Annotated in this window: 34 protein-coding genes; 17 read left to right on the top strand and 17 right to left on the bottom strand. The window is 70.6% G+C overall.

Features of this window, described 5'->3' with window-relative positions; genetic code table 11:
• The first annotated feature begins 383 nt into the window (after positions 1 to 383).
• The 6 genes from J5Y10_RS25640 to J5Y10_RS25615 all read left to right on the top strand — a co-directional run bounded on the left by J5Y10_RS25640 (position 384) and on the right by J5Y10_RS25615 (position 7,590).
• Positions 384 to 1,574 (top strand): 2-methylaconitate cis-trans isomerase PrpF family protein, encoded by a 1,191-nt coding sequence (locus J5Y10_RS25640; protein ID WP_209376982.1) that lies wholly within the window; start codon positions 384 to 386, stop codon positions 1,572 to 1,574.
• Positions 1,571 to 3,601: an oxidoreductase gene (locus tag J5Y10_RS25635; protein WP_209376981.1), complete on the top strand. Its 2,031-nt coding sequence runs from the start codon at positions 1,571 to 1,573 to the stop codon at positions 3,599 to 3,601. Before J5Y10_RS25640 ends, J5Y10_RS25635 begins: the two co-directional genes overlap by 4 nt.
• A gap of 11 nt (positions 3,602 to 3,612) precedes the next feature.
• Entirely contained in the window at positions 3,613 to 4,407 is a 795-nt protein-coding gene (locus tag J5Y10_RS25630; RefSeq protein WP_209376980.1) for an N-acyl homoserine lactonase family protein, read from the top strand.
• A 22-nt stretch (positions 4,408 to 4,429) separates the two neighbouring features.
• Positions 4,430 to 5,830, top strand: coding sequence for an MmgE/PrpD family protein (locus J5Y10_RS25625; RefSeq protein WP_209376979.1), 1,401 nt, complete (start codon positions 4,430 to 4,432; stop codon positions 5,828 to 5,830).
• Between the two features lie 52 nt (positions 5,831 to 5,882).
• On the top strand, positions 5,883 to 6,914 hold the full coding sequence (locus J5Y10_RS25620) for a Bug family tripartite tricarboxylate transporter substrate binding protein (RefSeq protein ID WP_209376978.1): 1,032 nt from the start codon (positions 5,883 to 5,885) through the stop codon (positions 6,912 to 6,914).
• 70 nt (positions 6,915 to 6,984) lie between these two features.
• Positions 6,985 to 7,590 (top strand): TetR/AcrR family transcriptional regulator, encoded by a 606-nt coding sequence (locus J5Y10_RS25615; RefSeq protein ID WP_209376977.1) that lies wholly within the window; start codon positions 6,985 to 6,987, stop codon positions 7,588 to 7,590.
• A gap of 19 nt (positions 7,591 to 7,609) precedes the next feature.
• On the opposite strand, the gene J5Y10_RS25610 is transcribed toward J5Y10_RS25615, so the two are convergent.
• A complete protein-coding gene (locus J5Y10_RS25610; RefSeq protein WP_209376976.1) occupies positions 7,610 to 8,665 on the bottom strand; it encodes an aldo/keto reductase in 1,056 nt (351 codons plus the stop codon).
• A gap of 115 nt (positions 8,666 to 8,780) precedes the next feature.
• Positions 8,781 to 10,010 (bottom strand): ABC transporter substrate-binding protein, encoded by a 1,230-nt coding sequence (locus tag J5Y10_RS25605; protein ID WP_209376975.1) that lies wholly within the window; start codon positions 10,008 to 10,010, stop codon positions 8,781 to 8,783.
• Positions 10,011 to 10,392: 382 nt separating this feature from the next.
• On the opposite strand from J5Y10_RS25605, the gene J5Y10_RS25600 reads away from it, so the two are divergent.
• The gene (locus J5Y10_RS25600; protein WP_209376974.1) at positions 10,393 to 11,262 is read left to right on the top strand and encodes a Bug family tripartite tricarboxylate transporter substrate binding protein; all 870 of its coding nucleotides are present in this window, start codon (positions 10,393 to 10,395) and stop codon (positions 11,260 to 11,262) included.
• Between the two features lie 54 nt (positions 11,263 to 11,316).
• Here the strand turns inward: J5Y10_RS25600 and J5Y10_RS25595 are convergent, their stop codons facing one another.
• Positions 11,317 to 12,093, bottom strand: coding sequence for a GntR family transcriptional regulator (locus J5Y10_RS25595; RefSeq protein WP_209376973.1), 777 nt, complete (start codon positions 12,091 to 12,093; stop codon positions 11,317 to 11,319).
• 93 nt (positions 12,094 to 12,186) lie between these two features.
• Positions 12,187 to 12,978, bottom strand: a complete 792-nt coding sequence (locus tag J5Y10_RS25590) for an N-acyl homoserine lactonase family protein (RefSeq protein ID WP_209376972.1) — start codon at positions 12,976 to 12,978, stop codon at positions 12,187 to 12,189.
• A gap of 199 nt (positions 12,979 to 13,177) precedes the next feature.
• On the opposite strand from J5Y10_RS25590, the gene J5Y10_RS25585 reads away from it, so the two are divergent.
• The gene (locus J5Y10_RS25585) at positions 13,178 to 14,581 is read left to right on the top strand and encodes an MmgE/PrpD family protein (RefSeq protein WP_209376971.1); all 1,404 of its coding nucleotides are present in this window, start codon (positions 13,178 to 13,180) and stop codon (positions 14,579 to 14,581) included.
• A gap of 42 nt (positions 14,582 to 14,623) precedes the next feature.
• Here J5Y10_RS25585 and J5Y10_RS25580 read toward each other — a convergent pair whose 3' ends face one another.
• The 4 genes from J5Y10_RS25580 to J5Y10_RS25565 form a co-directional block, all read right to left on the bottom strand.
• Positions 14,624 to 15,598 (bottom strand): Bug family tripartite tricarboxylate transporter substrate binding protein, encoded by a 975-nt coding sequence (locus tag J5Y10_RS25580; protein ID WP_209376970.1) that lies wholly within the window; start codon positions 15,596 to 15,598, stop codon positions 14,624 to 14,626.
• 146 nt (positions 15,599 to 15,744) lie between these two features.
• Positions 15,745 to 17,136: an LLM class flavin-dependent oxidoreductase gene (locus J5Y10_RS25575; protein ID WP_209376969.1), complete on the bottom strand. Its 1,392-nt coding sequence runs from the start codon at positions 17,134 to 17,136 to the stop codon at positions 15,745 to 15,747.
• A 29-nt stretch (positions 17,137 to 17,165) separates the two neighbouring features.
• Complete coding sequence (locus tag J5Y10_RS25570; RefSeq protein WP_342453023.1) at positions 17,166 to 17,477, bottom strand: DUF4387 domain-containing protein; 312 nt, start codon at positions 17,475 to 17,477, stop codon at positions 17,166 to 17,168.
• A 4-nt stretch (positions 17,478 to 17,481) separates the two neighbouring features.
• On the bottom strand, positions 17,482 to 18,843 hold the full coding sequence (locus J5Y10_RS25565; RefSeq protein WP_342453022.1) for an acyclic terpene utilization AtuA family protein: 1,362 nt from the start codon (positions 18,841 to 18,843) through the stop codon (positions 17,482 to 17,484).
• A 343-nt stretch (positions 18,844 to 19,186) separates the two neighbouring features.
• On the opposite strand from J5Y10_RS25565, the gene J5Y10_RS25560 reads away from it, so the two are divergent.
• The 5 genes from J5Y10_RS25560 (at position 19,187) to J5Y10_RS25540 (ending at position 24,638) form a co-directional block, all read left to right on the top strand.
• Complete coding sequence (locus J5Y10_RS25560) at positions 19,187 to 20,200, top strand: NAD-dependent epimerase/dehydratase family protein (RefSeq protein WP_209376968.1); 1,014 nt, start codon at positions 19,187 to 19,189, stop codon at positions 20,198 to 20,200.
• A 158-nt stretch (positions 20,201 to 20,358) separates the two neighbouring features.
• On the top strand, positions 20,359 to 21,444 hold the full coding sequence (locus J5Y10_RS25555; RefSeq protein WP_209376967.1) for an alpha/beta hydrolase: 1,086 nt from the start codon (positions 20,359 to 20,361) through the stop codon (positions 21,442 to 21,444).
• Positions 21,444 to 22,442: a Bug family tripartite tricarboxylate transporter substrate binding protein gene (locus tag J5Y10_RS25550; RefSeq protein ID WP_209376966.1), complete on the top strand. Its 999-nt coding sequence runs from the start codon at positions 21,444 to 21,446 to the stop codon at positions 22,440 to 22,442. Before J5Y10_RS25555 ends, J5Y10_RS25550 begins: the two co-directional genes overlap by 1 nt.
• A gap of 184 nt (positions 22,443 to 22,626) precedes the next feature.
• On the top strand, positions 22,627 to 23,592 hold the full coding sequence (locus J5Y10_RS25545) for an alpha/beta fold hydrolase (RefSeq protein ID WP_209376965.1): 966 nt from the start codon (positions 22,627 to 22,629) through the stop codon (positions 23,590 to 23,592).
• A 173-nt stretch (positions 23,593 to 23,765) separates the two neighbouring features.
• On the top strand, positions 23,766 to 24,638 hold the full coding sequence (locus tag J5Y10_RS25540) for an IclR family transcriptional regulator (RefSeq protein WP_209376964.1): 873 nt from the start codon (positions 23,766 to 23,768) through the stop codon (positions 24,636 to 24,638).
• On the opposite strand, the gene J5Y10_RS25535 is transcribed toward J5Y10_RS25540, so the two are convergent.
• The 4 genes from J5Y10_RS25535 to J5Y10_RS25520 are packed head-to-tail and all read right to left on the bottom strand — an operon-like array spanning position 24,562 to position 29,299.
• Positions 24,562 to 25,275, bottom strand: coding sequence for an ABC transporter ATP-binding protein (locus tag J5Y10_RS25535; protein ID WP_245215102.1), 714 nt, complete (start codon positions 25,273 to 25,275; stop codon positions 24,562 to 24,564). The two genes, J5Y10_RS25540 and J5Y10_RS25535, sit on opposite strands and share 77 nt — an antisense overlap.
• A 5-nt stretch (positions 25,276 to 25,280) precedes the next feature.
• Positions 25,281 to 27,086 carry a branched-chain amino acid ABC transporter ATP-binding protein/permease gene (locus J5Y10_RS25530; protein WP_209376962.1) on the bottom strand — a complete coding sequence of 602 codons (1,806 nt, stop codon included), beginning with the start codon at positions 27,084 to 27,086 and terminating at the stop codon, positions 25,281 to 25,283.
• A gap of 5 nt (positions 27,087 to 27,091) precedes the next feature.
• A complete protein-coding gene (locus J5Y10_RS25525; RefSeq protein WP_209376961.1) occupies positions 27,092 to 28,018 on the bottom strand; it encodes a branched-chain amino acid ABC transporter permease in 927 nt (308 codons plus the stop codon).
• A gap of 60 nt (positions 28,019 to 28,078) precedes the next feature.
• On the bottom strand, positions 28,079 to 29,299 hold the full coding sequence (locus J5Y10_RS25520; RefSeq protein ID WP_209376960.1) for an ABC transporter substrate-binding protein: 1,221 nt from the start codon (positions 29,297 to 29,299) through the stop codon (positions 28,079 to 28,081).
• Positions 29,300 to 29,613: 314 nt separating this feature from the next.
• Here J5Y10_RS25520 and J5Y10_RS25515 point away from each other — a divergent pair, with 314 nt between their 5' ends.
• The 4 genes from J5Y10_RS25515 to J5Y10_RS25500 are packed head-to-tail and all read left to right on the top strand — an operon-like array spanning position 29,614 to position 33,963.
• Positions 29,614 to 30,363 (top strand): SDR family NAD(P)-dependent oxidoreductase, encoded by a 750-nt coding sequence (locus J5Y10_RS25515; protein WP_209376959.1) that lies wholly within the window; start codon positions 29,614 to 29,616, stop codon positions 30,361 to 30,363.
• Positions 30,364 to 30,368: 5 nt separating this feature from the next.
• Positions 30,369 to 31,046: an EthD domain-containing protein gene (locus J5Y10_RS25510; RefSeq protein ID WP_209376958.1), complete on the top strand. Its 678-nt coding sequence runs from the start codon at positions 30,369 to 30,371 to the stop codon at positions 31,044 to 31,046.
• The gene (locus J5Y10_RS25505) at positions 31,046 to 32,233 is read left to right on the top strand and encodes an NADH:flavin oxidoreductase/NADH oxidase (RefSeq protein ID WP_209376957.1); all 1,188 of its coding nucleotides are present in this window, start codon (positions 31,046 to 31,048) and stop codon (positions 32,231 to 32,233) included. Before J5Y10_RS25510 ends, J5Y10_RS25505 begins: the two co-directional genes overlap by 1 nt.
• On the top strand, positions 32,230 to 33,963 hold the full coding sequence (locus tag J5Y10_RS25500) for an FAD-dependent oxidoreductase (RefSeq protein ID WP_209376956.1): 1,734 nt from the start codon (positions 32,230 to 32,232) through the stop codon (positions 33,961 to 33,963). Before J5Y10_RS25505 ends, J5Y10_RS25500 begins: the two co-directional genes overlap by 4 nt.
• 132 nt (positions 33,964 to 34,095) lie before the next feature.
• Here the strand turns inward: J5Y10_RS25500 and J5Y10_RS25495 are convergent, their stop codons facing one another.
• From J5Y10_RS25495 to J5Y10_RS25475, 5 genes are all read right to left on the bottom strand, one after another.
• Positions 34,096 to 35,166: an acyl-CoA dehydrogenase family protein gene (locus tag J5Y10_RS25495; protein WP_209376955.1), complete on the bottom strand. Its 1,071-nt coding sequence runs from the start codon at positions 35,164 to 35,166 to the stop codon at positions 34,096 to 34,098.
• A gap of 7 nt (positions 35,167 to 35,173) precedes the next feature.
• Complete coding sequence (locus J5Y10_RS25490; RefSeq protein ID WP_209376954.1) at positions 35,174 to 36,151, bottom strand: Bug family tripartite tricarboxylate transporter substrate binding protein; 978 nt, start codon at positions 36,149 to 36,151, stop codon at positions 35,174 to 35,176.
• Between the two features lie 65 nt (positions 36,152 to 36,216).
• The gene (locus J5Y10_RS25485) at positions 36,217 to 38,388 is read right to left on the bottom strand and encodes an acetate--CoA ligase family protein (protein WP_209376953.1); all 2,172 of its coding nucleotides are present in this window, start codon (positions 38,386 to 38,388) and stop codon (positions 36,217 to 36,219) included.
• Positions 38,355 to 39,554: a CaiB/BaiF CoA transferase family protein gene (locus J5Y10_RS25480; RefSeq protein ID WP_342453020.1), complete on the bottom strand. Its 1,200-nt coding sequence runs from the start codon at positions 39,552 to 39,554 to the stop codon at positions 38,355 to 38,357. The genes J5Y10_RS25485 and J5Y10_RS25480 overlap by 34 nt, the downstream gene beginning before the upstream one ends.
• Positions 39,551 to 40,708 carry an acyl-CoA dehydrogenase family protein gene (locus J5Y10_RS25475; RefSeq protein WP_209376952.1) on the bottom strand — a complete coding sequence of 386 codons (1,158 nt, stop codon included), beginning with the start codon at positions 40,706 to 40,708 and terminating at the stop codon, positions 39,551 to 39,553. The genes J5Y10_RS25480 and J5Y10_RS25475 overlap by 4 nt, the downstream gene beginning before the upstream one ends.
• Positions 40,709 to 40,832 lie beyond the last annotated feature (124 nt).

Below are 40,832 nucleotides of genomic sequence, written 5' to 3'. Positions count from 1 at the left end.
AAGGTCGTCCACCGTCGGGATCTGCTGCCCCAGCTTCCAGGTCCCGCCCTCAATCCTCCGGCGAAACAACGTCGCCAGCTGCAAGTAGCGCGGCACCGCGCTGCGACTGAAGTCCAGCCTGCCATTCGGGGCGTTCATGCCGCCTTATGCCATGGCCGCGTCGGTTTGGGCGAGCCCGGCCCGGCCCGGCGCCTGGCAGGCCCCTGGCCGTTCTGGCCGGGCCACGAAAGCCCTCGGGATACCCGGCCGATCTGCCAGCCGGACGCAGCCCAGCACTTCAGGATGAAACGGCGGACACGCTCGCGCGAAGAGTATTGAAACGATACGTCGCGTATGGTTTATAGCGGGCAAGCCAGCCCGACTGGCACCTGTTGGAGGAACCCATGGCACAGCAGACGCGGTGCGTGATCATGCGCGGAGGCACGAGCAAGGCGGTTTTCCTCAAGGAAGCCGACCTGCCCACCGACCCGGCCGCGCGCGACGCCCTCATTCTCGGCATCTTCGGATCGCCGGATAAGCGCCAGATCAACGGCCTGGGCGGCGCCGACCCGCTGACAAGCAAGCTCGCCGTGATCGGCCCGCCGCGTACCGAGATCCCGGAAGCGGCGGGGACCCACCTCACTTACACCTTCGGCCAGGTCGAGATCGACGAGCCGTCGATCGACTATCTCAGCCTCTGCGGCAACATCAGCTCCGCCGTCGGGGCCTTCGCCGTGCGCGAGGGCATGGTCGAGGCACGATCGCCCGTGACAGTGGTCCGCGCCTGGAACACGAACCTGAAGCGCGTGCTGCGGATCGAGGTGCCTGTCGAGAACGGGCAGCCGGCTGAGGAGGGCGACTACGCGATCCCCGGCGTCCCCGGCACGGGCGCACCGATCCTGGTGGACTTCGCCGACACGGCAGGCGGTGCGACTGGCGCGCTGCTGCCGACCGGCATCCCCGTGGACCGGCTGGAGGTGGAAGGTGTTGGTACGATCGAGGCAAGCCTCGTCGACATCGGCAACCCGCACGTCTTCATCCGTGCCGCGGATGTCGGCATGACCGGCCGAGAAACGCCCGCCGAGATCGACGGAGACGCCAAGCTGCTGGACCGGCTCGAGCGTATCCGCGGCGCCGCCGCGCACCGCCTCGGTCTTGCCACCTCGCCGGAAACGGCGCGTGCCGAAACGCCGGCCGTGCCCATCCTCGGCATGGTGGCGGCGCCGGGCGCCTATCGTGACTTCCTCCATGGCCGCGAGGTGGCGGCCGAGGAGATGGACGTGCTGGCGCGGCTGATGTTCATGCAGCGCACCCACAAGACCTATGCCGGGACGAGCACGGTCTGCACGGGCGTGGCGAGCCGCCTGCCCGGCACGCTGGTGCATGAGGCCGCGCGCCCCGTCCCGCATGAGACGGCCGAGTGCCGCATCGGCCACCCGGCCGGCGTGATCACCACGGAGGTGAAGGTCTCCGGCGGGAACGGGCCGGAGTTCCGCGTGCAGCGCGCGACGCTCGGGCGCACCGCGCGGCGGATCATGGAGGGCTATGTCTTCACCCCCGACCGCGGGCCGACTCTGGCGGAGGCCGCCGAGTGAGCGCCGCCGGCCGCGGCCCGATGCTGATCGCCCAGCCCGGCACAATGGGGCCGCTGGCTCTGCGCAACCGCATTATCATGGGCCCGATGGGCACCAATTACGGCACGGGCGACGGCTTCTCCACCGAGCGCGACAAGCTCTACTACGCGGAGCGGGCGCGTGGCGGCGCGGCGATGATCATCACCGAGGCGATGGTCGTCTCCGCCAATGCGCGCAACCACCGCAATTCCCTCTGCATCCACCACGACCGCTTCATCCCCGGCCTGGCCGCGGTGGTGGACGCCATCCATGAGGGCGGCGCGCTCGCGGTCGCCCAGCTGAACCACAGGGGCGGCCTGCTGCGCCGCTCCGTCCTGGGCATGGAGCCGGTGGGGCCTTCGGACTGGACCCATCCCGCCACGGGCGAACCGATCCGGGCGCTGGGCATCGGCGAGATCCGCGCGATCCAGGAGGACTTCCTGACCTCCGCCTGCCGCGCCTGGGAAGCGGGCTACGACGCCGTCGAACTCCACGCCGCCAACGGCTACCTGTTCCAGCAATTCTTCACCGCCCGGATCAACCGGCGGGACGACGCCTATGGCGGTTCGCTCGAGAACCGGATGCGGCTGCTGACGGAGACGGTGGGGCTGATCCGGTCGGAGCTCCCGGAGCTGCCGCTCATGGTCCGCGTCAGCGCGACCGAGTACGTCGAGGGCGGGTATGGCGAGGCAGAGATCATCGCCCTCTGCCAGGCGTTGGAGCAGGCCGGCGTGATCGCCATCGACCTCTCCGGCGGATCGAACGAGAGCCCCGCCCTGTCACGCTACTGCATCCAGCCGCCCTCCTTCGCTCGCCGATGCCTGGAACCCTACGCCCGGCCCATCAAGGAGGCGCTGGGCATCCCCGTGATCATGGCCGGGCGCATCATCGATCCGGAGGACGCGGAGGGCGTGCTGCAGGCCGGCAGCGCGCAATACGTCGCCGTCTGCCGCGCGCTGGTGGCCGACCCCTACTGGACGAACAAGGCCTTCGGCACGATCCCGACGCCGATCAAGAAGTGCATCTCCTGCAACGTTTGCTTCGAGCGGCTGACGCTTGAGCAGGACGTGGCCTGCGTCGCCAACCCGCTCGTCGGCACCGAGTTCGAGCGGCTGGACCTTGCCGAGCCGCAGCTTGCCGAGCCGGTGCCGCAGGCGCAGCGCCGGCGCGTGCTCGTCCTCGGTGCGGGCGTGGCGGGGGTTGAAGCAGCGCGCGTCGCCGCCGCGCGCGGCCACGCCGTCGAGATCTGGGAGGCGAGCGACCGCGCGGGCGGGCAGGTGCCGCTGGCGACCGCCGGGCCGGACAAGGCGGATGTCGGCGGCATCTGGAGCTATCGCTGGCCGCAGATCGAGGCGCTTGGCGTCCCCGTGCGCTACGGAACCGAGGCGACGTTGGCCCGTATCCATGAGTTCGCGCCGGACCTCGTCATCGTCGCCACGGGCTCGCGCGCACGACGCCTGCCGATGCTGGACGCGGCCCCCTGTCCCACCATCCACGCTTGGGAGGTCATCCGTGACCCCTCCCGCATTCCGCCCGGCAGCGCCGTGACGGTGATTGGCGGCGGCCTCGTCGGGCTCGAGACGGCGGACCTCATCATGGGCGATGGCCGCCGCGTCACCGTCCTCGAAGGACTGCCGACGGTCGCCACGGGGATGGCGCGCAACAACCGCTTCGACCTGCTGGAGCGGCTGGAGCAGGGCGGCGTGACCTGGCTCACCGGCACGATGGTGGAGGGCTTCGAGGGCCCCGACCTCGTCCTGCGGAGCGGCGAGCGGCGCTGGACGATGCCGGCGGGCGACGTGATCGTCCATGCCATCGGCCCGGTGCCGAACCGGGACGTCGTGCCCCTGCTGCAGGAAGCCGGGGTGGACCACGTGCTGGTCGGGGACTGCAACCGGCCCAGCGACTTCCTGGACGGCATCCGCGACGCCTGGATGACGGCGCTGGCCGTCGAGCGCCGCCCGCGGGCCCGCGTCCGCGCCGCGACGCCCGACCTGGCCGTGTCGTAGGAGCGCCCCGGATGGACGACACCTACGAGCTCTTCGCCATCCGCTACGCCATGCGCGATGCGAAGCGCCGGGACCACTTCATCGGAGGCGACCCGCACGACGCCCCCATGCCGATGGACTACTTCGTCTGGGCCGCCGTCGGCGCGGAGCGGAGCTTCGTCATTGACACGGGCTTCAACGAGGCGACTTCGGCGAAGCGCGGCCGCACCTTCCTGCGCTGCCCTGTGGAGAGCCTGCGCCTGATCGGCATCGACCCTGCGACTGTGCAGGAGGTGGTGCTGACACATCTGCACTACGACCATGTCGGCAACTTCGACCGCTTCCCGGCCGCCCGCTTCCACCTGCAGGAGCCGGAGATGCACTACGCGACCGGCCGCTACATGGCCTATCCGAAGCTGTCGCACTCCTTCGAGGTGGAGGATGTCTGCGGCATGGTGCGCCTGAACTTCGCGCAGCGCGTCCGGTTCCACGACGGCGACGCGGTGATCGCGCCCGGCGTCTCGCTGCACAGGATGGGCGGGCACTCCGCGGGGCTGCAATGCGTGCGGGTGAACACCCGGCGCGGCCCTGTCGTGCTCGCCTCCGACGTCACCCATTTCTACGAGAACATGGAGAAGGGGCGGCCCTTTCCCACGGCCTTCCATGTCGGAGAGATGCTGGAGGGGTTCGACCGCCTGCGGGACCTCGCCCCCACGCCGAAGCACATCGTCCCCGGGCACGATCCGGAGGTGATGCGCCGCTACCCCGCCGTCTCGCCGGAGCTGGATGGCATCGCCGTCCGCCTCGACGCCGAGCCGAGCGCCTGAACGAAGACCAGGAGGAAAACCAGTGTCCGAACCCGCCGCCGTCACCCTTGCCCGCCACTTCGCCGCCCTCACGATCGAGCATATCCCGCAGAAGCACCTGGACGATGCCAAGGCGCTGATCGCAGACTGGTTCGGCGTCGCCCTCGCGGGCTCGCGCACGGATAGCGGCGCGATCGCGCGGCGCTTCGCGGTCGAGACTGGCGGCGTGGCGGAGGCGACCGTGGTCAACGGCCGCGGCGCGCGCGTGCCGGCTGTGCACGCCGCCTTCGCCAACGCCATCGCCTCGCACAGCGTCGAGCTGGACGACGTGGACATCCTGGCGCTCTACCACTTCAGCCCGCCCGTGGTCGCGGCGGCGCTGGCCGCGGCGGAGCGGGCGGGATCGACGGGCGCGGAACTGCTGACGGCGGTGGTGGCGGGATGCGAGGCCATGGCGCGGCTGAGCGACGCGACGAACCCCTCGCTGCGCGACCGCGGGTACCACACCACCCCGGCCGTCGGCGTCTTCGGCGCCGCCGTCGCGGCGGGCCTGCTGCTCGGGCTGGACGAGGAGCGGATGGTCTCGGCCCTCGGAATGGCCGGCGCCCAGGCCTCGGGACTGATGGAGATGTACGGCCCCTCCATGCAGAAGCGCTTCAACCCCGGCCCGGCGGCGCGCAACGGAGTCACCTCCGCCGTGATGGCGCAGCTCGGCTTCACCGGCGCCGCGACCATCCTCGACGGCCAGCGCGGTTTCTGCCGGGCCTTCAGCGACAGGTTCGACCCGGAGGCGCTGACGCGCGGCCTCGGGACCGAGTTCCCGATCCACATCGAGTACAAGGCCTATTCCTGCGCCCGCCCGATCCATAACGGCATCGACTGCGCCCTCGATATCCGCCGGCAGATGGGCGCGGACCGCGTGGACGGGATCCGCAGCATCACGATCCGTCGCCATCCGGCCTGGGCGCATTACCACCAGATCGCGCGCCCAGGGACCCATCACGAGGCACAGGTCAGCATGAACTACTCCGTGGCCGTGGCGCTGCGCGAGGGCGCGGCCCTGCTGCCGCAATACACCGAGGAGAAGGTGCACGACCCGGCCATCCTGCGCCTGTCGGAAATGGTGACGGTCGTGCCCGATGACAGCCTGCCCCGCGGCGTCTCCTGCCTCATGACGATCGAGGCCGAGGATGGCGCGATCTACTCCTCCCAGGTGGACCATCCCAAGGGCTCCATCGCCAACCCGATGACGCCGGAGGAGGCCGCCGGGAAGGCGCACCTGCTCGGCGATCCGGTGATCGGGGCGGAGGCGATGACCCGGCTGCTCGAGCGGGTCCGCCGGCTGGAGACGCTGCCGCGCGCGGCGGAACTGATGGACCTGGCGCAGGGCGTCGGCACCGGGGGTCTGGCCGTCGAGGAGACGCCTTTCGCGCGCGCTTCCTGAAGACAGAGCCAGGCACCGACGGGGCCGGAAGCGGACAAAGGGAGAGAAACACATGAACGACGAGGGATCCGCCCCGACGCGGGCGGGAAGGACCCGGATCGGGCGCCGCGGGCTGCTTCTCGGCGGGCTCGCCGCACCCGCGCTGCTCCGGCCCGCCCTGGCACAGGGCTTCCCGACGCGCTCCATCCGTCTGGTCGTGCCCTTCACGCCCGGCGGCGCCGCCGACATCACCGCGCGCCTTGTGGGAGAGCGGATGTCGGCCATCCTCGGCCAGTCCGTGGTGGTGGAGAATAGAGGCGGCGCGGGCGGCAACATCGCGGCCGAAGTGGTCGCCCGCTCCGCGCCCGACGGCTACACGCTCTTCCTTGGCGGTGCGACGATCTTCTGCGCCAACAAGGATCTCTACGGCGGGCGCATTCCCTTCGATCCGATGAAGGACTTCACGCATCTCAGCCGCGTCTCGATCGGCACGACGCTGCTCGCCGTCAACGCGAGCTCACCCTGGCGGAACTTCGCGGAGTTCATCTCCGCCGCGAAGGAGAAGCCGGGCGGGCTCACCATGGCCTCCTCCGGCCAGGGGACGATCAGCCATCTTTCCCTGGCCAAGCTCATGCAATCCGCGGGTGTGCAGATCACCCATGTTCCCTATCGCGGCCTGGCCCCGGCGCTGAACGACCTGCTCGCCGGCTCCGCGGACATGATCTTCGACGGCATCCCCGCGATCATCCCGCATGTCCGGGAAGGGCGGCTGCGCGCGCTGGCGGTGGGAAGCGCCAAGCGGGTGGACTACGTGCCGGGGCTGGAGGCGGTTCCCGGCATGGCGGAGCTGCTGCCGGGCTCGGGGATGGACATGGAGTTCTGGTACTCGATCGACGGCCCGGCCGGGCTCGCCCCCGATGTCGCCGCGCGCCTGCACGGCGCGACGGTGCAGGCCGCGAAGCAGCCGGACTACCGGGAACGCCTGCAGCCCCTCGGCTTCATGCCGGTCACGGATGCCTCCCCGGCCGCCTTCACCCGGTACATCGAGGAGCAGACCCCGACCTGGCAGGAACTCGTTCGCGTCTCCGGGGCGCGGCTGGAATAGGCCGGGCCACCGCGACTTGAACCCCTTGGAGCTTTCCGCCAAGAGGGGCCGGATCAACGAAGGTTCGTTCATGCCGGTCGAGGACGGAGCGCCGGCCGCCGCGCTCCGCCGCGGCCGGCCCCGCAGCACCGAGGCGCGGGACAAGATCCTGGCGGCGACGGAGGAACTGCTCTCCGAAGGGGGGTTCCAGGCCGTCACCATGGAAGCCGTGGCGGCGCGGGCCGGGGTCGCCAAGACCACGCTCTACCGCTGGTGGCCGAACCGGGCAGCGGTCGCGCTGGACTGCGTCTCGGCGCGGATGACCCCGATCGTGGATACGTCGAAGGCGGCGAGCTACCGCGAGCGCTTCCAGCGGCAGCTCAAGGCAACCATCCGCCTGCTGAACAGCGCGCAGGGGCACGCGATCCTGGCGCTGATCGGCGCGAAGCAGACCGATCCGGCGCTGGCGGAGGCCTATTCGGAGCAGATCGCCAGGCCGCGCCGCGCGCAGACGCGGATGCTGGCGCAGCAGGCGATCATGGCGGGCGAGATCGCGGAGGGGACCGACCTGGACCTGTTCCTCGATGCGATCTACGGCCCGCTCTACTACCGCAAGGTGGTTTCGGGGGAGCCGGTGACGGACGCCTTCATCGACCGCATCGTGGACGCCGCCTTCACCGCCTTCGGGGGGCGCTGAGCACGGCGCCTTGCGGCCGTCAGAGCCCGATGCGGCGTAGGCGCGGGGCGGGCCGCGCGGAAGCGGCGCTCCCGGGCGGGATGCGCCCTTCCAGCGGATAGGCGGGATCGTTGTAGCCGGGCGTGGAGGGGTGTCCGGCCGGGACCAGCCCGTCCACCAGCGCCTCGTCCTCCGCCGTGAAGCGATAGGCCAGGGCGCCGACATAGTCCTCCCACTGCTCTTCCGTGCGCGGCCCGGCGACGGGGGAGGTGACGAGGCCGTTGTTCAGCACCCAGGCCATGGCGAACTGTCCGGCCGTGATGCCCCGCGCCTCGGCCTGCTCGCGCAGGCGTTGCGCGATTTCCAGGCTCTCCGGCCGCCACTCCGTCTCCAGCATGCGCGGGTCCGCGCGCCCTGCACGGGAATCGTCCGGCGGCGCGGCCTGGGTGGCGTATTTGCCCGTCAGCACGCCCCGCGCCAGCGGGCTGTAAGGGACGACGCCGAGGCCGAAATACTCGCAGGCCGGCAGGTGCTCGACCTCCACCATGCGGTTGAGCGCGTTGTAGAGGGGCTGGCTCACCACCGGCCGGCCAATCCCCGCCTCGTCGCAGAGGCGGCAGATCTCGGCGATGCGCCAGGCCCGGTGGTTGGACACGCCGAAGTGGCGGATCTTCCCGGCACGCAGCAGATCCGCCATGGCCCCCACCGTCTCGGCCAACGGCGTCGAATGGTCCTCCTTGTGAAGGTAGAGGATGTCGATGGTGTCGGTGCCGAGGCGCCGCAGGCTGTCCTCGGTCGCCATCTGGCAGTGGCGCCGGGACAGCCCGCGGTCATTCGGACCGGGCCCGACCGCATTGGCCAGCTTCGTCGCGAGCACCCAGTCCGAGCGGCGCGCGCGGATCGCACGGCCCACCACTTCCTCCGACCGACCGGCATTATACGCGTTCGCCGTGTCGATGAAGTTGATGCCCTGCTCGCGTGCGCGGTCGATGATGCGCGCTGATGTCGGCTCGTCCGTTGCGCCCCCGAACATCATGGTGCCCAGGCAGAGAGGGGAGACCTTCAGGCCGCTTCGGCCAAGGCTTCGGTATTCCATGATATCCCTCCGGCAGGCCGATCGCGCGATGTCGAGCATGCTCCAGGCGAATGGGCTGGTCGAGCCACCCGCCGTGCCTGTCGGGCGACCGTGCCGAATTGGTGGGAAACCTCGCTCAGCTCCGTACCAGGCTGCACCCACCCTCGGAGAGTGGCCTCCAGGCCTGTTCCGCCGGTACGGTCTGCAGCAGCTTGTAGTAGTCCCAATCCCCCTTGCTTTCCTCCGGCTTCTTCACCTCGAAAAGGTAGGCGGGACTGACGGCGCGGCCATCCTCGCGGATCGCCGCCTGGCCGTAGATGTCGTCCTCCATCGGCATCTGCTTCATGCGGGCCACGACCGCCGCGCCGCTCCGCTTCGCTTCGGCAGCGCCGAGCGAGGCGACGGCCTTCAGGTAGTGCAGGGTGCCGGCATAACAGGCGGCCTGGGACATGTTGGGCCGCAGGTTGCGGCTGAAGCCCGCGTCAAAGACGCGGCGGGTGAAGGCGCGGGTCTTGTCGTTCATGTCCCAGTAGAAGGTCTCCGTCAGGACAAGACCCTGGGCCGCCCGCAGCCCGATGGCATGGACGTTGTTGATGAAGATGAGCATGGCGGCAAGCCGCGTGCCCCGCCGCGTGACGCCGAACTCGCCGGCCTGCTTGACGGCGTTGACAAGATCGTCCCCGGCATTGGCCAGGCCGATGACCTTCGCGCGCGATCCCTGGGCCTGGACCAGGGCGGAGGCGAAGTCGGTGGTCGGGAAGGGTAGGGCGACGCTGCCGATGACGCGGCCGCCCGCCCGGTTGATGAAGACCGTGGCGTCGTCCTGCAGGGCGCGGCCGAAGGTGTAGTCCGCACGGATGAAGAACCAAGTGTCGCCACCGTCCCGCACCAGTGTCGTGCCCGCGACGCGCGCGAGCATGTAGGAGTCGTAGGCGAAGTGCACGATGTTGGGGGTGCAGGACTTCCCGGTGACCTCCGCGCTCCCGATGTTGAAGCCGAGCATCACCTTGTCCCGCTCGCGGACGATGTTGTTGACGGCGAGCGCGATCGCGGAACCCTGGATGTCGCAGAGCGCGTCGACGCCCTGGTCGAGCCACTGGCGCGCGATGCCCGCGGCGACGTCGGGCTTGTTCTGGTGATCGGCGGAGATGATCTCGACGTTCAGCCCGAGCTTCGCGGCGAGCTCGGAAACCGCCAGGCGGACGCAGGCCACGGAGCCCGGGCCGCCATTGTCCCTGTAGGTGCTGGACTGGTCGTTGAGGATGCCGAGCCGGATGGTCGGCGCCGTCCCCTGCGCCGACGCCCGGATGCTGCCCATCGCCAGGGAGGAGGCGAGGAGGCCGCGCTTGGTGATGCTGGAGGACATGGACGTTCTTCCCTCGGCTTCTTCTTGTGCCCGGGCAGGCGGGCATCGTTCCGATCGCATCTAGCACGGCGCTGAGCGCATCTGTATACAAGAAACCACGCTGGCATTGAGCATGCGATCCGCTGGTCCGGGCACCCTCCCGTCGTCCCGCGCCGCGGCCGGAAGACCGGCGGAAAGAAAAAGGGGAGGGCGTGACATGCGGAAGCGCGTATCGGTGTCGGGGCAGGGCAGCTCGCCAGAGCCGGACCCAGCACCCCGCCATGGTTCCCTGACCAGCCCAGGCGGTGTTCATCGCACGCCGCTGGCCCGGCGCTCGCTGCTTGCCGCACCGGTGGTCCTTGTCGCGGCCAGGCCGGCCCGGGCGGAATGGCCGGAGCGGCCGGTGCGGCTCGTCGCGCCCTTTCCCCCGGGCAGCGGGACGGACGTGCTGGCGCGGCTGCTGGCGCCCGTCCTGTCACGGGAACTCGGCCAGCCCGTGGTGGTGGACAACCGTCCCGGCGCCAATGGCATCGTCGGCTCGCAGAGCGTCGCGACCGCGGCGCCGGACGGTTACTCGTTGCTGATCCTCGGCACCAGCGCCGCCGCCATCAACCCGCATACCATCCGGCGCATGCCCTACGACGTGGCGCGGGACTTCGCCATGGTCGGCATGATCGGCGAGACGCCCTACATCCTCTGCGTCGGTGTGGACGGCCCCCGCGACCTGCCGAGCTTCCTCGCCTTCCTTCGCGAGAAGCCGGGCGGGGCGACTTTCAGCTACGGCAATGCGGGCGCGATGATCATGGCTACGGTCATGGGGCGCATGCTCGGGGTGCCCGTTACCCCCGTGCCCTATCGCGGCGGAGCGGAGGCAATCACCGATGTCGCGGCGGGGCGGGTGGACGCCAATTTCGCCGACTATTCGCCCGCCCTGGCGCAGGCCCAGACCGGCCGGATCCGGATGATCGGCCACAGCATCGCGCACTCCTTCGCGGTCGCGCCCGAACTGCCGAGCGTCAGCTCGGTGCTGCCGGGCTTCGACATGAATGTCTGGTGGAGCATCGCCGCGCCCGCGGGAACGCCGCAGGCCATCATCGAGCGTGCAGGTCGCGCCCTCAACGCCACGATGTCCACGCCGGAGATCGTGGAGAGACTGCGGCTCGTGGGCGACACGCCCCTGCACATGAGCCCCGAGGAGACGACCCGCTACGTGGCCGCACAGCACGCCGCATGGGGCGAGCGCGTCCGCCTCGCCGGCATCGAGCCGCAGTAGGGGGCTGTAGGTGGTGGCCGGCGGGGCGCGCCGGCCCCTTCAGCCCCTCTCGGCTCAGCCCCGAGGCGTCCGGGTAAGGCCGGGGATCGGTTGGCGCAGCGAACGCTTCTGCGAGGCGCTCCGCACGTCCTCCGATACGACGAGGACGCGGCTCTCGTGGGAATGGCGGATGTGTCGGCGCGCGGCGTCCTCTGCACGGGACGGGTCGCGCGCGCGGATGGCCTCGACGATCTCCGCGTGCTCGGCCAGCGCGGCCTCGACCCGGCCGGGCGCGTTGTAGGTGGTGCGCCCGAGAAGGGGCGTGAAGTTCAGCAGGGTTCGCAGGCTTTTCAGCAGAAAGCGGTTATGCGCCGCGTTGTAGATCTGCTCGTGGAAGGCCTGGTTCTCCCGCGCGTGCATCCGGGCATCGAGCGGCAGGGCGCGCATCGCGTCCAGCCGCGCGGACAGGATGCGGATCTCCGTATCGTCCGCATTCTCGGCTGCCAGGGCCGCCGCGGTGCCCTCCAGGCTCTCGCGCGTGGCGTAGAACTCGCCGATCGCCCGCAGGTCATAGAGCGCCACGGCCATGCCGCCACCGGGCGCGTGGTCCAGCATCCCCTCCGCCTGTAGCCGGCGCATGGCCTCCCGCACTGGCGTCCGGCTCATGCGGAGCCAGGAGGAGAGCTCCACCTCCATGATGCGCTGGCCGGGCTCGATGTTCCCCTCGCGGATGGCCTCGTGCAGCATGTCGTAGGCCCACTCGCTCCGGCCCCGGTTGCCGCGCGGATCGGCCTCGCTCTCGTCACGGGGCGGCTCCGCTTCGATGGCCGGCTTGTCTTGTTCATGCTGCATCGCGGTAGGAGATACATCCTTCGGAATGGGCCAACAAGAACAAAGCGGAACTCCGGTGTATACGGCGGCATGGCGGTGCCCCGGATTGCCTGTTCAGCCCAGAGGATCTGCGTCCAGCCGGACCACGCCTTCCAGCCCGGGCAGCGATGCCGGGTAGCGCTGCAGGACCAGCGGGTCATGCCCCGGCACGATGTGGGCGGGCGATGAGGCGAGCCGGCGCATGGCCTTGAACCCATCCAGCATGCTGCCGACGTTCTCGGCCACGGAGAATGGCCGGTCCTGCTCGAAGTTCTCGTAGTAGTGCGAGACGTCGGAGGCGAGGACGACCCAGCCCCGCCGCGTGCGCGCCCGCACGAACTGAAGGCCGCGCGAATGGCCGCCGGCCAGATGGACACTGAGGCCCGGCGCGATCTCGGCCTCGCCCTCGTGGAAGCTCGCCCGGCCCTCGAAGACCTTCCCGACCATGGCGGTGACGTCCTCCGCCTCAAAGGGGTGGCGCAGGTGCGCGTGGCACATGCAGCGCCCCGTGCAGTACCGCATCTCCTCGTCCTGGATGTGGTAGCGGGCCCGCGGGAACAGCCCGTGATTGCCGCTGTGGTCGTAGTGCATGTGGCTAACGATCACGTCCCGCACGGCATCGGGCTCCACGCCCAGCGCTTTCAGCCCCTCGCCGACCGGGCGAGTGAGGCGGCGGTTGCGGCGCTGCCCCATGCGCTCGTCGAAGCCCGTGTCGAAGACGAAGGTTCCGGCCTCGCCGCGGAGCACCCAGACGAAGAAGTCCATCGGCATCGGGCCGTCATGCGGATCGCCTCCAAGGAAGTTCTCGCCGCGGCGCCGGTCCGGATTGGCCGCGTAGCGGACCGCGTGAATCTCGTAGGTGGACATGCCGTCTCACTCCCATTTCGAGGCACTCTCGCGGTGCAGCGCCAGCCTAACGCTGGGTCCGACAGGAACAAGCCGCATCGTGAGGATATTTGTATACAGATGGACGCATAGTTGTTGACCCCCGATGAGACGGCAGTTACCTCGCTTGCCTGACCCGGTCCGGCCGATGCCCGTAACAAGCCCCGGAGGAGAACCGCCCGTGAATGCCATCGACCCGAGTGCCGCAATCCTGCCGGCCCGGCGCATCGCCGAGTTCGCCGCGGGCCTGCAATACCAGGACATTCCGCCGGCTGTGCGGGAGCGGGCGCGGATCCACATCCTCGATGCACTCGGGGTCGGGCTCGCCTCCAACGCCTATTCCTTTGCGGACCGCACCATGGCCGGCATCCGCGCCCTGGGCGGGGAGGGGGAGTGCACTGTGATCGGGCGCCCGGAGCGCCTGCCGCTGCGGGATGCGGCATTGGCCAACGGCTTCCTCATCCACGGGCTGGACTTCGACGACACCCACCTGGCCAGCATCATCCACGCGACGGCGGCCTGCCTGCCCGTCGCGCTGAGCCTGGGTGAGTCCATTGGCGCCACGGGGCAGGAACTGCTCGCCGCCTACGCTGCGGGGATGGAGGTCTCCATCCGGATCGGGCTGGCGGTGAAGGGCGGCTTCCATCACACGGGCTTCCACGCCACCGGCGTCGTCTCCCACTTCAGCAGCGCGGTCACCGCGGGGCGGCTGCTGGGGCTCACGGCGGAGCAGATCCTGAACGCGCAGGGCATCGCCTCCAGCACCGCCTCCGGCATCCAGGTCTTCCTGGAGGACGGCGCCTGGACGAAGCGCTTCCATCCGGGTTGGGGAGCTGTCGCCGGCATCACCGCCGCACGGCTGGCGCAGAACGGCTTCGTCGGCCCGAAGCGCCCCTACGAAGGCAAGTTCGGCCTGTTCGACTCCCACCTGCAGTCGTACGCCGATCACGCCGATATCGGCGCCCTCCACGACGGGCTCGGTGAGCGTTGGGAACTGGCGGAGACGGCGATCAAACCCTACCCCGTCTGCCACTTCATCCACGGCGCCGCGGATTCCGCGATCGGGCTGCGAGCGGACATCCCCGACGTGGACGCGATCGAGAGCATCCGCATCCTGCTGCCGGAACCCACGATGAAGATCGTGGCGGAGCCCGCGGCCGACAAGCTGCGCCCGGCCAACGACTACGCCGCGAAGTTCAGCGCCCAGTTCGTGGTCGCCGCCTGCCTGCGCCTGGGCCGCTTCGGCCTGGCCGAGCTGCAACCCGAGGCGCTGGCGGACGAGGCGACCCTCGCGCTCGCCGCCCGTGCCCGCTGCGAGGTCGATCCCGACAGCGCCTTCCCTACCTACTTCTCCGGCGGGGTTGAGGTGGTGCTGAAGGACGGGCGCCGCCTGTTCCGGCACGAGCGGGTGAACAGCGGCGCCGGCGAGCGTCGGCTGGACACGGCCGGCGCCTCGGCGAAGTTCATGGGCGCGGCGGGGATGGTGTTGGACGAGGCCGCGGCGCGCCGGGCCTGCGAAGCCGTGCTGACGATCGATGGGCGGCCGGTGCGGGAGACGATGGCGGTCCTGGCGAAGCCGGCCTGATGCGGGGCGGACCGCGCCGGGGTTCCCCGGCGCGGCGCACGCTCAGCGCTGCCCGATCCTGGCCGCTTCCAGGATGTCCTTCCAGCGCGCCATCTCCGCAGCGAAGTAGCGCTGTGCCTCCTCCGGCGCATTGACCACCACGCGCTCCGCGCCGAGATCGACGAGGCGCTGGTGGATGGCCGGATCGGTCAGCGCGGCCTTGAAGGCCTCGTTGATCCTTTGCAGCAAATCCGGCGGCGTCGCGGCCGGCGCCATCAGCATCTGCCACAGCGAGAAGGTCGCGCCCGGCAGCCCGGCCTCCGCCAGGGTCGGCACATCAGGCATGGCCTCGCTCCGGCGCGGGCTGGAGACGGCGAGCGCGCGCGCCTGGTTCCCGCGCACGAGGCCGAAGCCCGCCACGCCGGAATCGAACATCATGTCCAGCCGCCCCGAGGCCAGGTCCGGCGCTGCCTGGCCGGAACCGCGATAGGCCACCTCGTTCATCTGGATCCCCGCAGCGCGGAGGAAACCGAGCGCCGTGAGCTGCAAGGCCCCACCGCCGCCGGAGGAACCGTAGCTGAGCTGCCCTGGACGTTGCCGCGCCGCTTCCACGATGTCCTTCACCGTCCGGTACGGGCTGTCCGGCCCCACCAGCATCACCATCGGTCCCTCGGTGGCGATCGTCACCGGCTTCAGGTCACTATCGGGGTCGAAGTCCAGGCGCGGGTTGAGGAAGCGGCTGGCGACGTAGCCGACATTGGTGAAGAACAGCGTCGTCCCGTCCGGCTCGGACCGCGCGGTGGCGGAAGCGGCGATGGTGCCGCCGCCGCCCGTGCGGTTCTCCACCACCACGCGCTGCGGCAGACGCTGCGACATGAGGTCGGCGGCCAGCCGCGCCACGATATCCGTTGAGCCCCCCGTGGAGTAGGGAACGAGGATGCGGACCGGCCGCGCCGGCCAGGCCTCCTGCGCCGTCGCCTGGGCGCCGCGAAGGAGGGCAGGCGCAGCGACGGCCGCGAAAAAGGTGCGGCGCCTCACGGCATCACCGCGAACGGGCCGCGCTCCTGCTTCACGATCCATGCCGCCGCAACGGCGAGGAGAAATTGGTCTTCGTGTCCCATTGGCTGGGCTCCGGCTTGGTTCTGGACGTTTCGTTGGAGGCCGCCGACAGGGCGGCCCCTGCGTCACTCCGCCGCGGCGGGCTGCGTCGCCGGGCGCATGGCGCGGCTCCGGCACTCGGCGGCCAGCGGGCGGGGGATGCCGAGATTCTCGCGCAGCGTCGCCCCTGCATACTCCTTCTGGTACAGGCCACGCCGCTGCAGCTCCGGCACGACCAGACGCGTGAAGTCCTCGTAGGAGCCGGGCATATGCGTGGCGGCCTGGACGAAGCCGTCGCAGGCGCGGCCGGTGAACCATTCCTCCATCTGGTCCGCCACCATGGCGGGGGTGCCGACGAAGGCGTGGTGCTCCTTGATCGTGCCGCGGCCGGAGAAGTGGACGAAGTCGGCGACGCTCGGGTTCTTCTTGCCGGAAAGCGAGATCACCCGGTCACGGAATCCCTGCCAGGAGAGGGAGGCGAGCTGATCGTCGCTCATCGGCTGGTCGTAGGGCAGGGTCGCCAGGTCGAAGTTCAGCACCTCCGACAGCAGGGTCAGCCCGTCGATCGGCTTCGGCAGCTCGTCGAGGAAGCCCTTCTTGTCCGCCGCCATCTGCGCGCTCTCGCCGACGACGATGTAGCAGGCAGGCGCGATCTTCACGTGGTCGGGGTCGCGCCCTTCTGCCGCCACCGCGGCCTTGAGATCAGCATACTGCTTCTGGCCCGCGGCGAGGCTGGGGTAGACGACGAAGATCACCTCACCCCATCGGCCGGCGAAGGAACGCCCGCGCCCGCTCTGCCCGGCCTGGAGCAGCACGGAATGGCCCTGCGGGGAGCGCGGAACGGTAAAGGGCCCGCGGGAGTTGAAGAACTTCCCCTTGTGGTCGAGGCGATGGACTCTGGAGCCGTCCGCGAAGCGGCCGCTGACCTTGTCCACGATCAGCGCGTCGTCGTCCCAGCTGCCCCAGTGGCCCATGACCACTTCCATGAACTCGTCCGCGCGGTCGTATCGCAGGTCGTGCTCCAGGTGCTCCGTCGCGCCGAAGTTCAGGGCCTCCGAGTTGTTGAGGGAGGTGACGATGTTCCAGGCGGAACGCCCCTTCGTCATCAGGTCCAGCGTCGCGAAAACGCGGGCCACGTGATAGGGCTCGTAATAGGTGGTGGAGTAGGTGGCGCCGAGCCCGAGCTTCGTCGTCACCATCGCCATGGTCATCGCGACCGTGGTGGGATCGAGCTTCACCGCCCGGACGCCGTTCTCCACCGTCTCCCGGAAGTCGTTGGAGTAGATGTCCGGCATGGCCAGCCGGTCGTCGAAGAAGGCCATGTGGTAGCGCCCGTCCTCCAGCACGCGCGCGATGCGCTGGAAGTATTCCGGCGAGGTGAAGTCGGTGGCGGAGGCGGGGTGCCGCCAGGAGGCGGGCAGGTTCGAGCAGTTCTGCGCCTGGAGGAAGGCGATCATCGTCATCTGGCGATCGGCCATGGGACGTCTCCTTGTGGTTCGTTGGTCGTTCAGACGGGCAGGTCGACGTCCAGCAGCGGCGCGTGCTGCTGGCAGCCATAGACGTCGGTATCCCCCACCTCCCCGGAGGGCAGGAGGCGCGGGAAGGTGGCCTTGAAGGCGGAAGCCGCGTCGTATGGGGTGAACAGCACTTGGTTGGGGCTGACGCCGTAGAGCCGTGCGATGAGGTCCGGGCCGAGCACGCCGGTCGCCTTGACCCGGCGGTACAGGTCGGGGTCGTCGAAGACCACGTCGACGGTCAGCTCGAAGGGGCCGGCGTTCTTGCTCTTGCAGACCTTCGCGATGTCGCGGATGCGGGGCACGGCCTCAGACCTCCTCGTACTCGATGGGGAAGATCTCGCAGGGGTCGTCCAGCGCCAGCACGTGATAGACGCTGAAGCGGTAGACGGCCCCGACCTCCACGTCGGAGGGCGAGAAGGGGAAGGCCATGTTGCCCTCCCGGCACAGGCGGCCCGGAAAGTCCGTGTGCAGCATGTTCGTGCGGGCAATGCCGAGAACGGCGGTGGCCACCTCCTGCGTCTCGCCCACCACCTCGATGACGAAGCCAAGCTCGTGCGGAGTCGCGTCGCGCAGCGGCTCGCGCTCCGCCATTACGCCGTCCCGCCCGTAGACGCGGAAAGCGAGCTTGTACTTCTCCGGCGTGGCACCGAAGGCCCCCGCCTTCTCCGCCACGATCTTCCGGATCTCCTCGATGAAGACATCGATACGGCCGATCAGCAGCGGGTCGCGCGTGCCGCAGACGCAGATGCTGCGGTACCCCGCCCGCTCCACGCCCTCCAGCTTCACCGTGTACTGCTGCGCCGGTGTCCAGCGCATGCCGGAGATCCGCACGGCGCGGTCGCTCAGCGCGTCGAACCGGCAGTCGGAGGTGTCCAGCATACCACCCGGCTCGACATGGTGGATCGGACTGGCGTTCTCGTGGAGGGAGTGGTTCGCGATCGACAGCGGCGTGCAGCGGCGGATCGGGTTCATCGGCTCGCAGTCCACGTGATCGTCGCGGATGGTGACGAGCAGGCAGTCATGCCCCTTCGGCAGGGAAGGGGTGGCGCCGCATTCCAGCATCTTCCCGGCATACCAGGCGGGCGCGGGCGGCAGGCCGGCGCGAAGGCAGGCGGCGACCCAGGGGGCGGGATCGCTCGACCGCCCGGCGAGGATCACCTGCGCGCCGCCCTCCATCGCCTGCAGGAAGGGCTCCGGCCCCATCATCCCGACGATCCGCTCGGCGCGGCCGACCACCTCCGCCTCCAGCGGCGGCAAGCCGGCGAGCGGGCGGACCCGGCCAGCGGCGAGGCGGGCGAGGAGGTCCTCGCGGGCTGGTTCCGCATGGATCAGCGCCATGCGGAAATGCAGGTCTTCCTCCGCCGCGATCTCCCGGGCGAGGCCCGCGACCGTCTGAAGGTGCGGCTCCCCGCCGCTGCCACCGGAGGTGCCGATCACCAGCGGGATCCCGGCCCCTATGGCGGCTCGCAGCATCAGGCGGAGGTCACGGCGGATGGCCATGATGGAGCAGAAGGGCTTGCCGGCCCCGAGGTAGTAGGGCCCGGGATCCACGCTGCCACCATCCACGCCGATCATGTGCGGGCGGCGGGCCATCCCCGCTTCCAGCGAAGCCTCGGGAAAGCCGTAGCCGAGAATGGCACTGGTCGAGAGAAGCCGGACCTCGCTCACCGCGCGCTCTCCGGAGCGGCCTCACAGCCGGACGGCAGAGGGGCGGGGAGGGGCTGGTTCCTGTCCGACAACGCAAGATTCCTTATTTTCAGTCGGTTGAAAGCAGGCGGGAGTAGCCAAACCGGGCCTCTGAGAACGTGCATTCTCATGTATGCAGAACGCGGGGCGACCAGAGGCTCGATGTGACCGCGCTCGCTATCCCGCATCGCTGAAACCTGACCCTGATTACGATTGTATGCAAGAGAGCACAAGAAAATTGACATGGCGGTGCGGCCGGGAGATGGATGGCTCAGACGGCACGCTCCTGAGCGGCGCACGTCCCAGAAAGCGATGGGGAAACGGCGTGACACACAGCAGTTCCGGCAAGATCTATCTCATCACCGGCGGGGCGAGCCTGATCGGCTCGCACCTGGCGGACGGGCTGCTCGCCGGCGGCGCGTCGGAGATCCGGCTGCTCGACAACTATTCCCTCGGCACGCCCGAGACGATCGCGCACCTCGACGGCGACCCCCGCGTGAAGCGCGTGCGCGGCGACATCCTCCGCCTGAACGAGATCATCGATGCCGCGCGCGGTGCGGACGGCATCTTCGCCCTCGCGGGCTTCCTGACGATCCCGATGGCGGCGAACGTGCCGCTGGGCGTGGAGGTAAACACCACGGGCGTGGTGAACACGCTGGAGGCGGCGCGCATCGCGGGCGTCCGCCGCGTCGTCTTCGCCTCCTCCGTCGCCGCCTATGGCGAGACCAAGGCCGAGATCCTGACCGAGGACGCCCCGTCCGGCCTCTCCACCGCCTCGCCCATCTCCGCCATCTACGGCACGACGAAGCTTCTGGGTGAGGCGCTGGGCCGCATCTACCAGCAGAAGTTCGGCGTGGAGTTCAACGCCATGCGCTTCTCCTCCGTCTACGGGGAACGGCAGCACGAGCGGGCGATGAACGCCAACGGCATCGCCGCCATCCACGACCAGATCCGGCGCGGCGAGGCCCCGGTGATAGTCGGCGACGGGTGCGAGGTGCACGACTACATCCACGTCACCGACGTCGCCGCGGGCTGTATCTCCGCGATGCTGAACGGCACGGGGGGCGAGGTGCTGAACCTCGTAACCGGCGAGGACACGTCCCACACCGCGCTCGTGGACGCGATGCTGGAGGTTTGCGGCGCCACCCACATGAAGCCCGTCTACAAGGAGGACACGCGCACCATCCGTTCCGCCGGCGGCAACCATCTCGGCTTCAGCCCGGCGAAGACGAAGGAGAAGATCGGCTGGTCCGCCGCCGTGCCGTTGCGCGAGGGCCTGAGCCGCTTCGTTACCTGGCGCGAGGCGCAGGACGGCGTGCGGACCCGCGTGCCGGCCTGACAGGGCGCGGCGGAACCAGCGGGGACCGCCGCACCGCCGTCGTCCCAACACCGGGCACTCCAACAATGGGCATCGGGCGAAGCGGGTTGACCGAACGCCTCCGGGCCTGACCACATGGACAGGAGTCCGGGAAACGGACGGGATGGAGGATGCGACCAATGAGAAGAACGTTCCTGCGCGGCGCTGCGCTCACCGCCGCGGCCGCCGCACTGCCGGGTGCCGCCTCGGCCCAGGGTACCGCGCCGGCACCCGCCTCGGCCGCCGCGGCGCCGGCCCCGGGCAAGGCGCCCCTGACCCTCTCCGATTTCGGCTCCTTCCACGTCGGCGGGCGCGACTTCGTCATCGCCGGCCAGCCCACGCGGGAAGTCCTCTTCTCCCCCGGCGGGCAGCCCGCGCGCGTCGATCCCAACGGTACCTACCTCATCGGCGGGATGTATGCGGGCTACATGATCCCTTCGCCCCAGCGCGGCCGCTTCCCGCTGCTCATGTGGCATGGCGGCGGACTGACCGGCGTGACCTGGGAGACGACGCCCGACGGGCGCGAGGGATGGCAGCACTTCTTCCTGCGCCGCGGCTGGCCCGTCTACGTGTCCGACGCCACGGAGCGCGGTCGGTCCGGCTGGACGATGATCCCGGAGGCGACCGGCGGCCAGCCGATCTTCCTGACCGAGAACAACCCATGGGAGCGCTTCCGCATCGGGGACGGCCCCGGATCGCTCGCGCGCGGCACCACCCTGCCGGGCAGCCAGTTCCCGGCAGACAAGGAGAGCTACCGCAACTTCATGCGCCAGAACGTGCCGCGCTTCACCACCACGGACGAGCTGACGCTGGAAGCCTACGGCGCCCTGCTGGATCGCGTCGGCCCGAGCGTGGTGATGGTGCACAGCCAGGGCGGCTTCTTCGGCTGGCGCGCCGCGCAGGAGCGGCCGGACAAGGTGCGGGCCCTGGTGCTGGTGGAGCCGGCGGCGACCGGCGACATGGCGAAGGCCGCCGCGCTGAAGGACATCCCGATGCTCGTCCTCTATGGCGATTTCATCGACGGCGACGCGCGCTGGCCGGCCATCCGCGCCAACGGGATGCGCTTCGCCGAGGCGATCCGCGCCGCTGGCGGCGGCGTCGACGTGGTGAACCTGCCGGAGCGCGGTATCCGCGGGAACAGCCACATGGTCATGATGGACCGGAACAGCGACCAGGTCGCGGCGCTGGTTCAGGACTGGCTCGTGGCCAAGGGCCTCTGGGCCTGATGCGGGATGTGGCGCGGCGGCGGCTCCTCGCTGCCGCCGGGGCGGGCGCATTCCTTGCGCCGCCCTCGTCCTCCCGTTCCCAGACGCCGCGCGGTGCCGAGGCCTGGCCGCGCGGCCTCACGACCTCCCTCGTCGTGCCCTATACGCCCGGTGGCCCAACCGACGTCATGGCCCGGCTGCTCGCCACCGGCCTCGCGGAGCGGCTGGGCGGCAGCTTCGTGGTGGAGAACCGGCCAGGCGCCTCCACCACGCTCGCCGCCCGGCAGGTCACGCGCGGCCGGCCGGATGGCAGCATGCTCTTCCTCGGCACCATCGCCACCTTCGCCAATGCGCCGCACATGTTCCGCCAGCCCGGCTACGACCCGGTGGCCGGCTTCACCCATGTCACCCTGCTGGTGGACTCGCTCTATGTGCTGGTGGCGAACCCGAAATGGCAGAGCCTGGCGCAGGTACTGGAGGCGTCGCGGCGCGGGCCCGGGCAGGTCAGCTACGCCAGCCAGGGCATCGGGACCACCGGGCACCTGCCGATGGTGGACCTGGCCGCGAGGGCGGGGGTGGAGTGGGTGCATGCCCCCTACACCGGGTCACCCCAGGCCCTGACCGACCTCATCGCCGGGCGCACCGACCTCATGTTCGCCCTCCTCGGCGCCGCGAAGGCGAGCATCGACGAGAACCGCGTCAGGCCGCTCGGCATCGCGCTGCCGGAACGGTCGCCGGCCCTGCCGGGCGTGCCCACCCTGGCGGAAGGGGGTTTCCCCGGCTTTGCGGCGGGCGGCTGGTTCAGCCTGCAGGCCCCGCCCGGCATGGCCGAGGCGCAGGCCGAAGCCCTCTCCGCGGCAACCGCCGCGACCATCGCCGGGCCGGGGATGCGCGACTTCCTCGACCGGAACGGGCTAATCCCCATGGAACCCGGCCCAGTGCCATTGCGGACCCGACTGGAGGCGGACCTCGCCTCCCAGGGGGAGCTGATCCGGCGCGCGGGCATCCGGCCCGAGTAGGCGCCGCCCTGACCCCCCGGTTACCCCCACCGCCGCTGAGGAACCTCACCGCCGGAACCTGGCCCGGCACCTTCCGCCGGGGAAGCGTTTCCGCATTGCAGCAGAACCCTCGGGTGGCGCGTTGCCGGTCCGAGGGTCGGGCGATCGCTTCGGCGGCCGGTGGCGCGTCACCCTTGAGGCAACCATGAACCTTCTTCGACGCTATTCCCGGCCATCCCTGACGGCACGCACCCTGGCCTGGACTGCTGCCGCCCTGGGCACCCTTGCCCTCGCCAACCACCTCCTCGCGGGCCGGGCGGAGCGCCGGCATCCGCCCGAAGGCAAGTTCATCGAGGTGGACGGCGTCCGGCTGCACTACACCGACCGGGGCACCGGCCGCCCTGTCGTCCTGCTCCACGGCAACATGGTGACCGGGGACGACTTCAACACGAGCGGCGTTGCCGACCTCCTGCTCCAAAACCATCGCGTCATCATCTTCGACCGCCCGGGTTTCGGCCACAGCGAGCGTCCCCGCGGGCGCATCTGGACGGCCTCCGAACAGGCGGGGCTCCTCCACGAGGCCTTCCGGCAACTCGGCGTCGAGCGGCCGGTCGTGGTCGGCCATTCCTGGGGTGCCATCGTCGCCCTCGCCATCGCCGAAGGCTACCCGGCCGACACCGCCGGCCTCGTGCTGCTCTCGGGCTACTACTTCCCGACGCTCCGGCCCGATGTCTGGACCGTTGGCCTGGGCGCGATCCCCGTCCTGGGGGACATCCTGCGCTACACCATCTCCCCCATCTTCGGCTGGCTCACCATGCCGCTGATCAAGCGCGCCCTCTTCTCGCCCGCCCGCATCACCGAGCGGTTTTCGGAGGAGTTCTCCTCCGCCATGGCGCTCCGCCCCTCCCAGATCCGCGCGACGGCCGTGGATGGCGCCCTGATGATTCCCAGCGTGCTGGCCCTGCAGTCCCGCTACGAAACGCTCCCGATGCCCGTGACCATCATCGCGGGGGAGGGCGACAAGGTGGTGTTCAAGCGCTCCGCCGAGCGGCTTCACCGCAGCATCCCGGGAAGCAGGCTGCAGGTTCTGAACGGCACTGGGCACATGCTGCACCACGTCGCACCCGGGACCGTCGCGAGTGCCGTCGCGGAGGTCGCCGAGCGGCGATAGGATCCACGTTGCGCCAGGTGGCCCGCTGCGGCCGCAGGCGGGCGACCGGCCTTGCTCCCTCCCATCCCGGCAGCAGAGGTGACAAAACCCTTCATGCCGCGGTGCCGGGCTGTTCCCTCAACCCTGGCCAACCGTGGGCTGCACGGTCATCTTCATCGCGCGGAGGTTCGTATATGGTGGAAGGCCGGGGCGTGCAGTCCATCGAGGTCGGCGGCAGGCTCCTGCACGCCCTGGTGGATGTCGGCCAGCCCGCCATGCTGCGCGACCTGGCCGCGGCCGCGGGGCTGACCCCGGCCCAGGCGCATGCCTACCTCCTGAGCTACCGCAAGATCGGATTGGTCGAGCAGGACGAGGTAAGCGGGCGCTACGCCCTGGGCCCCTTCGCGCTGGAGATCGGGCTGGCGCGCATGCGCAGCGCCGATCCGCTGCACATGGCCAGCAAGGCCGCGGCGGAGTTCGCGGTGGAGATGGGGCTGATGGTCACCATCGCCGTCTGGGGCACGCATGGCCCGACCATCATCCAGGTGCAGGAATCCAGCCGTGCCATTCACGTGAACCTGCGCGCGGGTTCCGTCTACACCATCACCGGCACGGCAACGGGGCAGCTCTTCGCCGCCTTCCTGCCCGCCGCCCAGATCCGCCCGCTGCTGGAGGAGGAGCTGCGCGGCACTGGCGGGACCGAGCGAAAGGTGGGCCGTGCGACATCCGAGGCACGGCTGGAGCGCGACATCGCCGCGATCCGCGCCCTGGGCTACTCGACGACGGAGGGCGTGCCGGTGCCCGGCATCAACGCCGTCAGCGCGCCGGTTTTCGACCATACCGGGCAGATGCAGCTGGCCATCACGGCGATCGGCAACGAGGGCACGCTGGATTGCGGGCCGGAGAGCGCGCAGTCCGCCGCCGTGCTCGCCCTGGCCCGCCGCCTCTCCTCCGAGCTCGGCTACCAGAGCGCGGAGCGCGCCGCCCCGGTCAGTGTCCCGCGCCGAGGTAGGCCGCGCGCACCTGCGGGTGCTGCAGAAGCGCCGCGCCGGTCCCGGACAGGGTGACGCGCCCGGTCTCCAGGACATAGGCCTGGTCCGCGACGCCGAGCGCCAGGTTCGCCATCTGCTCCACCAGCAGCACGGTGATCCCGCGGGCCCGCAGGTCCTGGATAATCCCGAAAATCTCCCGTATCACCATCGGCGCCAGCCCAAGAGACGGCTCGTCCAGCAGCAAAAGCCGCGGCTCGCCCATCAGGGCGCGGGCGATCGCGAGCATCTGCTGCTCGCCGCCCGAAAGGGTGACGGCCATCTGGTCACGGCGCTCGCGCAGGCGCGGGAACAGCGCGTACTGCGCCTCGATCGCGGCCTCCATGGCGGCGGGCGAGAGATCGCGGGACCAGCCGCCGAGTTCGAGGTTGTCCCGCACGCTCTGGTCGGGAAAGACCTGCCGTCCCTCCGGCGAAAGGGCGATACCCGCACTCACCCGCCGATGCGGCGGCATGGTCGTGATCTCCCGCCCCTCAAAGAGAACACGCCCGGCGGAGAGGGGCAGCAGCCCCGCGACGGCCTTCATCAGCGTCGTCTTGCCTGCTCCATTGGCGCCGACGATCGCAACGACCTGCCCCTGGTCCACGCGGATCGAGGCATCGCTGACCGCCTGGATCGGGCCGTAGCCGATGCAGGCGCCCTCCACTTCCAGCATCGCGCTCACGCCCCCACCGCCAGCCGGTCCTCGGCGGGCGCCTCGGGCTCGACCGCATCCGTGCCGAGATAAGCGGCCATCACCCGCGGATCGGCCTGCACGGCGGCCGGCGCGCCCTCCGCGATGACGGCGCCATAGTCCAGCACGATGACATGGTCGGAGATCGCCATGACGAGGTCCATGTGGTGCTCCACCAGCAGCATGGTGATGCCCTGGTCGCGGATGCGGAGGAGGATCTGGCCCAGTTCCGCCGTCTCCTGTGGGTTCAGGCCCGCCGCCGGCTCGTCCAGCAGCAGAAGGTGCGGCTCCGTTGCCAGGGCGCGCGCCAGCTCCACCCGGCGCTGCAGGCCGTAGGGCAGGGCGCCCGCCGGCTGGTCCGCGAGGCCGGAGAGACCGAGGAAGCGCAGGATCTCCGCCACCCGGGCCTCGGCCGCCCTTTCCTCCCGCGAGGCGAGCGGCAGGCCGAGGAAGGAGGCGAGAAAGCCGTTCCGCATGCGCGCGTGCTGGCCGAGCAGAACGTTGTCCCGCACGGACAGGTCGCGGAACAGCCGCAGGTTCTGGAAGGTGCGCGCGATGCCGCGGCGGCAGACGGCGTGCGGCGCCGCCCGGCCCAGCGCCTCTCCCTGAAACAGGGTGCGCCCGGAATCCGGCCGCACCACGCCGGACAGCATGTTGATCAGCGTGCTCTTCCCCGCGCCGTTCGGGCCGATCAGCGCGTGGATGTGGCCCCGCGTCAGGCGCGCGGAGACATCGCGCGCCGGGCGCACGCCGCCATAGGCCTTGTTCAGCCCCTCGGCCGAGAGCAGCGGCCCGGCCGCTGCCGGCTCCTCACGCAGCGGCAGGCGCGCATCCGCCGCCGGCGCTTCCGCCCGGCGGGGCGCGGTACCCCGACGCGCGCGGAACAGGCCATCCAGCACGCCGGCCAGGCCCTTGGGCATGACGTAAAGGGCGAAGAGGAGAAGCGCGCCCTGGACGAAATGCTCGATCCAGGCCCAGCGCGCCACCATCGCGCTGATCACCGTCAGCGTCACCGCGCCGAGGACTGGCCCGGCCAGAGATCCCGCACCCCCGAAAAGAACGAGCAGCAGGATGAAGATGGAGAGATTGAAGTTGATGAAATCGGAGTTGATGTACTGGTTCTGCTGCGCGACCAATGCCCCCGCCAGCCCGCAGGTGGCCGCGGCGATGACGAAGGCGAGCACCTTGTAGCGGTGCACCGCCACGCCGACGGCACCCGCCGCGATCTCGTCGGCCTGCAGCGAGAGAAAGGCGCGGCCGAAGCGCCCGATTAGAAGGTTCCGCAGCAGCAAATGGAGGACGAGGCCGAGCGCGATCACCAGCCAGACCCAGCCCGTCATGTCCAGCGGCTCCCCGCCGAAGGTGAGCGGCTTGATGGCGTAGATGCCCATCGCCCCGCCGAAGACCTCGGCCTCCGTCACCACCTTCTCCACCACAATGCCGAAGGCCAGCGTCACCATCGCCAGGCTGGGGCCGCGCACGCGAAGCGACGGCGCCGCGATCAGCACGCCGCAGAGCGCCGCGATCGCGGTGGAGAGGACGAGCGCTGTCCAGGGTCCGAGATCGAGCGACGAGGTGGTGAGCAGCGCCGCACCATAGGCGCCGGCGGCAAACAGCCCGGCCTGGCCGAGCGATTTCTGCCCGGCACAGCCCAGGAGCACGTTCATCCCGGAGGCGCAGAGGAAATAGATGCCGATGTTGAAGAGGATGCGGAGATAGAAGTCGTTCGTGACGATCCCGGCCAGCACGGCCGCCGCGCCCGCGACGAGGATGGCGAGAAGAGCATGGCGCATGGGCGTCACACCTTGTCCAGCGCGCGCCGGCCGAACAGCCCGTTGGGGCGGATGGCCAGGACGAGGATGATGAGAAGGAAAACCGCGATCTCGCGCCACTGGGCCTGCCAGAGCGCCACGCCGGATTCCATGAGCCCGAGGGCGAAGCCGCCGAAGATGCAGCCCCGCGGATTGTCGAGCCCCCCGAGGATGGCGCCGGAGAAGGCCTTCAGCGCGATGCCCACCCCCATGAAGAGGGAGGCGGAGGCGATGGGCGCCACCAGCACCCCGCCCACCCCCGCCAGGGCGGAGGAAAGGGCGAAGGCGCCGAGCATGATGGCGGTGACGTTGATCCCCATCAGCGACGCCACGGCCGGGTCATGCGCCACCGCCCGCATCGCCTTGCCCAGCCGCGTGCGGCGCATGACCAGGTCGAAGCCCACCATCAGCAGCACGGCCATTGCCAGCACCGCCAACTCCTGCGGCCGCACGCCGGCGCCGCCCAGCCGTATCACGTCATCCCCGAAGGGAGAGGGCATGTTCACCGGCGCGGGCCCCCAGACCGCGAGGCCGAGGGACTGGAGGATGATGCCGAAGCCGATCGTGCTCATCACCCAGGACATGCCGGGCTTTCCCGCGAAGGGCCGGACCGCCGCCAGGAACAGCAGCAGCCCCAGCGTGCCGAGTGCCGCGCCCACGGCCAGCGCCGCCACGGGGTAGCGGAACCCGGCGGAGGCGGCCGGCGCCAGCGCGGCGAAGCTGCCGCCCTCGCCCGACGAGAGAGCATAGAGCACGGTGACGCCGAGGAACGCACCCACGCCGATGAACTCGCCCTGGGCGAAGTTCAGCGTGCGGGTGGTGGTGAAGGTGATGCTGAAGCTCAGTGCGATCAGGGCGTAGACGCCGCCGATCGCCAGCCCGCTCACCAGGGCCTGCAGCACGGTTGCCAGCACGGGCGATCCTCCTGGCCGGTGAAAGGTCCGGCCCCGCGACCTGCGGGGCCGGATGGCCGGTCAGCCCTTGAAGTCCTCGGGCCGCAGGCCGCGCACGACATCGTCGGAATAGGCGGCCAGCTTTCCGTCGCGCCAGCAGGTCCAGCGCTGGTCCGCGGCGCCGAGCGCCTCGTGCTCGGCCTTGCTGAAGGGCTTGTCGTAGGTCTTTGCGTAGCCCTGCAGCGTGCCCCGCAGATCCTCCAGCGCGTCCTTCACGGCAGGGCCGTCGGTGCGCCCGGCCTGTCCGATAGCGCGGGCCAGCAACATCGTCCCGTCATAGCCGTGGACGGCGAAGGAGAAGGCGGAGTCCGCGTCGATCTTCGGGCGGATGCGGCCGAAGAAGGCCTGCTGGTGGGGCGTGCGGTCCTCCGACACGGTGCGGAGGAACACCGGCTTCTCCGCCAGCTGCGGGCCGGCGGCGTTGATGAAGCTGAGGTTGTCCGCCGCCCAGCTCGTCAGCACCACGGGGAAGTAGTTAATCTTCTCCATGCTGCGCATGACCTGCCCGATCGTCGTCCCCTGCGCCCAGACCAGCGCCGTCTCCACGCCCGCCGCCCGCAGCTTCGCGAGCTGGGAAGTCATGTCCGTGTCGTTGACGTTGAACTTCTCGTTCGCCACCGCCGTCATGCCCTGGGCCTGCGCCACCTCCTGCAGGTCCTTCAGCCCGCCCTGGCCGTAGCCGGTGGTCTCCGTCAGAAAGCCAATCTTGCCGGTGCGCGGGCTCTTCTTCGCGTAGCCCATGATGGTCACGACCTGGGTGCGGTCCACGCTGCCCACGCGGAACATGTAGTTGTCCGCCCCTTCGCGCATCGGCTTCGTGATGTCGGTGGCGGAACCGATGCAGCCCATCACGGGGATGCGCTTCTGATTGGGAATGTGCCGCCAGGCCAGGGCATTGCCGGAATTCGTCGGGCCGAGCACCGCTACCACGCGCTCATTGTCGATCAGGTCGCTCATGTTCTGGATCGACTTGGGCGGCTGCGAGAGGTCGTCGCGGACCACCAGGGAGAGCGGACGGCTAAGCACGCCGCCCTCCTTGTTCACGTCCTCGATCGCGGCCTCGATCCCCACCACGGCGGCGCGGCCGGACTGCGCCGAGGGCGAGGCAGCAAGGTCGCCGTTGAAGCCGAGCTTGATCGGCTGCCCCTGGGCCAGCGCCCTGCCGGTCAGCGCGGGCGCCGCCAGCATCGCGGCGAGCGCGCCGCGCCCGAGTTCCCGGCGTGTGGGTTGGTACTGGATCATCGTTTCCTCGTCCCTTGCCTCTTGCTGCCCCTGCCCGGGGCGAAGCTTGCGAAAGAGAGGACGAAGGCTGGCCAGATATGCCGCGCCGGAACGTCCCTCTCCCGTTCTGATCGCCAGGTCTTGGAGCCCAGCCTCGGGGAAAGGCTAAGTGCCGCCGAAGTGATCTGCAATGAACAAAACGTCCCGCCGAAATAATTTTGTCCCTTGCGAACCTGTTCGCTGCGTGATCCCTTTCGGGACAGGGTCCCCGGCAAAGGGTGGCCGGCCAGCAGGCGCGCCATGGATGCGCCGCGGCACGGGAAGGAACGTCCGGCATGCTGCTTTCAGGACAGATCGCGCTCGTCACCGGGGCCGGCCAGGGCAATGGCGCGGCCATGGCGCTGGGCCTGGCGCAGCAGGGCGCGCGCGTGGCCGTGACGGACATCGACGCCGCCCTGGCCGGCGAGACCGCCGCGCGCATCGCGGCAGCGGGCGGCGGGGCGGTGGCCTATGCGCTGGACGTCACGGATCTGCAGGGCTGCCGCGAGCTCGCCCTGCGCCTGGGGGCGGAGATGGGGGACATCTCCGTGCTCGTGAACAACGCCGGCGTCTGTCCGCGCCACAGCCTGGACGACGATGCGCTGGACCGCGCCTGGGACGCCGCCATGGACATCAACCTGCGCGGCACGATGAATGTCACCCGCGCCTTCCTCCCGGCGCTGCGGCGCAGCCGGGGGAGGGTGGTCAACATCGCTTCCATCGCCTCCTTCGTGTCCACCAACACCTCCGTCAGCTACCCCGTGTCCAAGGCCGGGGTGCGCGCCCTCACGGGCGCGCTGGCGCAGGAACTGGCGCCGGACGGGGTGCGGGTGAACGCCATCGCGCCCGGCACCTTCGCAACCCGGATGACGGAGGCCACGCGCCTCAACCCGGAGCGCTCGGACCGCTTCCTCGCCCGCATCCCCATGCGCCGCTACGGCGAGCCCGAGGAGCTGGTCGGGCCCGTCGTCTTCCTCGCCTCCGACATGTCCAGCTACGTCACCGGCAGCACGCTGGTGGTCGATGGCGGCTACTTGGCTGTGTAGTGGCCATGATCGTCCGCATGGGGTTGCTGGAGCGGCGGCCGGATGTCCCGCCCGGTGAATTCAGCCGGATCTGGCGCGAGGAGCACGGGCCCCTCGCCGCACGGCTGCCGGGGCTTCGGCGCTACGAGCAGAACCTCGTCACGGACCGCTCGCAGCTCGCCATCGACCACGCCCGGGGCGGCATGTCGCTGGACGGCCTCTCGCAGCTCCGCTTCGATAGCCGCGCCGCAATGGACGCGGCCGCCGCCTCGCCGGAAATGGCGCCGATCGGCCCGGACAACGATCGCTTCGCCGTGCTGCGCGGCATCCTCGTCACGGAACCCAACCCCGTGGTTCCGGTGGCCGAGGGGCCGCTGATCAAGCGCATGTCCCTGCTGCGCCGGCGCCCCGACATCGGTGCAGACCGCTTCCGCGAGGAGTGGTTCGGCTTTCACGCCCAGGCCGTGCGCCGCTTTCCCGCCCTTGCCGGCTACACGCAGAATCTTGTCGTCGCCAGGCAGGCGGCGGGTCGCTCGGATTATGAAGCGATGCCGGTGGATGGCGTGGTGGAGATGTGGTTCCGCAGCGTCGACGACCTCAAGGCCGCCTTCTCCTCGCCTGCCGCCGGAATCTCCCAGCGCCACGCCCTGGACTTCATCGCGGAGATCACGACTTTCCTGGTCGAGGTCCGAAGGGTCGTGTGATGGCGGACCGGCCCCTCCTCCTCTCTCCGCTCCAGATCCGCGGGCTGCGCTTGCGGAACCGCGTCGTCATCTCCCCCATGTGCCAGCACGCCGGGGAGGACGGCCGCGCGACGGACTGGCACCTCGTCCATCTCGGCAAGTTCGCCCTGGGCGGCGCGGGGCTGATCCTGACGGAGAGCACCGCCGTCTCGCCGGAGGGACGGATCGGGACCGCCGATCTCGGCCTCTGGTCCGATGCGCAGGTCGCGCCGCTGCGGCGCGTGGTGGACTTCGTCCATGGCCAGGGATCGGCCATCGGCGTGCAGCTGGCCCATGCCGGGCGGAAGGCCGGCAGCCAGCCGCTCTGGCATGGCGGGCGCGCCTTCACGGCCGGGGAACTCGCCGCGCAGGGCTGGCCGCGCATCGGCCCCAGCGCCATCGCAGCCGGTCCGGAATGGAGCGCGCCGGAGGCGATGGACGGGAACGCCATCGCGCGCGTGACCGAGGATTTCGCGGCCGCCGCGCGCCGGGCGGCGGCCGCGGGCTTTGATGCCGTCGAACTGCATTTCGGCCACGGCTACCTCGCCGCCAGCTTCCTCTCCCCCCTCTCCAACCGCCGCACGGATGACTATGGCGGCGGCATCGAGGGCCGGATGCGCCTTCCGCTCGAGATCGCCGCCCGTGTCCGCGCGGACTGGCCGGCGGAGAGGCCGCTCTTCTGCCGTATCTCCGCCGTGGACGGCGCGGAGGGCGGCTGGGGTATCGACGACTCCGTCCTCCTCGCGCGGGCGCTGAAGCAAGTGGGCGTCGACGTGATCGACGTCTCCTCCGGCGGGCTGACGGAGGAGACGCGGCGCATCACCGTGCCTCGCGGCCCGGGCTTCCAGGCCGGCTTTGCCGAGGCGATCCGCCATGGCGCGGGCATGACCACCCAGGCAGTGGGCATGATCCTGGACGGCCCGCAGGCGGAGGAGATCCTGCGGGCGGGCCAGGCGGACCTGGTGGCGATCGCGCGGGAGGCCCTGCGGGATCCCTACTGGCCGCGCCGGGCGGCCGAACAGCTCGGCGTCGAGGACGATTACGCGGATTGGCCGGAACGCCACGGCGTCTGGCTGGCCAAGCGTGAGCAACAGATGGGCGAGACCCTGCGCGCGCGCCGGCAGGCGGTGGCGAGGGGCGCCCATCACGGACAAGGAGAAACGGCATGACCGACACGGTGGAATGCGACGTGCTCGTGGTCGGCTCCGGCGCGGGCGGACTCTCGGCGGCGGTGGCAGCGGCCGCGCGCGGCCTCTCGGTGATCGTGGCGGAGAAGGAGCCCTATGTCGGGGGCACAACCGCCGTCTCCGGCGGCTTCCTCTGGGTGCCGAACAACCCGGTCTCCCGCCGCGACGGCATCGACGACAGCGCGGAGGACGCCCGCACCTACCTGCGACATGAGGCGGGGAACCACTTCAACGCCGACGCCGTGGACGCCTTCCTCGCCGCCGGGCCCGAGGCGGTGGATTTCTTCGACCGAGAGACGGCGCTGAAGTTCGAGCCCGCCTCCGCCTTCTCCGACTATCATCCCACGGCGCCCGGGGGCCGCGCGGGTGGGCGCTCCATCAAGGCACAGCCCTACCGCGCGCAGGGGCTGGGGAAGGAGCTGAGGCGCCTGCGCCCGCCGCTGCCGGAGCTGACCTTCGTTGGCCTCATGGTGGGCTCCGGGCCGGAGCTGAAGCATTTCTTCAACGCCACCCGCTCCGTTGCCTCCGCCGCCTATGTGGCGGGCCGCCTTGCCTCCCATGCGCGGGACCTGCTGCTGAACGGGCGGGGCATGTTGCTGACCAACGGCAATGCCCTGGCGGCGCGCCTGTTCCGCAGCGCACTCGACCGCGGCGTGCAGGTCTGGACCGACACCCCCGTCCTGCGGCTGGAACGGGGGAATGGTGGCGTGCGCGGCGCGGTCGTGCGGCACGACGGCAAGGAGATCCGCGTCCGCACGCGCCGCGGCGTGGTCCTGGCCGCCGGCGGCTTCCCGCAGGACAAGGAGCGGCGCCGCGCCATGTTCCCGCACGACCACGACAACACCGGCCACCACTCGCCCGCACCCTCGGGCAACACCGGGGACGGTCTGCGCCTGGGCGAGGGCGCCGGCGCCGTGGTGGAGCAGGGATATCCCAACGCCGCGGCCTGGGTCCCCGTCTCCCGCGTGCCGCGCAAGGATGGCGGCTGGGGCGTCTTCCCCCACTTCATCGATCGCGCGAAGCCCGGCCTCATCGCCGTGCTGCCGGACGGCCGGCGCTTCGTGAATGAGGCGAATTCCTACCACGACTTCATCCAGGCGCTCTTCGCCAGCACCAAGCCCGGCCAGGCCGCGCGCGCCTTCCTGGTCGTGGACCAGCCCTTCCTGCGCCGCTTCGGCCTGGGCTTCGTGAAGCCCTTCCCCGTGCCCGTCGGGCCCAACATCCGCTCCGGCTATCTCAAGACCGGCGGGACTGTCGCGGAGCTGGCGCGCAACGCCGGCATCGACCCGGCGGGGCTGGAGGAGACGGTCGCCGCGTGGAACCGCGACATGCAAGCGGGCGAGGACCGCGCCTTCGGCAAGGGCTCCACCGCCTATAACCGCTTCAACGGCGATCCCGAGTTCCAGCCCAATCCCTGCCTCGCCCCGATCGCGAAAGGCCCGTTCTACGCCGTGGAGGTGGTGGTGGGCGACCTCGGCACCTTCGCCGGGCTGCGCTCCAACGGAAACGCGCAGGTGCTGGACGAGGCGGGAAGGCCGATCCCCGGCCTCTATGCCGCGGGCAACGACATGGCGAGCATCATGGGCGGCAACTACCCCGGTGGCGGCATCACGCTCGGGCCGGCGCTCACCTTCGGCTGGATCGCCGCGCGCCACATGGCCGGCGTGACGGAAGCGGCCGCGACGCCCACCGCCGAGGCCATCGAGGCGTAGGGAGCGGTCTGACGACCGACGTCATGGCGGGGTTTGGCAGGTGCTGGGCCCGCCGCGCCGTCACACCGCCAGGCCAGGTGGGATCGCGGGGCGCACGGCCAGGAAAGTCGTGTCGGCCCGCCCGCCCGGCCCTCAGCCCGATGCGGGCTGGGCAACGCATCGCATGTACCGCCCCCGGTGCAGGGCCGAGGAGCCGAACCGGTTCGCCACCACCATCGCCCGGCGCAGGAACAGCCCGATATCGAACTCGTCCGTGTAGCCGATCGCCCCGTGCAGCTGCACCGCCTCCCGCGTCACCCGCAGCGCCGCATCCGCCGCCCGCGCCTTGGCACGGGAGACGAGGGCGCGGCGCGCGTCGCCGTCGGCGCCGGCATCCAGGTCGGCGGCCGCACCCTCCACGCTGGCCCGGGTCAGCACGATCTGGATCTTCAGGTCGGTCGCCCGGTGCTGCAGCGCCTGGAAGCTGCCGAGCGCCTTGCCGAACTGCTGGCGCTGCCGGAGGTAGTCCAGCGTCATCTCGAAGCAGCGTTCCATCAGCCCCAGCAGATAGGCGGCGGTGCCGAGCGCCGCCTCGTCTAGGGCCAGCTCCATCGCCTCCGCCACATCATGCGCCACGCGCCGCGCACCGCCCGTGTCCGCGGCCAGGCTGCCGAAATGCCCGCCATCCTGCGTCTTCAGCACCGCCGGCCGCGCGCCTTCGATCGCGTAGAGGGCCAGCTCCCCGGCCTCCCGCACGGGCAGTAGAAAGGCCTGCGCCGCCGCCGCCATGGGGATGAAGAGGCGCGTAGCCCCCGCGTCTCCGGGCGCCTCGAGGCTGTCCGCGGACTCCTGCCAGGCCGTCAGGACGAGGCTCTCGCCGGCGAGCAGGGGCGCCAGCAGTCCATCATCCCCCGACGCGGCCAGAAGCCGGGCGGAGAGGGAGGCGTCGATCAGGGGCTCCGGCACCAGGGCGCGGCCGAGCTCCTCGTAGAGGGCACAGGCCTCCGACATCCCCAGCCCGATGCCGCCATCCCCCTCGGGCAGGCGCAGGCCGATCCAGCCCATCTCGCCGATGGACCGCCACACGGCGGGGTCGATGCCCGGCAGGGTGAAGCGCAGCCCGCGCACCCGCCCCAGCCCGCCATCGGAAGGCACGATCGCGGCCACGCTGTCGCGGATCATGCGCAGCGATTCCGCGCGGTCCTCGGCAGGGGAGGTGGACATGCGGGCCTCAGTCGATCCTGATGCTGGCGAGCCGGATGATCTCGCCCCACTTCGCCGTCTCGGAGCGGACGAAAGCGGCCAGCTCCTCCGGCGTTCCGCCGACGACGAGCCCACCCTGGTCCGCAAGGCTGCGGCGGGTATCCGCGTCCTGCAACGCGGCCGATGCCGCCTTGTGCAGCACCGCGATGCGGTCGGGCGGCGTACCCGCGGGGACGAACAGCGCGTACCAGGTCTCGGAGATTACGTCCTTCGCCCCTGCCTCCGCCATGGTGGGCAGGTCGGGGAGGGCGGGAAGCCGCTGGTCGGCCGTCACGGCCAGCGCCGGCAGCGCGCCGCCGCGGATGTGGGAGATCACCACCGGCACGTCGGCCAGGATCATGTCGATCGTGCCGCCCAGCAGGTCCGTCACGGCCGGTGCCGCGCCGCGGTAGGGCACGTGGACGATGTCGATGCCCGTCCTCAGCCGGAACAGCTCCCCGGCCAGGTGCAGGGAACTGCCATTGCCCGCGGAGCCGTAGCTCAGCTTGCCCGGCTGGCGCTTGGCCAGCGCCACCAGCTCCGCCACCGACTTCACGCCGAGCTTGGGGCTGACGACAAGGATCTGCGGCACCGACAGAACCTGCGTGACCGGCGCCAGGTCCTTCCCGACGTCATAGGCCATGCGCGGCATGAGCTGTGGCAACACCACCAGCGCGCCCGTGGAGGCGAGCACGGCCGTCAGCCCATCCGGCCGGCTGCGCGCCGCCGCCTCCACCCCCACCATGCCGCCGGCGCCGGAGCGGCTGTCCACCACGACCGGCTGGCGCAGTTCGCGCGTCATCACCGGGCCGATGATGCGGGCGATGATGTCGGCGGGTCCGCCCGCCGCGAAGGGGACGATCATCTTCACGGGCTGGTCCGGGAAGCCCTGCTGGGCGAGGGCAGGGGCCCCCCGCAGAACCGGCGCGGCAGCGAGAAGGGCAAGGCTCTGGCGACGGGTGAGCACCGGTTTTCCTCCTTGGCCCGCCTGACGACGCGCCCGTGGCAGCTTTAGGCTTATTTACTGACCTTTTAGTCCTTGGCTTCGGTCCTGTCCATTGCCGCGGTGATCAGCCCATCCACCGCGACGATCCCCTCGGCGCCGCAGATCAGCGGATTGATGTCCAGTTCCCGGATGCGCGGCTCCGCATCCATCAGCGCGGCCACGCGGCAGACGATGTCCGCCAAGGCCTGAAGATCGACCGCGGGGCCCCTGCGGAACCCGGCGAGAAGCGGGAAGCCGCGCAGGCCCTGCAGCATCCGCAGCGCTGCGGCAGGCCCGATCGGTGCGGGTGCCACCGCCATGTCGCCCAGCACCTCCACCATCACCCCGCCCAGCCCGACGGCCACGGTGGGCCCGAAGAGCGGATCGCGCTGTCCACCGATGATGATCTCCACCCCGCGGGGCAGCATGGGTTGCACCAGCAACCCGTCCAGCCGCGGCGGCGGATCACGGCGGGCGAGTTGCGCCAGCATCCTGTCGCAGGCGGCGGCCAGCGCCCCGGCGTCGCGCAGGTCCAGCCGCACGGCGCCGGCCTCGGTCTTGTGCGGCAGATCCTGGCTCTCGGCCTTCAGCACCACGGGGTAGCCCATGGCCTCCGCCGCGAGGAGGGCGGCTTCGCGGTCCTGCACCAGTCGTTCGGGCACCACGGGAACGCCGACGGCCGAGAGAAGGGCCTTGGCGCGGGATTCCGTCAGCACCGGGCCGGGCGCCGCATCCAGCAGCGCCCCGATGCGGGCGCGGGCGGCGGCGTCCAGCAACACCGGCGGGTCGGGCGGCCGCGCCGCCCGGTCGGCGCGCTCCCGCCAGGCCGCGAGGGCCGCGAAGCAACGATCCATGGAGGAGAAGAGGGCCGCGCCCGGCACGGGGTGGACCCGCCGGGCCACCTCGTTCTCCCGCCATTCCGCCAGCCAGGGGACGCAGAGGAAGCCGCCATGCTCCGCCGCGATCCGCGCCATCACCGGGATGCGCTCGGCCGAGAAGGCATAGGCATGGGTATTGGGATAGAGCAGCGCGCCGAAGGCCGGATCGGCGGCCAGGGCGCCCGTGCAGGCCACCAGCGCCTCGGCATCGTTCAGGACCTGGGCCGTGAGGTCGCAGGGATTGCCGGCCGCGCCATATTCCGGGATGCGCGCGGCGAGCACCTCGGCGGCGGCCTCGCCGGGCTGGGGCAGGGATATGCCATGCCGCTCGGCCGCATCCGCCGCCAGGATGCCGGCGCCGCCGGAGGTGGAAACAACCGCAACCCCCGCGGCGCGCGGCACGGGCGGCGCCTTGGCGAAGAAGGCGGCGGTCTCCATCAGCGCGGCAAAATCCTCCACGAGGATCGCCCCCGCCTCCCGCAGCGCCGCCTGCCAGACGGCATGGCCGCCCGCCACCGCGCCGGTATGCGAGAGGGCGGCCGCGGCGCCCTGCGCGCCCGCGGCCATCTTGTGCAGCAGCAGCGGCTTGCCCGCCCGTGCGGCCATCTCCGCGGCCCGGATCAGCCGGCGCGGCTCGGCCAGGCCCTCCACGACGCAGACGATGGTGGCGCAGCCCGGTTCCTCCGCGAGGAAGGCGGTGAGGTCGGCGGCGTCCAGCCCCGCCGCGTTCCCCGCGGTCAGGACGTGGCTGACGGCGATGCCGCGCTCCACCGCCTGGGCCAGGGCATAGCCGAGGGCGCCGGACTGGCTGACGATGCCGATGCCCGGCCCCTGCGGCGAGAGCGCCCCCGGGCCGGCGGAGAAGGTGATTCCGGCGCGCAGGGCGAAGTTCGTGTAGCCCAGGCAATTCGGGCCGAGCAGCGGCATGGCGGCCGCCGCCTCCAACAGCGCGGCCTGCTCCGCCGCGCGATCCGGGAGGCCCGTCTCGGCGAAACCGGCCGCGAAGACCACGGCACCGCCCGCGCCCAGCGCGGCCGCTTGGCGCAGCACGGCCGCCGCCCCTTCCCGCGGGGTGGCGATCGCGACGCAATCCGGCACGCCCCGCAGCGCCTCGAGCGAAGGGAAGCAGGCATGCCCGGCAAGGCTGGGGTAGCGCGGGTTCACCGGCCAGACCGTGCCGGCATAGCCCGCCAGGTTTTCCAGCACGCGCGCACCGAAGGCACCCTTCCGCTCGCTGGCGCCGACAACGGCGATGCTGGCGGGGTGCAGGAAGCGGCGGAGCGCCGCCTGCGGCGCCAGGGGCCGCGTCACGGGGCGGTGGACCCTGCCGTGCCCAGCCATTCCGCCAGCACCTCCTCCGTATGCTCGCCGAGCTGCGGCGGCACGCGGGAATAGGCGACAGGCGTCTCGGAGAAGCGGACGGGATTGGCGACGAAGGGCATGGTGCCCGCGCGGGGATGCGGCATCTCCTGCCACATGCCGCGGTGGTTCAGCTGCGGGTCGTCCTTCGCCCCGCCAAAATCATTCAGCGGGCCGGAGGAGATGCCGGCGGCGTTCAGGATCTCCATCCAATCCCCCGCCCTGCGGCGCAGCAACGCCCCCTGCAGCAGCGGCAGCAGGTCCGGCTTGTGCGCCATGCGCTGCCGGTTGGTTGTGAAGCGCGGGTCGGCCGGCAGCTCCGGCAGGTCCAGCGCCTCGCAGAAGGTGGCGAACTGCCGGTCGTTGCCCACGGCCACCATCAGCGGGCGGTCGGCCGTGTCGAAGCTCTGCCAGGGCGTGTTGATCTGGGATGCCGTGCCCGCGCGCACCGGCATCCGGCCGGAGACAAGATAGTTCATCGCGATATGCGAATGCGCCGCCAGCTGGGAGTCCAGCAGCGCGAGGTCGATGTGCTGCCCGCATCCGGACACCGTGTCCCGGTGGTGCAGGGCGGCCAGGATGGCAATGCAGGCGTAGAAGCCGGCATTGATGTCGGAGACGCTGTAGCCGACAAGGTTTGGCCCCGCGCCGGGCTGCCCGTCCGGCACGCCCGTCACGCTCATCAGCCCGCTCATCGCTTGGAAGATCGGATCGTAGCCGGGAAGGGCGGCATAGGGACCGTCCTGCCCGTAGCCGGTGATGGAGCAGTAGACCAGGCGCGGGTTCACCGCCGCCAGCGAGGCATGGTCCAGCCCGTAGCGCGCCAGCCCGCCCGCCTTGAAGTTCTCGATGAACACATCCGCCTTCGCGGCCAGCGCCCGCAGCGTGTCCTGCCCCTCCGGCGTCGCGATATCCAGCGCGACGGAGCGTTTGCCGCGGTTCATGGCGAGGAAGGAGGAGGTCTCCCCGGTCTCGTTCCCCGCCGCGTCCTTCTGCGGAAAGCCCATGCGCCGCACGTCGTCCCCGCCGCGCGGGTGCTCCACCTTCACCACCTCCGCGCCGAAATCCGCGAGGATCTGGGCCGCCCAGGGACCGGCGAAGACCCGCGTCATGTCCAGCACGCGGATGCGGGGAAGCGCACCGCTCACGCCGGCAGGTCCAGCACGCTGCGGGCAAGGATGTTCCGCAGGATCTCCGACGAACCGCCGAAGATCGTGGAAGGGCGGGCGAGGAGGAAGGAGCCGGCGGGGTGCAGACCTTCCGCCATAGGCTCCAGCAGGCCGGCATGGCCGCCCGCGATCTCCAGCATGGCGTCCGTGATGCGCTGGAACAGCTCGGTCTGCACGATCTTCAGGATGGACACGTCCGGCCCGATCGGTTCGCCGCGCTTGAGGCGCTCGACATAGGATTCGTAGAGGGCCTTGAGGTCCGCCAATTCCATGCTGAAGCGCGCGTAGCTGTCGAGGAAGGCCGGATCCCCGTCCTTCCCCACCGCGACGGCAAGGTCCCTCAGCCGCGCCAGCCCGTTCGAGGACAGCTTCGGTGATCCGATGGCGATGCGCTCGAAGCCCAGCAGCGCCTTGGCGTAGCTCCAGCCCTTGTCCACCTCGCCCACCACCATGCTCTTGGGCACGCGGACATTGTCGAAGAAGACCTCGCTGAACTCGTCATGCAGGTCGAGGTTAATGATCGGGCGCACGGAGACACCCGGGCTGTCCATCGGCAGCAGCAGGAAGGAAATGCCCTCCTGCTTCTTGCCGGACTTGTTGGTGCGCGCGAGGACGAAGATCCAGTTGGCGTCGTTAGCCAGTGTGATCCAGGTCTTCTGGCCGTTCAGCACCCAGTGGTCGCCGGCATCCGCTGCATCCAGCCGCAACGCGGCGAGGTCGGAGCCGGCATTGGGCTCGGAATAGCCCTGGCACCAGATGTCCTCGCCCGAAAGGATGCGCGGCAGGAAGTGGCGCTTCTGCTCCTCGCTCGCATAGCGGATGAGCATGGGACCGAGCATGATCAGCCCCATGTCGTTCACGCGCGCGGCGCCGAAACGCTCCATCTCCTCAATCACGATAAGCTGGCGCGCGGCATCCAGCCCCATGCCGCCGTACTCGCGCGGCCAGCCCGGCGCGAGCCAGCCCTTGCGCGAGAGAGCCATGTACCAGGGCTTGTTCTCGTGCCAGTGCAGCCGGCGCGTGGGATGGCGGACGGGGAGGGGATAGTTCTCCTCGATCCAGGCCCGCAGGTGCAGGCGGAAGGCATCCTCGTCCAGCGCGGCCAGCTCGTCGAGGGACAGGTCGGGAACCATGCTCACCGTCCCTGGAAGGTGGGTTTACGTTTTTCGGCGAAGGCGCGCTGGGCCTCGCGGGTGTCGTCGGTGCGGGCGAGTGCGACGGTCTGGCTCTGCTCGTAGCGGTAGCCGTCGCGCAGCG

This window comes from Roseomonas indoligenes, assembly GCF_017813365.1.
GTDB classification, from domain to species: domain Bacteria; phylum Pseudomonadota; class Alphaproteobacteria; order Acetobacterales; family Acetobacteraceae; genus Roseomonas; species Roseomonas indoligenes.
Note: the sequence above shows the minus strand (reverse complement) of the source record. Positions and strands in the feature narration are given on the sequence as shown.

Bases quoted from the DNA above. Each gene is read 5' to 3' on its own strand.
- J5Y10_RS25640 (WP_209376982.1), top strand. From the start codon at position 384: ATGGCACAGCAGACGCGGTGCGTGATCATGCGCGGAGGCACGAGCAAG.
- J5Y10_RS25630 (WP_209376980.1), top strand. From the start codon at position 3,613: ATGGACGACACCTACGAGCTCTTCGCCATCCGCTACGCCATGCGCGAT.
- J5Y10_RS25620 (WP_209376978.1), top strand. From the start codon at position 5,883: ATGAACGACGAGGGATCCGCCCCGACGCGGGCGGGAAGGACCCGGATC.
- J5Y10_RS25615 (WP_209376977.1), top strand. From the start codon at position 6,985: ATGCCGGTCGAGGACGGAGCGCCGGCCGCCGCGCTCCGCCGCGGCCGG.
- J5Y10_RS25610 (WP_209376976.1), bottom strand. From the start codon at position 8,665: ATGGAATACCGAAGCCTTGGCCGAAGCGGCCTGAAGGTCTCCCCTCTC.
- J5Y10_RS25605 (WP_209376975.1), bottom strand. From the start codon at position 10,010: ATGTCCTCCAGCATCACCAAGCGCGGCCTCCTCGCCTCCTCCCTGGCG.
- J5Y10_RS25595 (WP_209376973.1), bottom strand. From the start codon at position 12,093: ATGCAGCATGAACAAGACAAGCCGGCCATCGAAGCGGAGCCGCCCCGT.
- J5Y10_RS25590 (WP_209376972.1), bottom strand. From the start codon at position 12,978: ATGTCCACCTACGAGATTCACGCGGTCCGCTACGCGGCCAATCCGGAC.
- J5Y10_RS25575 (WP_209376969.1), bottom strand. From the start codon at position 17,136: ATGGCCGATCGCCAGATGACGATGATCGCCTTCCTCCAGGCGCAGAAC.
- J5Y10_RS25555 (WP_209376967.1), top strand. From the start codon at position 20,359: ATGAGAAGAACGTTCCTGCGCGGCGCTGCGCTCACCGCCGCGGCCGCC.
- J5Y10_RS25550 (WP_209376966.1), top strand. From the start codon at position 21,444: ATGCGGGATGTGGCGCGGCGGCGGCTCCTCGCTGCCGCCGGGGCGGGC.
- J5Y10_RS25545 (WP_209376965.1), top strand. From the start codon at position 22,627: ATGAACCTTCTTCGACGCTATTCCCGGCCATCCCTGACGGCACGCACC.
- J5Y10_RS25540 (WP_209376964.1), top strand. From the start codon at position 23,766: ATGGTGGAAGGCCGGGGCGTGCAGTCCATCGAGGTCGGCGGCAGGCTC.
- J5Y10_RS25535 (WP_245215102.1), bottom strand. From the start codon at position 25,275: ATGCTGGAAGTGGAGGGCGCCTGCATCGGCTACGGCCCGATCCAGGCG.
- J5Y10_RS25530 (WP_209376962.1), bottom strand. From the start codon at position 27,086: ATGCGCCATGCTCTTCTCGCCATCCTCGTCGCGGGCGCGGCGGCCGTG.
- J5Y10_RS25520 (WP_209376960.1), bottom strand. From the start codon at position 29,299: ATGATCCAGTACCAACCCACACGCCGGGAACTCGGGCGCGGCGCGCTC.
- J5Y10_RS25515 (WP_209376959.1), top strand. From the start codon at position 29,614: ATGCTGCTTTCAGGACAGATCGCGCTCGTCACCGGGGCCGGCCAGGGC.
- J5Y10_RS25510 (WP_209376958.1), top strand. From the start codon at position 30,369: ATGATCGTCCGCATGGGGTTGCTGGAGCGGCGGCCGGATGTCCCGCCC.
- J5Y10_RS25505 (WP_209376957.1), top strand. From the start codon at position 31,046: ATGGCGGACCGGCCCCTCCTCCTCTCTCCGCTCCAGATCCGCGGGCTG.
- J5Y10_RS25500 (WP_209376956.1), top strand. From the start codon at position 32,230: ATGACCGACACGGTGGAATGCGACGTGCTCGTGGTCGGCTCCGGCGCG.
- J5Y10_RS25495 (WP_209376955.1), bottom strand. From the start codon at position 35,166: ATGTCCACCTCCCCTGCCGAGGACCGCGCGGAATCGCTGCGCATGATC.
- J5Y10_RS25485 (WP_209376953.1), bottom strand. From the start codon at position 38,388: ATGGCTGGGCACGGCAGGGTCCACCGCCCCGTGACGCGGCCCCTGGCG.
- J5Y10_RS25475 (WP_209376952.1), bottom strand. From the start codon at position 40,708: ATGGTTCCCGACCTGTCCCTCGACGAGCTGGCCGCGCTGGACGAGGAT.